Annotated in this window: 20 protein-coding genes; 7 read left to right on the top strand and 13 right to left on the bottom strand. The window is 37.7% G+C overall.

Annotated elements, in window-relative coordinates; all coding sequences use genetic code 11:
• From QXL17_03120 to QXL17_03130, 3 genes are all read left to right on the top strand, one after another.
• Positions 1 to 216: transposase family protein (locus QXL17_03120; GenBank protein ID MEM4258126.1), on the top strand; the 216-nt coding region annotated here is incomplete at its 5' end.
• A gap of 300 nt (positions 217 to 516) precedes the next feature.
• On the top strand, positions 517 to 1095 hold the full coding sequence (locus QXL17_03125) for a hypothetical protein (GenBank protein MEM4258127.1): 579 nt from the start codon (positions 517 to 519) through the stop codon (positions 1093 to 1095).
• 79 nt (positions 1096 to 1174) lie between these two features.
• Entirely contained in the window at positions 1175 to 3208 is a 2034-nt protein-coding gene (locus QXL17_03130) for a hypothetical protein (GenBank protein MEM4258128.1), read from the top strand.
• Positions 3209 to 3342: 134 nt separating this feature from the next.
• Here QXL17_03130 and QXL17_03135 read toward each other — a convergent pair whose 3' ends face one another.
• From QXL17_03135 to QXL17_03185, 11 genes are all read right to left on the bottom strand, one after another.
• Positions 3343 to 4716, bottom strand: a complete 1374-nt coding sequence (locus tag QXL17_03135; GenBank protein ID MEM4258129.1) for a transposase — start codon at positions 4714 to 4716, stop codon at positions 3343 to 3345.
• Positions 4717 to 4870: 154 nt separating this feature from the next.
• Entirely contained in the window at positions 4871 to 17533 is a 12663-nt protein-coding gene (locus QXL17_03140; GenBank protein ID MEM4258130.1) for a DUF2341 domain-containing protein, read from the bottom strand.
• Positions 17526 to 17705: an AbrB/MazE/SpoVT family DNA-binding domain-containing protein gene (locus QXL17_03145; GenBank protein MEM4258131.1), complete on the bottom strand. Its 180-nt coding sequence runs from the start codon at positions 17703 to 17705 to the stop codon at positions 17526 to 17528. The genes QXL17_03140 and QXL17_03145 overlap by 8 nt, the downstream gene beginning before the upstream one ends.
• Before the next feature lie 117 nt (positions 17706 to 17822).
• Entirely contained in the window at positions 17823 to 18698 is an 876-nt protein-coding gene (locus QXL17_03150; protein MEM4258132.1) for a hypothetical protein, read from the bottom strand.
• Positions 18699 to 18747: 49 nt separating this feature from the next.
• Positions 18748 to 22722: a type IV pilin N-terminal domain-containing protein gene (locus QXL17_03155; GenBank protein ID MEM4258133.1), complete on the bottom strand. Its 3975-nt coding sequence runs from the start codon at positions 22720 to 22722 to the stop codon at positions 18748 to 18750.
• Positions 22709 to 26815: a type IV pilin gene (locus QXL17_03160; protein ID MEM4258134.1), complete on the bottom strand. Its 4107-nt coding sequence runs from the start codon at positions 26813 to 26815 to the stop codon at positions 22709 to 22711. The genes QXL17_03155 and QXL17_03160 overlap by 14 nt, the downstream gene beginning before the upstream one ends.
• Positions 26816 to 26835: 20 nt before the next feature.
• Complete coding sequence (locus QXL17_03165) at positions 26836 to 29352, bottom strand: hypothetical protein (GenBank protein MEM4258135.1); 2517 nt, start codon at positions 29350 to 29352, stop codon at positions 26836 to 26838.
• Between the two features lie 24 nt (positions 29353 to 29376).
• Positions 29377 to 30300, bottom strand: a complete 924-nt coding sequence (locus QXL17_03170) for a type II secretion system F family protein (protein ID MEM4258136.1) — start codon at positions 30298 to 30300, stop codon at positions 29377 to 29379.
• Between the two features lie 6 nt (positions 30301 to 30306).
• On the bottom strand, positions 30307 to 31185 hold the full coding sequence (locus tag QXL17_03175; protein MEM4258137.1) for a type II secretion system F family protein: 879 nt from the start codon (positions 31183 to 31185) through the stop codon (positions 30307 to 30309).
• Positions 31182 to 32990, bottom strand: coding sequence for an ATPase, T2SS/T4P/T4SS family (locus QXL17_03180; GenBank protein MEM4258138.1), 1809 nt, complete (start codon positions 32988 to 32990; stop codon positions 31182 to 31184). The genes QXL17_03175 and QXL17_03180 overlap by 4 nt, the downstream gene beginning before the upstream one ends.
• Positions 32991 to 33001: 11 nt before the next feature.
• Positions 33002 to 35815: a type II/IV secretion system ATPase subunit gene (locus QXL17_03185; GenBank protein ID MEM4258139.1), complete on the bottom strand. Its 2814-nt coding sequence runs from the start codon at positions 35813 to 35815 to the stop codon at positions 33002 to 33004.
• A gap of 860 nt (positions 35816 to 36675) precedes the next feature.
• On the opposite strand from QXL17_03185, the gene QXL17_03190 reads away from it, so the two are divergent.
• The 4 genes from QXL17_03190 (at position 36676) to QXL17_03205 (ending at position 41152) form a co-directional block, all read left to right on the top strand.
• On the top strand, positions 36676 to 37233 hold the full coding sequence (locus QXL17_03190; protein MEM4258140.1) for a hypothetical protein: 558 nt from the start codon (positions 36676 to 36678) through the stop codon (positions 37231 to 37233).
• 202 nt (positions 37234 to 37435) lie between these two features.
• Complete coding sequence (gene hxlA, locus QXL17_03195) at positions 37436 to 38728, top strand: 3-hexulose-6-phosphate synthase (GenBank protein MEM4258141.1); 1293 nt, start codon at positions 37436 to 37438, stop codon at positions 38726 to 38728.
• Positions 38725 to 39711 carry a DUF362 domain-containing protein gene (locus QXL17_03200; protein MEM4258142.1) on the top strand — a complete coding sequence of 329 codons (987 nt, stop codon included), beginning with the start codon at positions 38725 to 38727 and terminating at the stop codon, positions 39709 to 39711. Before hxlA ends, QXL17_03200 begins: the two co-directional genes overlap by 4 nt.
• Positions 39712 to 39775: 64 nt before the next feature.
• Complete coding sequence (locus QXL17_03205) at positions 39776 to 41152, top strand: OFA family MFS transporter (GenBank protein MEM4258143.1); 1377 nt, start codon at positions 39776 to 39778, stop codon at positions 41150 to 41152.
• A 28-nt stretch (positions 41153 to 41180) separates the two neighbouring features.
• Here QXL17_03205 and QXL17_03210 read toward each other — a convergent pair whose 3' ends face one another.
• On the bottom strand, positions 41181 to 41618 hold the full coding sequence (locus tag QXL17_03210) for a hypothetical protein (GenBank protein MEM4258144.1): 438 nt from the start codon (positions 41616 to 41618) through the stop codon (positions 41181 to 41183).
• Between the two features lie 164 nt (positions 41619 to 41782).
• Complete coding sequence (locus tag QXL17_03215; protein ID MEM4258145.1) at positions 41783 to 44506, bottom strand: valine--tRNA ligase; 2724 nt, start codon at positions 44504 to 44506, stop codon at positions 41783 to 41785.
• Positions 44507 to 44574: the final 68 nt, after the last annotated feature.

Genomic DNA, 44574 nt, shown 5'->3' on the forward strand with positions numbered 1-44574 from the left:
ATTCCATTTAAAAAACCAAAGAAAAAAGAGCTCACCAAACAGGAGAAACGATACAACAAAAAACAGAGGAAAGCACGGGTGATCGTGGAACACACCATCAGCAGGATGAAGAAATTCCGCATCATGGCTGAAGAATTTCGAAACAGACTCACACGATACGATCGTATGACGTCTATCGTCTGTGGACTGGTGAATTTCACCACACAATCAGAGTGAAAAATAGCAAGTCGGGGGGTTAAAAGGGAATAGTTGTTCTTGTTTCACAATTACGCAAAAGGTCTATTGTATGATATTGTTATTTTTCATCAACTCTGAATTACTGGGGTGCCCTAAAGATACCATTTAAGTATCAAAGAGATATCTGCAAGGGCATGTTGGCTTCCTTGTACTTCTGTTTAACAAGAAAAACCAATGGTTAGATTTCATGTTTCCCAAACAATTCATATGAGAATTTGATGCATTTAAAATAAAATTTATATATAATAAATAACAATATAAAATATGAGGTCGATGAAAATGAAAACGAAAAATATCATCATAATAAGCATTATGCTTATGACGCTAGTGATACCAACAAATATCGCTCTTGGTGACATAATAAAATACCCAGATGAACTAGATCAAGAATGTTCAATTTTTGATAATATAGGTCTTTCACCATTAAACAATAGTGCTGTAGCACAATCCTTTGTTCCTACAATGAATATTCTTACACGTGTACGATTATTACTATTTGATAACGGTGCGCCTCAAAACTCGTTAAAGGTATCAATACGATCCTCTTTATCTGGTTTAGATTTAACTTCAACTATTGTACAACCAGGTGATCTCAACGATCCTACTTGGATTACCTTTGATTTCAACGATATACAAGTCGAACCTTTAAAAACATATTACATCGTTTTTAAACCTATTGGAGCTGTTGATATCAATAATCTTTACGCATGGGGTATGAACAATGCAAATGGATATACCTATGGATCAATTTTTACATCCCATAATGACTATCTCGGAAAAAAAGGGTGGATATCAGAGTTTCTTAACAAAGACTTATGTTTTCAAACATATGGAAGGATGCAATACTCAACAACGTAAAAACTTTAATCAATATGGAGTTCGCTTTATCTTCATAAATAAGTAACATAACAACATTCAACAAGCCTGGATGAAAAAAATGAAAAAAATACAAAAAATTATAATAAAGAATGGCATATCCATTCTTTTTATTTTTGTTGTACTAGTTTCACATTTTCAAATATTAGATGCAAATACCATCACAATTAATTTAGATGAAAAAAAGATGACCAAAGAAATAGATTCAAGAAATATTATCTATATCCCAGATGATTATTCAACAATACAAGCAGCAATTACTGCTTCATCCAATGGTGATCATGTTGTGGTTAGACCTGGAACTTACGTCGGCAACGGTAATCGCGATATTACTTTTCAAGGAAAAGCAATTACTGTCCGAAGCACAGCAGGATATGAAGATGGAAACGAATTCGGTTCAGCAGGATTTTGGAATACGGTGGAACAAACTATCATTGATTGTCAAGGAACAATCGATGATTCTCATCGTGGTTTTATTTTTGAAAACAATGAGACATCAAATTCAGTTTTGCATGGATTTACAATTCAAAACGGGTTTATTAACCGAGATGATGACTATTTTATTTTTCAGTATTGTCAATATGGTGGTGGAGGAGCTATATTAATTAAATATCAAGAAACTCCTTTTGCTCCTTCTAACCCAACTATTCAGTATAATATTTTAAAAAATAACAAAGCAACAACAGAAAGTTATTTAGCGGATGTTTATGGTGGAGCAATATTTTGTTTCTATTCTCGTGCGATCTTAAAAAATAATAAACTCATCAATAATGAAGTATATCGACATAAAGGCGCAGGACATGCATACGGTGGTGGAATAGCATTTTATGCTTCTTCGCCAATAATTATTGGAAATACGATATTAGATAATACAGCGCATGGCATCGCAGACGATCCTGTGGGGCCGCCATGTAGTTTAACTCATCTTGATGTCCTGGGCGGAGGAATATATATGAATCACGGTCCTGTTGATATTTCACATGGTTATGGGCGAATTGAAGAAAATATTATTCAAGAAAATAAAGCACAAATTGACTATTATAGACATCCAACACTTATAGCCCAAAGATATGACTTATATGCGCTAGGTGGCGGAATATACGACAACTGGCACAGTGCAGATAATCAACCGTCCATAATGAGTAATGTTATATGTAATAATGACGCTGTTATTTTCATCCACGGTCAAGAGCCACAAAGTTCAAATGAGGCATTTTTTACTTATGGTGGTGGATATTATGGCACCCCTCATCAATATATCGCAAATTGGAAACCTCCGTTACCTATCGTAAGGGACCATGCATTCCTCAGTAATCAAATCACTGATAACAAAGCTTTTATTGAAACAATTGATTGCAGTTTAGACCCAACCGATCAAGTAACCGCTCAGGGAGGAGGAATGTTTGCAGAAGGTACAAACCCTCTATATATTATTGGTTGTACCATAGCAAATAATCTCGCAAGTGTTTCTAATGCGGTTGGCCCTAATTCCTACAATAAAATTGCTCGTGGTGGAGGCATTTTTAAGGGAAGTTATAATGCTTATTTAAAAAATTGTATCATCTGGAATAATTTTGTTGAAGATAATATGGGCAGACAACTATATTCTTGTCAAAATAATATATATATCAGTAATTCTGTAATTCAACAATTACTCGGAGATATTAAAACTATTTCGGGATCTTTATATCTTCAGAACTGTATTGATTCTGATCCGCTATTTGTAGGAAGTAATAATTATCATCTAAGGAGTACGTCCCCCTGCATTGATAGCGGCGAAACTGGTTATATTCCTCGTCAAGATGATCCGCCCGAGAAAGATATTGATGGTCAAACGCGGATAGATCTAAGTGGTAATATTGACATGGGTGCTGACGAATATCAAACATCTCCATGTTCTCCTGGAGATATGAACAACGATGGAGTTGTTGACTTCGACGACGTGAATATCTTCATTGATGCTCTTTCAATGGATGAGATGGAATTCATTACAATCCATCCAGAAAGTTGTTATTGGGCTGCAGATTGTAATCAAGATGGTGTTGTAGACTTTAATGATATTAATTCATTTATCACAATTTTAAGTAGAGATTAGGTATTTGTTTACTTGCCTGACCTTCGCAGGTCATCGTCCTTTTCTTGATTAGCCTGACTTCGCCAAACAGACCTTTTAACCTCTAACAATCCTCCGCTGATCAATTTGCCAAAACGGTTTTTACCATCGCAAAACTAGTGATGTATCCTCGTACCTACACAGAAAATCACCAAACAACCCCATATTCTGGTGACATGTTGCTCAAAATCGTGAATTTGAACCGGTTTTCCGGGTACACAACAGTAAGTGTCAAATTCTGCAGGTGTTTTTTGAGGAGTTTCACATTCTTCCTCGGAGAAATCTTCCGCAGAAACTGTGTCAAATTTATCAACATATTTGCAAAGGAAACTGATAAAAAAGATACCGATCACACAATAGTTGTTCCAATGTCGGATAGGACGCAATTCCAATCCTTCTTTTAGTGCTCGGATGAATTTCTCTGCGACATCCCGCTGTTTATACAAACGCAGGATGTTCTCAGGTTCAGTATCCACGCTGCTTTCCAGGATAAAGAAACCCTCAAGACCGTTGATGTATGGGTTCTCGATATCCTGAAGGGTGCGTTGCAAACAGGGAATAAGCTGAACCCATCCCTCATCAAAAGGCAACACCGGATGTTTGCGTTTCTTCAGCAGCTTGTTACCTTGTTGTTTTTTCCGTATGAACTTTTGTTCTTTGATATGCATCTGTTCATCGTATAATTCCGGTGAGAAGAAGATGTACGAAACACTATCGTCTTCTTCTTTCTTTTTGACACAGAAATACGTTCGATCGTTCACCACGATGTCGACAACATCGGTGTTATGGTGCTTGAAAAACGTGAGATACTTCTTGTAGGAGTCAACATGTTTGGCTCGAAGGGTAAGAAAATGGAATTTCTTACTGCGTATCTTCTGTTTGTTCTCTATGGTGTTGGCACCGGTATCAAAGATCAACAATGAATCTTCTTGGAGTATCGCTGAGACGAGTCGGAATATCTCTCTCATGTGTTTCTTATCTTGGATGTTGCCTTTCTGAATCGTCAGCGCTGTGGGAATCCCATTGATCCCGGTACTGATGCCGAAGTTAATCTGCTGTTTATCCGGTCGCTTGTCTCTGGAATATCCATAGCTTGCCAGCTCTGATTTTCTCCCTTCAAGATAACTGGAGGAGAAGTCAACAACTTGTTCATCGTCAACCAGATCATGCTGTTTGAGGAACTGCTGATATCGATGGAAAATAATCGGAGACCGTTTTCCGATACGTTCCAATGTTCGATTTAATGTTCGATCCTTCAATGGTTCTTTCATCCCAAGCCTTTGGGCGAACTCCTGTGGATACGTTTCTGGTATCTGCAGGATAGAGACGGAGTGAGTGAGTTTGTTGCCGACAAGGACTTTGACATTCGGGATGAAATCTTTAGCGTTGATACCGATGTCGCTGAACAAATGTTGGAAAAGACCGTAACGGTTTTCTATCTGGTGTATCATTACAACAGCGCCTAATGGAATTGTTGTATTTTTGTTCATAAAGAGATATTTGGATGTACATCCTCATATCTCTTTTCATTAGGCACTACGTGTCGAACTCAAGTTAAAATCAAAGATGGTCACACTCAAAGATCTCTATTTTTTCTTCTTTTAAGGGAAGTTTAATTCAAATTTGAATATACTTGATCTCCAATCAAATTGTTGTTATTTTTATGATTTTTAACCATCCGTCAGAATCAGGTCCTTCATAAGCTATTGCATAATAATTGTTCCCAATATAAAGAATACTTGGATATGCACCCAATGATGTATCAAATTCTAATGTATCAATAATAGAGTGTTCAATGGTCCCGTTATTATAGATTAAGAGGGTTTTTATTTTTCCTTTATAAAATGCATCTCGATATGCAATACCATATACTGAGTTACTAATAGGTTGAATTGTTGGGTATAGACATGCATTGCTTTCTTCAAACAAATACCAACTAGCATTAAAATGTTGGATTGTTCCATTGTTATTCCAAATTTTTATGGTTATAATCTTTCCAGGCCACTTAAAGCCTTCTTGATGAAATCCATAGGCAATAGCATGATAATCATCAGAAATGCAGATGATATTTGGAGTTTGTCCATCATATGCATCAATTGCATATACATAGGTATCTATTGGGGATTGTTGAATTGTTCCATTATTACTCCAGATCCTTATTGTTGTAACTAGACCGCTTGTTGAAATCACATAAAGATCATTTCCAATAGAAATCATTTTTGAATATCTATTACCTGATGGATTGAATGTACTGATGATAGTACCATAGATTGTCCCATTTGATTGACCGATGGAAAAGGTCTTTACACAAGGTCCAGTAGCACTATCATACACAACAGCATAATAGTCATTAGCAATATGCACAAGGGATGGAAAAGAATCCTCCTCACCGGTACTCAAAATAGAGGAGCTCACTATAGACTGTTGAACCGTTCCATTACTCTCCCAAATCCGAAGTGTTGCAACCTTCAAAGCTGGTTCACCTGATATATAAGCAACAGCATAGTAATCACCTGTAACATGCAATATATAGGGTGTATCATACCATTCCTGTTCACTATCCAGAGTATACGAACTCACCACTGATTTCCGTATTGTTCCATTATTCTCCCATATTCGTACAGTAATTATTTGACAACTTTGATCTGCAGTATCTGCTATATATATGATGGCATAATACTGACTTGTTCCAATGCGAACCATGCATGGAGCAGCTCCTTGTGCAGGATCAAACTCGTACGAAGAGATAACCTCATCCCAGATATCCCCATACAACGCATGTGTTGTAAAAGAATACGTATGATTTGACCAATCTTCTCCATCGGTTAGATTAACACTCCAATAATACTTAGTTGCTTCATGGCTCATTGTTGTTGGTATCTGAGAGTAGGTACCATTATAGACGCTGAGATTGCTTCCGATAGTTGCCCATGAACCAGATGCATTCGTTCTGAAGTAAATAGTTAAAGCATCAGCATTAGAATCATTCACTGTTATGGATAAACGGGGGTTGAGATTTTGATTTGTAGCACCATCAGTCGGAATTGGATTGCTCGCTACCGGTGGTTTATTTATGGTTTTTCCAGATCCAAATACGAGAAAATCGGATAAATAGTGTATATTATTATACACGGTGTCTATCCATGATTCGTTTCGAATCTCGTTTGAAATTCTTAGCTCATCTATGAAACCTGGGAAGTAGTACGTATCGCAGGTAAAAAAGTAATAGCCTTTGCTTATATATGTAGGCTCAGTTACTTCAGTATTAAAAGTTAACCCTGACCCAGTATGTACCAGTGAATCATTAACATATATTTGTATGAAACCATTTGAGTAGGTGATAGTTATGAAATGCCAGGTATTCATCGAGAGAGGACCGTAATATCCTACCTCTCCGCCGCCCTCCTCTTCAAGGTTATTATTTGATATTGAAACATAGTTTAGTCCTATATCGATTGAGTATCCTTTTCCGCCTTCACAGGGGTTTTTACCTTTACTGAGAACACTGTTAAAAACATCAAAACTTGTCTGGTATACCCACATACTCCAAGTATACTGTCCGGATGAATAGAAGTCAAGGCTCGTAGAGTCTGGAATTGTTACATAATCGCCGTTGCCATCAAACTGGTAGGCACCATCTATCTGACCCGATGCAGTAAGGCTAGCGTTCCCTATTTTTGTTCCATGGTTATTATTACTGGTTGAATCTGTTAAGAGCGAACCGGTGGTTTCGTTAAAGTGTTGGACCATGGCATAGTTGTTGCTCCATACACCCGCTATATTCTGGTAATTATTTTGGCAGAATGTATTGTTATAGTACATATATATCTCTGTATCTGTCGTTGCTGAAAGCGTAGGTATTTTCACCCAAGCTACTAGTTCACCTGTAGTTGGATTAAATTTCTCAATCTCGTGATCAAGTTTATTCCGCCAGGTACCACTCGCCCAGTTTTCTGAGGTAGGAACAAAAAGAATATCTGAACCATCAGATCGCGCATACATTTTTAAATCATTATCAGAGCTATTATATACAAGGATTGGAAAATTTGACAGCGTAGAGCTGATCAACGAATGATTAAGAGTGATCTTCTTCCGGAATGTCCATGTGGAGAGGACACCGAGTTGTTCCCCAAAAACCGCAAAACTTTCAGGATCATACGTGTTAAGATATGTAGTGTTAATCCATGCACTGCTTCGAGCAGTATTCGAAATACGCACTTCATCAAGTTTTCCTGAAAGAAACTCCCCGAGTTTGAGATGATTTGCAGTAGTACCTACCGCCACGAAAGGAGTATCACTATCGACAAGGACACCATCTTTGTAGAGTCGAGCAGTTGATCCATCATAAGTTAATGCTACATGATGCCAGTTGGTATCAATTGTTGCTGAAACAATCGGACTTGATGAACCTATCAATCCGTACAGTGTAGTGCCAGCAGCATTGATTTCAAGACCATACATACCTTTCTTGCGGATAACTCCTTTGTTGCTAGTGATTGTGGTAAAGTTTCCAGTAATGTGTTCGAATTTTTTGATCCACCAGTCTAAACCAGATGAAGAGCTGTTCAGATTCTGTCCGGTTCCCGCTGCATAGATATTGTTTTTTTGATCAACTGCAAGTGCAGAGAGATAATCTACTCCTGTTGTTCCATCAATGGTTTTATTCCACTGCCAGACATCTGGATATCCACTAGCATTAAGCTGTTGTATCCACCAGTCAAACCATGTCGAACCATTGAGATAGACTGATATACCTCCGAGATAGATATTCTGAGCAGTGTCACAGACTACCGAATAGATACGTTCTTGAACGCCGTAGGAATAGGTTTTGTTCCATTCTCGAACACCCGTGGTGCTATTGAAACGCATGAGCCACCAATCTTGCGATGACGCACCAGAATGAACATTAGAACCATATCCACCGACGTAGAGATGGCCTTGGGTGTCAGTGGTGACTGAAAATGCAATATCATCAGAAGAAGTTCCTTTTCCAGTATAGGTTTTGTTCCACAAACGAGCACCAGTTGTTCCATGAAATTTCATAATCCACCAGTCACGACCTGATGATGACCCGTTTAATCCGTACCCGCATCCAACCACGTACACATTATCACTAGTATCAGTAACGACCGAATATGCTTCATCACCAACAAAATCAATACCCGAAGATCGCATATGATACGTGTAATTCCAGTCAAGATCATTTGTTCGAGCGTTAAATCGCATAATCCAAACATCAAGTCCTGAGTTTGAACCATTCAAATTATACCCTGAGCCAACAACATAGATATTACCTTGGGAATCAACTGTTACTGACCGAGCATATTCATAATCATTCGTATATGATGAAAAAATTTTCTGCCAGATCTCTTCTCCGGTTGCTCGGTTGAGTTTGATAATCCACCAGTCACGACCTGAGGTTTTCGATTTAAGTTGAACGCCATCGCCTACGATATATACGTACCCATTCGCATTGTCAACAGCGACGGATCTGGCATAATCTGCGCCGCCTTCGCTGGAAGATGAATAGGTCATATTCCAATCGCGCACCCCTGTGGTTGTATTAAACCGCATAATCCACCAATCAGCACCAGATTTTGAGCTTACAAGTTTGCTACCATATCCAACCGCATAGAGATATCCTTGTGTATCACTTGCAACATCATATATCTCAGCAGCGGTACTTGAAAACGTTTTATTCCATGCTGTCGTGTTTTCCTTCATGTAACTTGATCGACCCATGGTATCCACAACTTTGGCGTACCAGGTTGTATTTCCTTGAGCAGTCATCGTTGCAGTTATTTTCTGCGGTTGTTTTGTTATCACAGTATCTGTTGAATGAGCAATACTTGCAGCATACTTATTATACCCTGTCGTATGAAGATTTTCAATACTATCGCAAATGATTAACACAACCGTACTTCCAACATCAGCATCAACCCATGCAGAAAACGTAACCGTCCCATTATATGCATATTTGGTTTTGTCAGTACTGCAATTCAGAAGTCGAAGTGTTGAGGTTGCTGCAGTTGCATTCATCGGCCATGATGACCATTGCTGCACGGTTTGCATTTCAGTCCCATTATTAAAAGTCCATGTGGTGTATGACCAAGCTGCATAGTAATATCTTGTTTTTTGCGTAAGACCCGTGTCATTAAACCACTGACCAGTCCCATTATACACAAGTGTTCCATCAGTTCGACTTGTAGGAAAAGAACCAAGCTTTCGAACAATGACTGTCTTGTTTGCACCAGAGCCTCTATTCCATGAAAGATTTATACACGTTTGATTGTATCCAACCGCTCTAAAGACAATCGGCTCTTGTGGTTTCGTTAAAAAAAATCGATAGGTCCCATAGTCAAGATAAAATGAGTTATTTGCTTGAGCCCGAAACTTGTATAACGTCCCATAGTCAAGTCCGCCATGATTATAGCTAAACGGAGTTCCCCTGTGTTTCGGATATTGACCGCCAACCGTTGTTCCTGGTGGTACAACGTGAAATGCAACGGTACACGACTCACCACCATCATAGACTAGATATCCATGGAGTGTTGCATTCGTTTCTTTAACACCGGTTGATGCATTCGTAAGAACAATTGGGATCTGACTAATATTTCTCCAGCGAGTCTCAGTGTGATTGATGTTTCCTGCACGGTCAACAGCATAACCCAAGTACGTATGATTTTTATAAGGTAAATTGGTAAAATTATGCTGATATTGATACAAGGTAGCTTGAAATAATGATTTAACTTCAGCATTATCTAAGGTTCGATTGAAAATAAGTACTTCGTCAATAAAACCATTAAAAAATGACAAATAATCTTCAAAATTTCCATTGAGCCATTGATGAACACCGATTGTCACATTTCTTTGATTTGTTTCACCAACATCCCACAAAACACTTCCATCAACCTGACCATCGACATAAAGAACAAAATGAGTTCCATTATATGTTACACCAACATGATGCCATAGCCCATCGTTGACAGTAATCGTACTTTCAATAAAGCATTCTTCCATATATTGAAACAATACTTTTGTTCCCTGAACGTATAATTTGATATCTCCCGGATTAAAACCTTCTTCACCTTCTGCTCGACAGATAATTGTTCCAGATGAAGACGTTGTTTTAATCCACGCAAAAAAAGATTTAGGGGTTCGAACATCAAGTAAACTTGGATTTTGTATTATTATAAAATCTCCGTCTCCATCAAAACGAAACGCTTTTCCATAATATCCTAAACTTGTTTGTGCAGCATTTCCATATTTTCTCCCATGATTTCCATAACTACTTATATCTCTCGGATCACCGGTTTGATTGATGTCATCCATCCGCATCCATAACTTGCAAGTCTGATTTATATTGACAAACGTATACTGCTGATTTGAATCTGAAGAAGAAACACTAACATTTACATAGGTATTTGAAGTCGTCCCGTTTGGTGGGGTTGGCGGCGAGATAAAAGAAATACTGGGTTTAATAGTATCAATCGTCAGATTCCTGGTTTCAGTGTGATTTTTATTTCCTGCACGGTCGACAGCAAAACCTGCATAATTATAACTTCGATCAGCAAGATTTGTGATATTCGAATACTGTTGATATCGTGAAGCATTGTATAACGCTAAAATTTCACGAGGATGTAATGCTCGATTGAAAACTAACACTTCATCGATACTGCCCGTAAAATAATAATTACTGGATCCGACATTCAGATTTCCAATACAACCCCGGTTACAAGAAGGTATCGGTTCATTTGAAGAGACTGACATAGCAAGAGTTCCATCGATATACAGGAAATAATGATTAGTGGTATTTTTTGAAAAAACGAGGTGATGCCATACTCCATCATTGATATCATCACCTATTAAACTCACGTACCCACCGACATTATCTCCTTTGAGTGCCGCCTCGGTATAGCCATCGTTGGCCATGATGAACAACCAATCATCTAGTGAACCTGTATCCCATTCTGCATAGAGTACATTATTATCTTTGATCGTTGTTGGTTTTACCCACAGTGAAATCGTAAATTGATTATGTACTGCTGCCAATCCTGATGCATTCAGATTAATGTAATCTCCTGTTCCATCAAAACTATATGCTTTTCCATAAAAACCACTGATCGTTTGCGCTGCATTGCCCTGTGGTGAACCATGATGACCATAGGTACTTAGATCTCTGAGTGATCCTTGGATGATATTCCAGGTGATTTTATCCTCATAAAACGATGGAGAACCAGCACCACCGCGAAAGATATATTGTATCCGAAGTTGATTTTGTACATAGCTATATCCAGCAATCGTAATATTCTGCCAACCGGTCGCTAACGTAGCCAGATAGCTATACCCATTTGTCCCATAATTCCATACATAAACGTCAATCGTAGTACCCTCAGAAAGATACACTTTAACCGTGAGCGTCACATTATCTGGATTCGCATTTAAGGGAACAGTTGTATTAATATACAAGATATTTTCTTCATCTTCACAGTCAATATGTGTATCCCAGTTTTCATCATAACCACCATTTGGTAAATCCCCTGACCACATACCTACTTTATGCGCAGAATCCTCGGTATCATCCGCATACAGATAAGACGATGGTGGTTGCACATCATCCATCCGCATCCAAAGAATATTTGATCTGTTAAAATCAACAAAACTATAATGTTGATTGGTATCAGTTGTCGATAGACTGATATTCACCCAGGAGGTGTTGCGGTATGTGTTGTTATCTGGTGTTGGACTACTAAACGAAATACTCGGTTTTGTTGTATCAATCGTTATATTGTATTCTTCGGTTTGATTCCAGTTTCCACCTCGGTCAGGATCATAGCCTCGAAAACGATATGTCCCTTGAGTAAGTCCTGTGAAATTATGGTAATACTGATACAGTGAAGCATTATATAATGATCGAATCTCTGATGGTGCAAGCGCTCGTTTGAAAACAACAACATCATCAACATATCCATTGAGATATCCTCCAAGACTTGAAGTACCAATGTAAAAATCACCGCTTTGAAATGGTGTTTGTCGTTCGCCACTTGCAATAAAAACACCATTCACGTATAATGAAAGATGTGTACCATTAAAAACTGATATCACATGATACCACGTTTGTTTATTTATCGGATAAGCGCCAAAATATTCAAAGTTTTCATCAGGCCAACAGTTAAGTTCTCCAGTATTTCCACTATCATACGAGGTTGCAATAAGCGCAGGACCTCCAAACTCGCCTCCTGCTTGATTGATTGGATAATCCTGATCACCGTTCGTTGGATCACCAATACGATTCCAGTAAATCCATCCACCATAGGTAAAACTTGTTGAAGTTGGGATTACCGCTGAGCGTTTAATATAATCGCCGGAACCATCAAAACGAAACGCTTTCCCAAAATATCCATTCAACGTTTGTTGTGCATCCCCATATTTGGTTCCATGATTCCCACAGGTGCTGAGATCTCGAGGACTCCCCGTACTATTCACGGTATCCATCGGCATCCATAACACCAAATCCTGTTGGAAATCAACAAAACTATAATGTCGGTTCCAGTCAGAGGTTGCCATACTAATATTAATCCAGGTTCTATTGAGATGTGTATTATTTGCTGGTGTTGGATCAACAAACCGAACCGACGGCTTCAGCGCATCAACAGTATACCTATCACTGAGATAACTGAGTTTTTTAATCCACCAATCATATGATGTCGAACTTGAATTTAGATTTTGACCATACCCAGCAAGATACACATTCTCTTTTGAATCAACGGTAACACTTCGAAGGTAATCAGAACCAGTTCCAGTTGAATGCGACATATTCCATTCTCGAACACCCGAGGTACCATTGAAGCGCATCAACCACCAATCATACGTCGATGTGGTTTGATGAATATTATATCCTGCACCAGCAACATACACCTTTCCACACGCATCAGTAGCAACTGAATAACCATAATCAACTCCAGTTTTTCGACCATTGTAGGTTTTATTCCACAGACGAACACCAGTTGAGGTATTAAATTTCATGATCCAGACATCATACGATGAGCTCGTGGTATTCAGATTCTGACCATACCCGGTAATATAGAGATTTTTCTGCACATCAAGTGCGAGTGCGTAGGCTTGATCAGATCCAGTACTCCGACCGTTATAGGTTTTGTTCCATAACCTCGCGCCGGATGAGCCATCGAATTTCATAATCCACCAATCAGATCCAGAAGTTGTGGTATTTAGATTGGCTCCATATCCAGCAACATACACGTATCCTTGAGCATCGGTAAGTACTGACAAAGCTGAATCAGCACCAGTAGTACGACCATTGTAGGTTTTATTCCACAGACGAACACCAGTCGTTCCATGAAACTTCATAATCCAAATATCAGCAGCAGAGGTTGTCGTGTTTAAATTACTCCCATATCCAGCGACATACACATTATCACTGCTGTCAACAGTCACCGCGTATGCATAATCATTGCCAGTAGTACGACCATTGTAGGTTTTATTCCACAGACGAACACCGGTGGTACCATTAAACTTCATAATCCACCAATCAATCCCTGATGTAGTGGTATTTAACTTTTGACCTACTCCTGCAGTATAGACGTTTCCTTTTGAATCAACTGCAACAGAATAAATAATGTCAGTACCACCACTGTGATAGGTTTTATTCCACAAACGAACACCGGTTGATGCATTAAATTTCATCAACCATGCATCGGTCCCTGAGGTCGTCTGGTTGAGATTTGAACCAGATCCCCCAACATATATATTTCCAAATCGATCAGCAACAACCGAATAGGCATAATCACTACCTGTGGTACGACCAGAATAGGTTTTATTCCACGTCTCAAGACGATCATCAGTATTGCTCAGATTATCACACAGTTTGACATACCATGTGGTGTTTTCATTTGCTGGGATCGTCACAGTAATCTTTTGTGGATAACTCGAAACAGTTACATTTGCAGATGTCGCAAAACAAGATTCACGATTTGTATAACTTGCTGCATCTAAACGTTTCGTACTATTTGCAACAAGCAAAACAATGGTACTTGCAGACGAAGCATGAGCATACGCGGTAAACGTAATGTTATAACTACTGCCATACAACGTGGCATCTGTTGAACAATTCAATACCGACAACGGTTGGGTTTTGAACAAATACGTCCTATTTGTCCACGTTCCAGAACCAGAAACATCTGTGGTATTCACCCACCAGGTATATAGCGTATCCGGCTTCAATCCTGACACCGGACAACTCACGGTACTATTTAAGCCATCATTAGAATACGAACCGACATTTGGCCGTGTCGAAATATAGTATCGAATTAGATCTCCATCAGCATCGGTAAGCGTAATATTAAGTTTATTCGTGTTCAATGGAACATTTGTTGATTCATTTCCAGGTATAGGATTACTTTGCGATGGAGGCACATTATAGTAATACGTAACGCGGATTTGAACCTCCCAGACACAAAGATAACTACTACTATGAGTAATGCCCGCATAAACATTACAATCAAGATCAGAAACATTACTCCACGTCCAAGGAGATGGAGCATTCGTATCAGACGTAATATCAGCATACAACGTCCAGGATTTTGACGTATTCACTGTCAATGTTTGATTCGTTCCAGTTCCTTTTGAAAAAATCGGTTGAAGTTTAACTGAAGCATCACCAATTGTCACTGTTTTGTTAGCAAGGGCACGAAGCTGAACTCGAATAATTGAAGAGCTTCCTGCTCCACTACATTGATTTGCAGTTAGCTTTTCAATATCATTATTTACATTTGTCTGAGCGCATGTATTTTCATTAGTATCACACATATAACTCGGATTTTTCCAGGTCGTTTTCTTAGCATCATACCCTGAAAAATAATAGGAAACTGTTGATGTTGCAGTAGGTTCAAAAAAAGTATCATTACACTCAGCGTCTTGGGCAGACCACCAAGTATAGTCAATAGGATCATGAGTAACCCTATTCAAAAGTGCATTTTCAATGTTAATTTCTGGGACAAGATAGGTAACACTCTCATTATACGCACACGTATGGAGCATACCAGTACTGCGAAAACGATGTCGAATCAAATCAGGAGTTAAATCTGGTTCAGCTTCGAGAAGCACGGCAGCAGCACCAGCAACAAAACCAGCACTGAGCGATGTTCCGGAGGCAACACCATGCAGAGTTTGAATATTATCACCTGGAGCAAAAAGATCAAGAGTTGGGTTTTTATTAGCATACTCTGCAATCCACCCATATTGATCAACTGCTGAAACAGAACACACACTTTGAGCACATGCTGGAATACTGATTGCAGTACTGCCATGATTTCCTGCTGCAGCAACAACAAAAATACCACGGTCAACTGCATCGGTACAAAGCTGTGATAGTGGATCTGCATCATAAAAACCGGTATACCCGCAGGTTGATCCAATCGAAAAAAGAATGATATCAGGGTTTTGATCAATACAATACTGGAGTCCTTCTAACACATCAGACATATATCCGTGTCCCTGGGAATCTAACACTTTGGCAACAACAAGGGTCACATTTGGAGCAATTTTTCGAAGAACATCAGCCACCATCGTCCCATGACCATGATCATCAAAAGGTGTATCATCATGGTTGACAAAATCATAACCATACGCATAGGGAATCAGTGACGAATCAACACCGGTATCAAGAAGACAGACGGTAACATTTTTTCCTGAATATGGAATCAAAGGTATGGTAAAGTCATGCAGATCAACAGATCGATCAGCTGGAGCAGCGAGAACCTTAAATGAAGAGTCAACCATAATATCTTGAATCGAATCAACAGTTTTTATCGATTCTAAAAACCGAGAATCAGCAATGCCCGCAATAATCTTTTTTTGAGGAATTTCTGCAGTACAAATAAATCCAGATTGGAGGAGACTTTCTCTATCAGAGCTACAGTCTTGCGTATCATTTCTCAGCTGAATAATCACTCGAAGTGAACCATCATGACTCTCTTGGAGCTGTTTTTGAAGCTCTGAAATCTTTGAAATAACTTCTGAAGTATCCGAAGATGCATCTTGAGATGATGTCCCAAACAATGCAGTATACCATTTGAAAAACCATGAAAATGGATTCCACCAGTCAAACAAAACCATGGTATCAAAATGGGTCGTTGACTCATAGTCAAAAATTCCATCTTGGGAAAAAACAAGATAGCTTATACGAGATCCTGGTACATAATGCACCCATGGTTGAATTGAAAAAACAACATCAACTCGCAGAGTTGGTGATGATAAAAGGAACGGTTTTGAATATGCAACCATCGGTAGAGCAACAAGAGGTTCTGGTAATTTCTTCCGAAACAGTTCGACTGGTAGATCATCAAAAGCGATTTTGTTCGTCTGATATTTTTTATTCATAACCGAGTGGGAATCGACCATGATATCAATAATATCAATACCTGGAGTGTGCAAACAGGCAAAAACAATCGTGTCATTTACCGAACCAGCGATAGTTCTCGACACAATCTTTGTTTTTTCAGAAGAATACTGCATATGTTCCTCATGTTTATCAACAATCTGCAAAATTCTCTGACGTTCACCAGAAGGTTTCTTCAACGGCGGATCCATCACCCAGGCTTCTAACGTCAACGCACCGGTAAGATTCAAACTCGGACTCGAACCACAATCAACAACATCATCAATACCATCAAACTGATCAGCACCATTTAACACAGCACGACCAACAGTACCCTGAACAACACCACCGTACACAGCTCCATCATTATTATACTCTGTTGAATCGTAATGAAGACCGGAGTTTTCCTTGAGATGATGAACCATAGAATATCGATTACTCCACACATCACCAACTGCTTGTTGACTCTCACACTCAGGATTCCCATAATACATATACAAAACCGTATCAATCGAAGCGTAGAGAAGCTGTACTTTGACCCAGACAACAAGCTCACCAGTATTACCATCAAACTTTTCAATCTCATGCGGCTGCACGGTCCGATTCATCCAGTCAACAAAAACAATATCATCACCATCATCCTGAGCATACTGCGCAAGATCACTATCAGCACTCCGATATAAAAGAACAGGAAAGTTTGTTTGTTCTTCAGCAACCTTGGTATGATCAATCACAATTTTCTTACAGTATGACCAATTACAATCCCACCAGGTTAATGGTTCACCAGCAACGTAGGAATATCCACTACGAGTATCTAAAAACTGTGTTCCAAAGAAATAGGTTCCCTGAAAACCTCCAAGAATTAGACAAATGACAATTGCAACCGACAGAATAGCAAGTTTCTTATTCACAACAATTCTCCTCAACAACATCTAGCGTGTTTCGAAGTATCAATTCACCATCACTAAACGGTATTATCTCAAGTGCATCTCCCTGCTTGATGTTATATGCTTCTGCAAGCTGCTTTGGAAGTGCAATGATAATGCTTCGACCAGAACGTCTCGTCCGTCGTACGAGCGACACTATTCAACCCCTCCTCTAAGAACGATTTGTAATATATACCAAAATATATATACATTGTGTTTTTTGTAGATATATTGCTCCGGATTTATTTCATATTATGAAAATGAGAAAAAAATATTATTGTATCCATCCAGGTGAGAATTGAATCCCAAGAATCGTTTTTTCAAAAGAGACCGTTGGTTTGGTTCCGTCAAAAGAAATTATAATCTTATTATTGTTTGGATCGGAAGCAACTGAAAAACGATAAAGATCAGTTGGTTGTCCATCTTTTTTAAATCCTGCTTTCGTTAAAATATCGGTAACTACCTTTTCCCAAAGTTGATAATGCTCTGAAGTTATAGTCAGTGACGTTACAGTTGATAACTGCTCCGCAGCAATATGTTCTCGAAAATAAATTTGGATCGGATACGTTCCATATCCTCCTAGCGAGCTAATTCCTCCCTCCGGGTTGAAATCAACACAATGAATCGAAATCTGTGGCTCAGGTGTTGTTGCCGCAGTGATGGTCGGTTTTGACAGCATGACTGACCCTTCAGATTGTTTCAGGATAATCGCAGTGTTTTCATAGGTATACTCTTGATTTAAAAAATATGCGTTATCTGAAGAATATCGGAAGGAACGAATCTGAGCACTTCTAGTTCCGCCACTAAAAGATATTTCTATTGTGTGGCTTTCTGACAATAATTGTATATGACCATATGCTCTGCTTGAAGAAAGAAAACCAAGCTCCTTACTTCCAAGAGTGATAAAATTAGTTATCGGAATTGTTGATTGTGTTACCACAAGATTATCAACAGCATATTTAAATTGACTGAACTGATTTGCAACTTGACTCATATGTTCTGCTTCTCGTTCTTGCATCCATCGAGGAACATAGATGGTTTGTATAATCGAGATAACACCGATAACTAAACCAACAATCATAACGGCGACAATAATACCTGCAACACCATTTGTATTATCAAACAATGGTATGAACGCTTTTTTTTTCATAGGTTCTCCTCACCTCTCATATTATGTACTACTTGCCCAGTGATGATTATCAAGCATCTTTAAATAATGTTCGGATGACAACATCGTCAAGAATAGCATGACATCCTCCAATAACAAGGGGCTCAGAAGTCGTTACAATAGGAACGCCCATATACGAAGAGTTTTGTTTACTCTCCTCCTGATCTTCAATTCGAAGTGTCAACGTTGCTGTTTGAAAATCATATCGAACTCGGATAAGATAAAAAACAATCAAAGGATTTACCGTGTAATTATTCCAACAAGTAATATTTTGTCCGCCTACGAAAATTGTTGCACGAATTCGTACAACATTATCGGTAACCTGACCGTACACAGCATACGCATTCTTTTTTACAATGAGACCATCAGGTTTATCTGAGTGAGCAATCGGTAGTTTAACGATTTTTACATAACCATTAAAATAAGAATATCCTCCATAAAAAATTGCATACGTTGAATCATGAACCTGAACAATTGAAAACGGAGTTGGATACCCATCAAACGGTGAATTTGGATCAAACTCGGAAAACGAATCAAACGTATCTACGATATTTCCTGTTGTTTGATCGATGCGAATCGTTTTTATTTTTCCACTCCCTGCACGATAAAAAACAGCATATATCCTTTCTCTCAAGTGGAAAATTTGTGGATAAGAAAATCCACCTTCAAATACAAATTGGTCAATCGGAGTTGTCGAGATAAACTTTCCAGTAGTAGTGTTCAGAGCATACACAGTCATCAGACCAGTATGTGGATACTCCCTCCTGGTGTATATTAATGTAATAAAAGATTGCTCATCATGGGCTCCTACTTGGTTTATAGTAAAGAAATTAATTAATGATAGTTGCGAAATAGATAAGAAGTCAATAAATGTAATTGTATTACTCGTAACTGTAAATGTTCGTAAACGGAGTACATAATCCTCATACACTGAACCAAGAACAAAAAGATTGGTATCAGCTATGCGAATTATCGATGGATAATACAAGCTTGAAGGAGTGCCAAATTCAGTTGGTGTTCCATGAAGATTTACTGCTCCTTCATCAGTAAATGAAACTAGTTGAATATATCCAACTGAACCTGATATTCTATACACTAAAGGATATAGTATCTGAGATCCTTGTTGAATACTTGGACCAAGAAAAGGATACATGCCAAAATAGGAAAAATCAAAACTTTGTTTCAAGGTAATTACGATTCCATCATTCGAAATGGTAAATGTTTTGATCCATAAATTACCATTAGCACCTCGGAAGACCACAGCAAACAAATGATTCGAACCAACCGCACGAATATAATTAAAATTTGGAGTTTCAAAGATATTTAAAAGATAAGAACTACTCGGAGATGCTAATCTTCCCAGGGAGATAACATAATTGGTGATAATTTGATTAGATATCACTCCAGAGTTAAATATTCTGATGGTTTTAATATACGCATCATGGTTTAATCCTTGGTGAAATAGCGCATAGATACCTGAACCATCATCCTCTTTTAGTTTATACATAGCATTATTGTCATAAACACAAAATAAACCAAGTGTATGGACACCACGAACCGGATACGTATCATCAATCATCCCCCCAGAACTAAACTGAACTGTTTTAAGTACACCATCATAATTTTTTTGCCGATATACAACACCAAACAAAGAATTACTGATAAGAAAAATTTGAGGTTCATACGGATCAGCATTACTATTAACTCGCAGTTGAATAATGATACTATCTTTTATTGAAGGAGTAATAACGCCGGTATTAACATTTATTTCAATTGTTTTAATTATACAACAATATGTATCTGAAGACCCTGAAGGACCACGATAGACAATAGCGTAGTAACCCATATCCCCAGATCGTTCAAGTTCGATAATATCAGGTTCAAAAAAATGATTGACAGCTGGTTCGAATGTATAACTAGTAATAAGTTGATAATTAGTATCAGTATATCGAAATGTTCTTATTTTTCCAACAATCTGCGAAGAATCCTCTGAAGGTCCACCATAAACAACAGCAATAAGAGGTTCAGAACCATCAGCAACTTTAATAATCTCAGGCGACTGACAATTTCCAGCATCTAATGAATTGTCGCGTAGACTAATTGAATGCACATGAAACTGATTTGGATTTGTCTTTTTTATTTTTATTGTTCGAAATGCCCCATCACCATGCATAAAAGCAACAGTAAAATAATAAAAATTTGCATCCTCTTTTATTTTTAATACTTCTGGTTGAATCGCTTTTCCTTCAGCAAGTGGATTACTCGAATAATTATGAGAAAAGTTACCGATCGTACTCATGAAAGTTAGTGAACCACTACTAGTTACCCGGAATGTCTCAACAATACCTAGATAATTTACTCCAAGTGAATAGACTACAACAAAATAACGACTTTCATCAGAGATACTATCAATGAAATCAATATCTGGATGATAACAACGGGTATGCGCTGATCGAACAATACCTGGGTTTCCTGGTGGTATTTGAATAAAACCAGTATTCGTTATATAAAGTGTTCTCAAGCCAATACCGTTTCCCCCGCCTCGACTCCAAACAAGAACAAATACATTATTTGGGCCTCCAGATCGAATAATCTTTGGATTAAAACAACCAACACCCGACTGATTCTGAAAAACAAAAAAATCAATAAAACAACCATTCGTCGTATTGACTATACTCCCATCATTTCGTATCTTCACAGTTACAAGATAACCATGGGGAGAAGCATTCTGATTTCGACTTACAATAGCATAGATTTTCCCATCACCTGTATCAGAAACAAAAGCAACATCAGCTTCATAACAATCATAGTATCTTGGTCCAAAACTTGATAAACCACCAGCAATATTCGAAACGATCGATCCGACGTTCTTATCAGCATATTCTAATGGCTTCATTTTAAAATCAATTTGAAGATTCTTGGTCAAATCCAATGAATTACTATCAGGAACTTGGACATAATCATCGATTCCATCAAAACTCAAAGCATAATCAGTTGAATATGAATTTTCTCGTTGAACCCATGAGGGACCGATCATACCTGGTTGAAGTGTACCATTATTATAGTTTCTTGTTTGGTCATAAGCAATACGACCAGTTCCTTCATCAAACTTCCAATGGCCAACTATTTCACTTTTTGTGACAAAAATAAGACTATCCCCATATTTAATATATGGTTGATTGTTATAGGTATACGCTATTGCTGCACGAAAACGATACGTGGTTTCAGAATCCAATCCAATAATTTCGAAACCAAAATTTGCAGCAACTGGGCGGTTGTCATCAATATTTGCCGACATCACGTAATTGTGTTGTGGTGGATTTGTAGGATTTTGTGGATCTAAAGGCAACAAGGTATGATCAATCGAGCAATATTGAATCATAACATAACGAGCAGTAAATCGACTAAAATCAATAAAATTATAATATAAAGAAACCGATGCTGTGGTCAGATCAGTTGTAGGATCAACATGTGTTAGAACATAGGGAACATCCCCTTTTTCACCGGTTTGTAAAGTCACATCAAGAATAATCCGATGTGTTGAAATATCCTCAATGCGACCTACAACCTCCATGTTTCCAAGAGAAACACTTTGAGTATAGGTTACCTCGTCACCAATCTTCCAACGATGCTCTGACCCGCTAAAAGCAAAACCATCTGTAGATTCACCAAGAATATACGAGTGTGTCTCTCCAGCAATGATCACCGATACTTTAATTTTTGAAACAAGTTCATCTCCCCCAAGATGACGAAAAACAACAGAATTACCTTCAATAGAACCAACAAGAGTTACCTGTTGGGTTAGCTCATGAGTATAACTTGTCGATACCTGCGTTACCAAAAGATACAATGATGAAAACAATGCGATAGATATCGACAGCAATAAAATAGTTCCAAGTATCTCAGAGACAGCATTATTCTTCTTGAAAAAAACAGATGCTTTTTGTTGTATAAAACATAAAAAATAATGCTTCTTTCTAGGATAAAAAAACCTATGGATTGCCATACCGTTCATCCCACCATTCATTAAATTTTGAACTATGATACGCTATATCAAAAACGTTATCATAAATTTCAAATTCATCATAAAAAGCATTAAAGCCAGACGATCCACAATAATTTCTGCCTATGTAAAAGTTCACTTCTTTAATAACCTCAAGTTCAATCCTTTTCAGTTGTAAAAAACCTCCTGGGAGAGATGGAAGAGAATAAAAAAATGGATTTTGATTCTTATCAAAATAATTCGACAACGTCATAAAACCAGATCCACCCGATTTATATCGGAAAACTATGTAATTCCAACAATCTGAGACGAGAGGAACAGAAACCGTCAATGTGCGATCGCTCGTATCAATTATTGATGCATACACAACATGATCGTACACAGAAATATTGAAAATGTTATACTCTTGTGAATCATATCCAATAATAGTACACATTCTTTTTTCCTGATTAAGAGAAATCAAATGAACAACAGCATCTTCTTCTGGACCTTGTGCTACCAAAAGCAATTTATACGGAGATTCTGACAAATCAACAGGTAAGAACCGAGCAAATAAATAATTTTTTTGTATACTTTTATAAGCATCAATGCTACTGACATCTCCTTTTTGTAGATTGATACGAACTGTTGCTAATTGTAAAAAACCATTACCGAATGGAGAAGTATGAAACATGAATGTATCCTCAAAAACACGAACAAGTGAAATATAACTATTACTTTCAAAGAACTGTATTGTGCTTAAAGAAATTGCCGATCCATCCTCAGAAATTGTGAACACAGCAAAACCACTGAATCCTGGAGCCTCAAGATGTGTATACGTAAGTACGTAGATTTCTCCTTCATGAATAATTGTTGGAAAAGCAAGAGAACCAAAGAGCGAAAAAATCTCAATAGGTCGTTCAATGATTCTTTGAGGGGCCCCTTCAAAAAAAGAATAAGTAATAACAGACGAACCGAATACAAAAGCAAAAATATTAGTAACTTGAGAAATACGAATAACATCACAACCATACTGTGGACAAGGCCCAACATTTGTAATAACATCATAATACTCTGGATCGTTTTGTATAGTTATGGTACCTCCATCGGTAATTTGGCATGATTGAACAACAAAAACAGTTTGTCCAGTATACAAACCTCCATAACATACTATATAACTCTGGTTTTCAAGTGGATACATTTTCGGGTAATATACTTTAGTAATACCAGAAACTGAAGGAACAAACAGCGTAGGCCCATCAAGTAGTGGATGTGTAATTATTCCATTGTCATTGATTTGTACAGTAACAATATACCCTTGAGAAGAGGGCGATCCTGGATTTGTTTGATAGACAATTGCATATACTGTGGTATGAACTCGAAGAATCCTCGGATTAAAACAATCATCAGCAAATTTAAAAACGTCAATGAATACACCTGGCTCGACACCAGTTCCACCAACAGGTCTACCAATCATTGAAAAAATTTTGTTGACAGCAAATGTCTTTATGTATCCTCCGTCGTTCTCCCCTCGACAGACAACCGCATAATAATAGTAATTTGTATCGTGAGAAAGAAGAATTGTATCAGGGGTGAAAAAATTTTGACAACCAACATATGCTGAATCAATTAGTGAAATAGTAACACTTGTTTCAGATATGACAGAAATTGTTAATGTTTTAATAATCCCATTATTATCATCGTTTGAATATGATGAAGAAAGTTTCTTACAAAACATCGCATATAACGGTTGAGGAGTTTCATAGTTTGTATATACAAAAACAGGCCAGCCGATTACTGATTGTTCAACGATAAAATTGTCTCTAACAAGACGAATTCCGTTTAGAGAATAATGATTCATAGTAACATTGATTATATCAAGATATGCGTAATTATTAACCCCTCGAAAGGATACCGCAAAAAAAGCAGAAGATCCAATGATTTGAGATAGCCTTACAATCCGGAATTCACTAAATTGAGAACCTTCAATATCAATAGATGGATATGTTTTTGGACCTAGACTACTATCAATAAAATCATCTCGTGGAGGACTATCAATAACACCAGTATCTGGAATTTCAACGATTACCACCCGCCCGATACTTGCATGTTCATCATCAAGACCTGCATAGTACACAATAGCAAACAAACCAGTATCAGACACCTTAATGATCTGAGGAGTTACACCATTTAAATCATCAAATAAACAAGCATTCAACGAAGAAGTAACGATAGCTCCTGTTGTCGGATTGATGTTAAAGGAACGGAGCCGACCATCATGATCAAAATCCTCGTAGACAACAACAAAGGTATCGGAATCAACCATAGCAATATCAGCAGCATAAACAATTCCTTCATTGTCAGCATCTCCTACTGGAACAGTAGTATACATATTAACATGACTTATTGATGTGATACTACTCCCAGTTTGAGAGATACTAAACGTTTTAACAATTCCCCTGTAATCTGATGTTGCATACACACAGGCAAAAAAATAATTACCTCCAGAAGTACTACAATACACAATATCTGGAACAAAACACACGCTATCTTGACCAGAAAAAACATATTCAGAAATTGGAGTGTCTGAAATATCACCAGCTGCAGAAATTTGAAATGTTTTTATTCTTCCAATATCACTTGGCCCAGTATAAATAACCCCAAAAATATCACCAGAAATATGGAACATTTTCGGATTCTGACATGAACCTAATTCAAAAATAAATACATCAAAATATGTTGTCGTACTATCTTTTGATAAAACCTGACCAGAGAAATCTGTTTTTTTTACCTTAAGGGTTACGATAGCACCTTTCTTTTCTGTTGTTGAACCGGTTCGACCAGCCAACGCAAGGGTAATATTTTCTGACTCTGTTCCAACATAAATACAATCTGTTTCATAAAAACCGATATACGAATTACCAAATGTAGAAAAAGAATTAAAAACATTGTCTGGAACATTACAAAATTTACCATCAGCATGCTCACCAGGTTTAACCCAACCTTCACACGTCATTTGTTCAACAGGGTTTATCAAACCCTGTGATAAATCAATCGATATATAATCATCATATCCATCCAGCTCAAGCGCTGAACCTCCTTTGACCGTATTGTCAGGTACGGTCTGCCATTGAGGCCGAAGAAACATAGGATTGTCAGGATATAATTCACCATGATGTTGATGTGGGCCAGAATCAAACGCAGTAAGCCCTTGTCCTTCATCAAACTTCCAATTTGCAAGAAGATTTGTTAGTGTCGAGAAACTTTGAATCGAAGAACTCAACAATTCAAGGGTTTGTTCAACTCCTTGATCATCACGATAGGTATACTTGATTTGTGCTTGGTAGTGATATCGTGTTCCCATATCAAGATCACCTACAGTCTCATCATAAAAATCCTGGATGGCATCGGTGGAATACCAAGAGGTATAGAATTTATTGTTTGGATCCGCGCTTTTCCAATATATAAACCGAATGTTACGACCACTAAATTCTTGAAATTTAAAATCATACGACATATGAAATATTGCTGATGTCTGAGCAATGCTCGTTGCAGGAAGCGTGGTAACAACCGGCCCAACAGCAGATAATCCTTCCTGGAGAATACTTTTATATATCACTGCATTCACCGAAGGATTAAAAATCGTAACTACAATTTCACTTGCAGCTATCTGATACGAGGGTAATCCAAAAGTCGTAGACAGAGAGGAGTCAAAAGAAAAAGATTCACCGATATCAAACATATTATTCTGATTTACATCGTTTGTACCTAAAAATATTTGTAACGATTGTGTTTTTGTATGTTCACCTACCGCAATTGTTACAATGCAATCTCCAGTAATTGATTCACCACCATAATGATGAATATAGATGACAGGAATGTCAACGGTTCCAAGAAGACTTGTTTTTGGAATACTTTGAGGAAAATAAACTGAAAGAACAGAAAAAACAACTACAGACAATACTATAAAAAGTGCCACGCCAATCGTAACAAGCAACATGGTTCCAACAACTTCAGAAACCCCTCTAGTATCATACCGGAAATCTTTTTGAAACAAACGACGATCCGATTGATACTTCTTCTGTAGAAGAGCTAGTTGTCGCCATTCTTTTTTCATAGTACATCACCGATACGTTTTTAATAATTATTTTTTCCAATTTTTAAATAATCGATATATCCATAGAAAGGACCCATAAAAATATCAACAGGTACAACAACCATCGTACCGTGACCTTGTTTTGTAAATATATTACTACCAACTTGAAAACGCATCTGATTATTCATATATTCTAATGATATCTCTACCCAACCAGATGGCTTATCTGCAACAAGTTCATATTTCACACCACCCATTGTACATATTTCTGCGATGAGAAACGGGCCATTTGCTTTCACTGCAAAAACAGCATTCTTTTCAATGATTACTTGATATCGTATGTCGCACGAAACACGAATTGTCGAAAGAAAACCTTTCACAGTACTAAATAGACCGCCGAAACACATAATCGCAGTATCAGACGACATTGGGATGAGTTTTACAAAACAACCAGGATCAGTATACGTATATCTATCAAGAAGGCAAGGTTGAATATACCCATTTTGATTAATTTTAATGGTACTTACCGTAGAAGTATATGATGGAAGTACAACATACGCAAGAGTATAGAGATCATTTCTCATCGAGATAATCTTCATATCTTGAGCATAAAAAGGACAGATGTATGAATCAATCGTATTTATAGAAAAAGCACCTCGTTCTTGGGAGATATATATGGTTTGAACAAAACTATATCGATCCATTTGAGCCCATGCTTGACTATAACAGATTGCAAAAATACCTGAAGTACTATTTATCGCGATAATATCTGGTTTAAATCCTAATTGATCATATTGAAATGAAGCATTGGCAACAGAATACAATCCAATCTTACCGGTATACGGATTGATATAAAAAATATTAATATTCAGTTGACGTATCGGTACTGTTGAATCACCTCCATAAATCACCGCGTAGTAGTTATCGGTTACATGAATAATGTCAACTTCAGTACAATACGGATACGGCAACTTTCTTGTATCGATTTGAGTCACACCAGAAGGCGAAATCGTTAAAGTAATAATACCACCAGTCTCAATCGGTTTTACTGGATTGTAATGACCGCCAAAACATACAGCATAGATATCTCTTTCAATATGGATCATTGTTGGTTTCCATCCGTAATACGGACCAAGAACTACTTGCTTTGTATCAATCAATGAGATACTTCCTGTCGTTGGGTTGATCAGTAATCGTAGATATGCCCATTGGGGAGTCGCAAAATCACTACTCCCCGCAGCAATAACAATATACATATCATTTGAAATATAATATATACATGGATTTAGATAATAGATATTTTTAGTAATGGTTTTCGTATCTCTAATCCCACCAATAGAACCATCGGTATTTACCTGTACCGTAAAGATATACAGATTTGATGTTGTACCATCAGTGCAAACGATGACAACATCATTAGTAGACCCATAAACAGGAATCATATCTGGAGAATAGCACACATTGTTAAAAAAAGAACCCCCGAAAAGTTTCTGGTCAATACGTTGAATTTTTCCAAAAAAATCATTCGATGAGGCTTCCTCAAATTTCGCTCTAAAATTTACCTTAAACGAATCAGTAACATCAAATTTATGATGATATGGAATAACCACTCGATCATCGACATCTTCATCAAAAAAAACCGCATCATATCCATCCTCTTGTTGATAACTTACATCATACGGAGCTTGAAACGAAGAACCATGAACTTTTGGTTCCATTCCATCGTGTAATAAAGTTTCTTCGGTCGTGAATTGATAGTCTGCTCGTGGAGTAGTATAGGTCCAAAAAATCACAGTCGTACTATGTTTGGTTATCGTTGTTCCAAGAGAATTGATATATTTCAGATGTGCTGAAACACTAATTTGTGTACCCCTTGGAAGACTGCTCAGCTCAGTAGAAATCGTGTTCTTAATCCCGTTTTTCAAAACATATTTTGTATATTCAGTGGTTGCAACGGTATACGTAAAAGACAAAGCATCTTCTCCGGTATACGAAGAAAAAAAATCATAGTTGATAAAATCATAAAAAAGACTTACCGTCGCACGCCATGTCCCATCCACATCCTCAGTAATCGTATTCTCAACAACAGGATTCATAACAACATATGGACTTTCCTGTAGCACCTTGTCAAGAATAACAAGATTATTCTCACGATCCACAATTTTTACATGTACATACGCATCAGGTAATTCTGGCTGCCCCTGATACGTTATCGATTGACCAATCGACCACTGCATAGAAAACGTCTCTCCAACCGTCTTTTTTGTAACAACCTCTGAACCATCTGGATTTTCAGCCGAGCCAGGATACCGAATTGTATAGACAATCTCTACAGAGGGGCTCAGCGCTTCACCACCCTTATGCAACAAGACAATCTTATCATCTTCAACAGCACCAACGATATTAACAAAACGGCGTTCAGGACCCTGCATATTCGCCCAAGGATTTACAATTACTAATGTTAGAACAGAAAAAACAGATACTGCAAAACTAATCATCAGTAACGTTCCAAGTGTCTCAGACACAGCATCAGTAGTTTGTAACTTTTTCAGTATCATTACCTATTCCACCTCAGTAGTGCATTACATTCCTAACAGCAATTTAAACGATAACCATGATATAATAATCATCACAAAAATATGTTTCACACTCGATGTTAATTTTCCATCTTCAAAAACACCAGCAACAACACCAGAACCAATACCCTGCATCAATGTTGCATAATAAAAAATACTTGTAATCTCCTGAATCGAGACGCGAGGACCACCACCCCCCATAACACCCTGCATCCCTGAAGAGCCTTCACCGACCATCGCGGGAATAAAACTCGTACACAAAATCAAAATAATCGCAAGAAACACAAACATACCAACATAAATCACAACAACATAGGAGGCCATACTTGTTTTCCGCTCAGATTCCAACAGTTTAATCTCACGAGCATCCTTTGCAGCAAGATCAAGCACATCAGCAACATTCCCACCACTTTTACTTGCCTCAATGATCAACGAAATTGTCCGACGAATCGATTTCGTATACACCCTGCGAGAAAAATCAACAAGCGCATCAGTAACATTACTCCCCCAAGATACCTGCTGTGAAATCTTCTGAATCTCTGGTGTAAGAATTCCATAATTACCTTTCGAGGCAAACAAAATAGCCTTGGTGAATGTCATACCAGCACGACGTGACTCAGCAAGATCACGGACAAAATCAGGAAAAATAGCATCAATTTTCGAAATCCGTCGCATCCGCATTGCTTCATACATGCCAAAAATCCCAGTACCTGAAAGCATCGCCAGAACAATATAATCCCCAGGATTTAAAAAACCTGGAAAAATCCGAACCAACGTCAAAACCGCTAAGAGAAGAAATACAACAATACAAACAATGGTGACAACAATCACGATTAACCGAGTCTTCTGACCAGTCAAAATAAGATTTTGGAAAAAACCAATCTTTTTTTGAGTATCTGGAACAGATTTTTTTTCTTTTTTCTCAAACATCGATGCTTACGCCCCCTGACACATACCTTTAATCACCACAGCAAAACCCATATGAACCATAGGAACGACCATGAAAATTAAAATATACAAAAACATCGCATTAAAATCCCCGCTGATAATCATCATCAATGGAATCACAATCAACAACAATAAGATACCTGCAACTGCAGCAGTCACATAGCTTTCAGCCATAATTCCCAAGGTTTCAAGCAATTGTTTCTGTGCCTGACGATTCTCCCACATATACTGGTTTGCCTTTGCTAAAAAATATGATCGAAGTGAACCACCGGACGTGACAGTAACTACCATTCCCTGTAAAAATTCTTTAAATTTCTGGGATGGTGTCCGTTCAAGATTCTTTTTAATTGCTGTAAGCAAATCTACTCCAAGTAATGTCACATCACGATAAATCCATGCCGCCTCCTTATTGATCTCTCCGTAAATATCCTGCTTTGAAAGACTTTTAAAAATTTCAGTTGGTGTTACCCCTGCTGATGCCATCGCTGAGATGAAATTACAAGCATATGCTAAATGAACGTTAATATTTTTACTCCGAGCTTTTGCTCTACTTGCGGGTATCTTTAATAAGAGTGCATATGTTAGAGTACCAAAGACACCGGGAAGACTTAGTAACACTCCAACAATCATCAAAGAGAGATTCACATGAGCAACAACAACAAGAATCGCAAGAAAAACAGACATTCCAATCAAACTTCCGATCATAACCAGAATCGATGCAAACATCACATACGAAAGATACGCATCTGTTCGAATCTCCATATGCGCAGATTGCAACATTTTATCAAGTTTCTCAGAAACATTTTTTCGGGCAAAACCACCAAACCACTGATAACAAACCCTCTGATATTTAGTTAACGTCATCATTCCCTCCTCCGAAATCCAATACGTTTCCGCTTCTGAGGAGTACCCTTCGCCCCACCATCTCTAGGATCAGCGACATCGACATTACTTGCAGGGTCAACCACCATTTTCTTTTCATACACAACATCACGTTCAATATTTTTTTTCAGAGTATCTTTTTTCTTCGATAACAACTCGATATCTTCATCATTTCTCACTTTTTGCATCAATTCATCTGGAGTCTCAGCATACCACGCTACAATCTGAGCAACCTCTTTGAAAGAACGGATACCTTTTCGATGCATCCAATTCAAAATATCAACGCGACGTTTAATCTCCTGCATCATTGCTTCCTTATCCATATCATATTGCGATCGAATTCGTTCAAGAATATAGCTTTTCCCAGAATAGATAAATCTATCCTCGATGGGATCCCAACGGAACACCTCATTGGTCAAAATTTCTTTTGTCATTGGATCAATATCAACAATCTCAACAATTTGTTTACATCGACGCACCCGTTTATCCCCAACTTGAGCGCTCACCTGTATTGAAATAATATCAAGCGACTGAAGCATAATTCGAGGAACCTCAATTGGTTTACCTTCCAACCGATGAATTAACGATTTCGTCGAATCAGCATGAAATGTCGAATAGGTTGTATGACCGGTTGCCATTGCTTGAAACAACACATACGCTTCCTGACCACGAATCTCACCAACAAGAATATACTCAGGTCGTTGCCGAAGCGCCGCTTTCATAAGATCAAATAAATCTATCTCACCAACAAACTTATCATGCACAACCTCGCCAAAACCAGAACGAACGACACCAGGAATCCAATTGGGATGCGGCAAATTAATCTCACGAGTTTCTTCAATTGAAACAATTTTTGCTTCTCGAGGAATAAACAACGATAGTGCATTCAATGTTGACGTTTTTCCAGCAGCAGTACCACCAGCAAAAATCGCATTAATACCATGCTCCACAGCAAGCCACATATAAGCAACCATCTCAGGAGACATACTATGATACTCGATCAAATCAGTTGGGGTAATCGGATCAGCACGGAATTTCCGAATCGTAAACGTTGAACCTTTTGCAGTCACTGTTTTACTTAAAGTCATTTGAATACGAGAACCATCAGGCATTGTTGCATCAAGCATCGGCTCAGCAATTGAAATATGCTTGCCACACTTCTGAGCAAGTTTAATAACAAACGCAGATAATTCTTCCTCACTGTCAAATTGTATACTACTCCTCAACGATCCATACTTCTTATGATACAGGAAAATCGAAATATTCGCACCATCACACGAAATATCCTCAATATTCGTATCGCGCATTAACGGATCTATCTTCCCATATCCAAGAAAATCACGGACAACATAATATAAAATTTTTTTCTTAAAAACCTCATCTGCTTTAATATCATAATCATTAATAACTTTTTCAATCTGTTCAACTAAATATTCATCGACACGATCTTTTTCAAGTTCATCTAACCGATGGTCCATAACCTTTAGTAACGTTTCCTGAATAAACTGAACTGATTTTTCCTCATCAGGTGACAGAAATGGTTCGATAACTCGATAATATTTATCTAACGTCTGTGTATTTTTTAAAATCTTGATGTACGTAAACGGTTCATTGACCGCATAAAAATCAAGCTCAACAACAGATTCTTGTACAGCAACATCCTGTTGTGTAAAAGAAACGACACCCTTAGTTCCACACACTGAACACGTTATTTCAACTTGTTGATCTAGTTCACCCTCTACCATATTTTTTGTTTGACAGTTTGGACATATCGCGATTTTCTTCAACATATTCTTACTGCTCACAAGCTATCTTTTGATATCTTTTCTAAGACGGCTCTTGGATTCTCATAATATTGAACAATTAAAGTTGAAACTTTTTTAAATTCACGAATATTTTTCTTGTTGAGCCATTCTAATAATTTTGCACGATTTTTGATTTCTTCGGTCATCTGCTCACGAGAAACATCCTTTTCAGATCGAATCCGTTCAATAATATAGCTTTTCCCAGAATAAATGAACTTATCCTCAACCGGATCCCACCGGAACACTTCATTGGTTAAAATTTCTTTCGTTGTTGGATCAATATCAATGATCTCGATGATTTGTTTACATCGGCGTGCACGTTTATTTTTTACCCGAGAAATCACCTGGATACAGACGATGTCAAGTGCTTGAAGCATAATACGCGGGATGTTAATTGGCTTACCTTCTAACCGATGAATTAAAGACTGGGCTGAATCAGCATGAACTGTTGAATATGTTGTATGACCGGTTGCCATCGCCTGAAACAACACATACGCTTCACGACCACGAATCTCACCAACAAGAATATACTCAGGTCGTTGCCGAAGCGCCGCTTTCATAAGATCATACATATCGATTTCACCGACAACTTTATTACCAACAACCTCGCCAAAACCAGATCGAGCAACACCTGGAATCCAATTTGGATGCGGCAGATTAATCTCACGGGTTTCTTCAATTGAAACAATTTTTGAATCCTGCGGAATAAACAGAGCAATAGCATTTAACACTGATGTTTTTCCAGCAGCAGTACCACCAGCAATGAGTGCATTGATCCCATTTTCAACGGCAAGCCACAGGTAGGCAACCATTTCAGAAGACATGGTATTGAACTCAATGAGATCCGGAGGTGAAAATGGATCTTCTTTGAATTTCCGAATCGTAAACGTAGATCCTTTGCTGGTTACCTCAGTACTCAAGGTCATTTGAATACGAGAACCATCAGGCATGGTTGCATCAAGCATCGGCTCAGCAATTGAAATATGCTTGCCACACTTCTGAGCAAGTTTAATAACAAATGCAGATAATTCCTCTTCACTGTCAAATTGAACGTTACTTTTCAATGAACCATATCGTCGATGATATAAAAAAATTGGTATCTGTGCACCATCACACGAAATATCTTCAATATTTGGATCTTTCATGAGATTTTCAAGACGATCTAAACCAAGGAATTGTTTTTCTAAAAAGTAGATGATCTTCTTTTTTGACTGTTCATTGATGGATAGTTGATAATCATTAATGATGAAATCAATTTTTTCATGTAAATATTTTTTTTCTCCTTTTGCTTCAATTTCAAAAGGCTCTATCGATGTCCGTTGTAATGTTTCTTTAATAAAATTCATAAAATCTATTTCTTCTTGGGTTAACTCAACTTCAACGATGAAATATCGCTTATCCAGGGTTTCTTTTTCACGGATAAGTTCAACATAACAAAAAGGTTCAGAGATTGGATAGAAATCAAGTTCATCCCATGACCCTTCTCGATAGCCATATTTCAGTAATGTTGAATGTTTTAATTGTTGCGCAACATCAGTATAGCGAACAAGACCGTCTGGTTGAAGCTCATCGATCTTAACATGCTGCTGTTTTTCAATTGAACTTGGCGAAATCGGTGTCTTTTCAGCAAATTCTTCGTCAACCTGTGTCCCCCGCAACAACCATTGATCAATCTGTTGAGTTGGTACCTTTGAAGTATCAGATTCCTCATCTGGATCATATGCTCCCTCAGGAATAATGCTTGTTGAAGAAGTCATTTCTTTTTTTCGTTCTTTATATTTCTCAACTTCTTGACCTTTTTGTTCTACTTCTTTTTGCAGCTCAATATTCTGATGCTTATCTTTTTTCGATGTATCCTGACGCACCTGAGGAGGTTTTTTTTCAGGACCAGAAGTATCGTAGTTGACAGTATCGTCAGTTTTATTCAAAACGCTGTCTCCGCTTTGGTTCAATTGAGGAGAAGTTTGTATACGCTCGTTTTGAGCTGGACCTCTGTATTTTTCGACCGCATGATCTATTTTTTCTTGTTTTTTAAAAATTTTAGCCTCCCGAATCTTTTGATCAAGCCATTTTCGTTCTTCACTGCTCCCGCCAATAATCCCGAAAGTAGTATCTGATGCATGAGATTGAGCTTCAGGCTGATTTGCTACGTTATCGTAACCATTTTTGTGTTTTAATGGCAAAGATGATGTTTGGAGATTATTGTCAGATTCCGAAGAAGGCATATCTTTTTGACGTTTGAAACCGATACGTTTTTTGGTTTTAATGTGGGTCGGTTTATCTGTTGTTCTTTGAATCTCATCAGTATATTGGGTGATTGAAGTATGGTCGTTGTTTTTTTTCTTTTTGTTCTTTTTTTCTTTTACGAAAAAAACCGCTGATTCTTTTTTCTTTTGCAATTTTTCTATCTTTTTTCTCTTTTTTTCTTCTTGTTTTTGCTGTTTTTGAAGTAATTTTTTTTGTTTTTTTTCTTCACGACGTTGTATCTTTGCTTCTTTGCGCTTGTTTTTTTCTTGTTTTTGTTGGGTTTGAGTAGGAGTCATTGATTGTCTTCGAACAGATGACTCTTTCTGTTTAATAAAAAACGCACCTGATCGTCCAGAAGGAAAATACGATAGTTTTTGAGGAACTTGTTGTTCATTATTTTCAGATTTCAGTATTGAACTCATGAATATTTTATGTACTGGGGTCCTCAAGGGTTGTGTTCTTTTTTCAACTAATATTCTATCAACTCGTTCTTCAATCGTCTCTGGATGATAATCTGAAGAAGAGAAAGAAGGGATTTTAGATCGAGCTATATCCTCGCTCATTGCATCCCTCCTTTCTTCACACATTCCACGTTTGCATCCCATCCCATTTAATTATCTTTACTAATAGTCTAATAGTACTCTACATCAAACTACCTGGAGTAATTCATAGTTCTTGCATAGATGCATCTCATCAACGCTTTTTGATATCGCTTAACCATATTTATACCTTTCTTTATTTTTCGGAAAAATACTCGAAGTACACCGTATGTATTAACAGAAGAAAAATAGCCTAGAGAGAGACCTTGAAGGAATTCGACCGGATACACCGCACAAACCGCCTCTTCAAAGACTCATACTCGAAAGGACGAAACAAGACATCAAACGTCTCACTCGCCTCTCTAAGCATGATACATTGTGTCAGTAATACTATATAAATGTATGTTGGCAAAAAGTCATGGCGAAAAAAATTCAATGATTATTTATTTGTTTTTTCTTGAATCATATGTGAAACTAAAAAGATACAATCACAATCATGACAACAACATTCGTGAGCTTGTAGTTGTTTGCCGTACTCCCCACGAAGCGCCATTATCTTTTCACTACCGCACTGTGGACATAAAACTTTTTCCATATCTAATAACTCCGAAAAAATTCTACACCTCGTTAGACTAAATAAAAAAAAGACATAAAAATATATCGAATGCAAAAATTCGTGATGAAAAAATATAAACCATGAATTCATATTTCAATACTTTGTGATCAAAAAAACGATTTCTGTTCTCGTTATGTTCTTGTTTTACTGTTCAAGTATACACTCAAATGGATCATGTCAACAAGCCGACCAGCACCCTTCTTTACAAATTGTAAGTCCATCGATAGTCAACGAAAGCGAACACTTTTACATACAAATACTACTTAATATGACACCTCTTGCTAATGCAACAGTTATTTTCAATCAGCACACAAAATATACCAACAGCACAGGATATACGTCGTTTAACGCCCCGAGAGTATTACCAAATGGTATCGCTACGTATCAGATAATAGCGTATACCAGTCGCCTCTCACCAGTATACAAAAATATTTCAATTCTCAACCGACCTCAGCTTTTTGCACTGCTCGAAAGGACCGTAATTCAAGCAAAAAAACCATTTCTTATTACAATTATCGATGACGAAGGCCGTTTAATAGAAGATGCAACAATATCATTTAATAATAAACAAATGAGAACTGACAAAAATGGTTCAATCATACTACTAGCTCCTAACGTAAATAAAAGTAAACTTTTTAATATAACTCTTGAAAAAAATGGCTATATTAATAACACGATACTTATCATTGTTTCACCATTTGGAAGTTCTGAAAATGTTGTAGGTTTGTACGTAAGCATTGGAATTTTTCTTATGCTCTCCATACTATCAAGTGTTCTTCTGATCCAACGATATTTGAAGAAAAAAAAGATAAATCGCAGAAAGTAAAAGTATGTTCTATGTCAACATGTATTGAAAAAAATTTAAATAAAACTATTTGATGTCACCCACTCTATACGGAGAAGAGGAGAGGAAACCCCCTTAAACTATTAAACTACTACTTTTTAACTCTTCATATGATTCCTCTCCCTTCAAACAATTCCAACAATAAAAAAAGACTTTAATAGGTACCATACATATGCATCGTTCTATGAAACCGATTCTCCAAGTAGCACTGGACCTGATTAACGCTGATCGTGCACTCAAGATCGCCTATGAAAGTATTGAAGGCGGAGCAGACTGGATAGAAATAGGAACGCCGTTAATCAAAAGCGAAGGGATGAACATCATTCGAATCATGCGAGAAAAATATCCAACAAAAACAATAATAGCAGACATGAAAACAATGGATACCGGATCTCTTGAAACAGAAATGGCAGCAAAAGCAGGAGCAGACATTATCTGCATTCTCGGAGCAGCTGACAACAGTACGATTATCGATGCAGTGCAATCTGCACGAAAATACGGCATCCAAATAATGATTGACCTCATAAATGTCCCTGATCCAGTGAAGAGAGCACGAGAACTCGAAAAACTTGGAATTCATTACCTCTGTATTCATACTGGTATTGACGAACAAATGAAAGGAAAAAAACCGTTTCAAGTGCTTGAGAAACTTGTAACAAAAACAAATCTCCCCATAGCGGTTGCCGGAGGACTGAATAGTGAAACAGCACCAAAGGCAATACAAAAAGGTGCACAAATCATTATCATCGGTGGTGCAATTACAAAAGCGCATAATATACGAAAGGCAACACAACAGATTAAAAAAGCAATAATAACACAAAAACCGATTCCAACAGAACTGTATAAAAAATATGACAAAAATCAGATACGAGATGCCTTTTCCAAGACAAGTACCTCAAATATTTCAGATGCTATGCACAAACAAGGTGCTCTTATCGGTATTCGACCAATTCGTTGTGGATTTCACCTTGTGGGACAAGCATTAACTGTGAAAACGATTGATGGGGACTGGGCAAAACCTATTGAAGCAATTGATAAAGCAGAACCTGGAAACGTCCTTGTAATTGATGTCAACAGAGGAACCACAGCCATCTGGGGGGAACTGGCAACCTGGAGCGCACAACAAAAAAAATTAGCTGGCGTAGTTATTGATGGAACAGTTCGAGACCTTGAAGATCTTCTGAAATTAAACTTTCCTATCTTTACTCGATATATAGCACCACATGCAGGAGAACCAAAAGGATTTGGAGAGATCGGTGCTGAAATTATCTGCGGCGGTCAGAAAATACGGACTGGAGATTGGATTATTGGCGATGACTCAGGAGTTGTCGTTGTCCCGCAAGAAATCGCCCATGAAATTTGCAACCGAGCTTTAGATATCAGAGAACAAGAAAATAGAATACGGCAGGAAATCAAACAAGGTGGATCACTCGGTAGTGTTCTAAAACTTAAAAAATGGGAGAAAAAAATTGGATGACCCATGTTGTTTTCTTTCAAGATATCGAAAAACTATCAAAGGCACTTACTTTTTTTCATGTTCCTACCTATGAACATCAAACTATTCCAGTTAAACTTCACATGGGAGAAATCAACAATAAAAATTATCCACAACCAGAGTTTGTCCGGAAAGTAGTCACTCTGCTGAAGAACATGAACGCACATCCATTTCTTCTTGATACTACTGTTGCTTATCCCGGTTTACGCAGTACAAAAAAGGGATATCAAAAACTTGCATCTCTGCATGGTTTTACTGAAAAAAAAATCGGATGTCCAGTAATCATTGATACAGTAGGTATATCTACAAAAATAAATGAGTATTGTTTTAATGTGGCAGTTCATCTTGCTGAAGCATCTCATATTTTTTCAATTGCTCATGTGAAAGGACACATCCAGACGGGCATGGGCGGAGCAATTAAAAATTTTGGTATGGGTGGTGTAACAAGGCAGACCAAAATGATGATGCATCACGCAAGTCGACCAAAATATATTCAAACGAATTGTACCTTTTGTGCCGAATGTGAAAAAAATTGTATCTATAACGCAATAAAGGTCGATCAGAAAAACTGGAAATACAACAAACGAAAATGCTTTGGATGCGGAGTATGCGTTGATCATTGTACAACTCAAGCACTACACTATCAGAAAGCAGATCTACAATTTCTTATCGCATGCGCAGCCTATGCGTGTGTTCATGGAAAAAAAGTTCTCTATCTCAATGAACTAAAACGTATCGCGCAAAGCTGTGACTGCGATCCCTTTCCAGGACCATTCATTTGTCCAGATATTGGTTATCTCCTTTCTGACGATCCTGTTGCAATCGATAAAGCCTCCCTCGATCTTATTCATGCACAAAAAAAAGATATTTTTCAAAAAATCAATAACGTCAATCCATACAAACAGATCGAGTTCGGATTCAAACTCGGCCTTGGTAACCCAACGTACGAAATGATTACGATCTGAATCAATTCGAAAAACATATATGTTAGTTTTCTTTGAAGGGGCTGACGTATAGAAGGTATATCGTATGATAGAAACACCACAAAATCAAACGAAACCGAATCAACCAACAGAACCTAAAATTATGAACCGTTGGATCATCGTTTTCGGTGGTATTTTAATCCAACTTGCCTTAGGGGCAATCTATGCCTGGTCAGCATTTACCACACCACTCCAAGGAACGAGCGGTAATCTCAGCGAATATGCATTCACAAAAACAGAAACACAAGCAATCTTCAGCGTTGGTCTTCTATTCTTCGCACTTTTCACTATCATCGGTGGAAGGTTACAAATAAAATATGGCCCCATGAAGGTAGCACTCCTCGGAGGCATCCTCCTTGGATCTGGATATATCCTAGCAAGTCTTGTTGGAGCGAATTTCATCGGTAAACTGATTTGTATTGGAATGATTGCAGGAGCAGGAATTGGATTGGCGTATGTCGTCCCAATTGCAACAGGAGTGAAATGGTTCCCCGATAAGAAAGGACTTGTTAGTGGACTCGCCGTAGCAGGATTTGGCTTTGGAGCATTTATCTGGATTCTTCTTGCAAACCCACCAAGTATTCTTGGATTTTCCGGATTAATCACCAAGCAAATCGGGCAATATACATATACTGTTACAAATGTTGACATGGCATTTCGAATCTATGGCATCGCATTTCTCGTCCTGGTGATTCTCGGATCGCTGGTAATGAAAAATCCACCAGCTGGATGGAAGCCACAAGGATGGAATCCACCACAACAAACAGCACAACAAAAAACAACATTAAATCTGAAACCAAGAGAAATGCTCAAAAATAAACAATTCTATATTTTATGGTTGATGTTCTGCATTGGTGCACTTGCAGGACTCATGGTTATCGGTAATGTCCAAAACTTCGCAAAAAGCCCAACCGACGGTTTTACAGCCCATAATTTCACCATGCAGGAAGCAACTGATTTTGCTGTGATCGGAGCAGCAGTATGCCTTCCAATATTCAACGGAATTGGACGAATCGTGTGGGGACAACTGTCTGATAAAATTGGACGGCGAAAAACATTCATCATTATGTTTCTTTTCCAAGCAGGCATGATGACCATCTTTTTGTATACAACAGAAAACCCTTATTTCTTTTTCATAGCTGCAGCCATAATTGGTTTTAATTTTGGAGCGAATTTTGCATTATTTCCCGCCGCAACTGCTGATTCCTTTGGATCTGAAAATCTTAGTATAAACTATGGTTTTATTTTTACATCTTATGGTGTAGGTGGAATCGTTGGACCAATCCTGGCCGGTATGGTACAAGATGCGAACATGAGCTTTTTATATGCTTTTATTCCTGCAGCAATTCTCTGCCTTATTGCAGCATGTCTTGCACTTATCTACAAAGAAAATGCCAGTCCTGGCACCAAAAAAACATCATAAACAAAAAAACTTTTTTATTTTTTATTCTTTATTTTATTTCAATTTCATGGACTTTCCACTGTTCATCCACCCATAATGTAGTAATGCTTATATTAAAACCCCAGGAGCTCAGAACTTTTCTTGCTTTCGCAAGCTGCTCAAGTTGTAATTCCTTGCAAACCGGATTACCCGCGCAATCATAATGACCAACAACAGCAAGAATCCTAGAACCATGTTTATTGACCGAAATAGAAACTCGATTTTTTATTGAATGAACAAGATCTTGTGGATGCTCTTCTGCAAGGATTTTTATCGGTCCAGGTTCAGTGATCATATCAACAAACTGAACCTGATATTGCTTCTGCATCCACGCAATCACAGGTAATTGAACACGACCGTCCATGCAATTAATTACTGTTGCAAACAAACCTTGATGACCTAAATGTTTTTTTTGAGTTACTCCTTGCGCATGTATTTTCGAATTCATTGATAAACACCTCCAAAATCAAAGTATTAAAACAAATAAAACTTTTTTTTAATGCGAAAAAATCACAATAAAACCTGTGAAGATCATCGCTAAAACAATCAATATAGCGAGTACTTTAACAATCATCAGTTTTAGATTTTTTTTAGTAACGACCTTCATAGGATTCACATCTCACCTCTTTTTAGCTCCAAATAAAACGTATCAAATTTCCGAACAATATTTTTTTGTTTACCATGAATACGTGCTTCTTTCTCAAGGCGAATATATCCATCTTTCACTAAATAATCATCTTTTATAGAATGCGGGATGTTTAAAGGAACATCTGAAAAAGGAATATCGCCAGAGTCTTGTAGCTTTTGAATAATTAGTGATTGATTTTTCTCAAGCCATACTTTAAAGTTTCCACTTTCTTGTTTGAGAGTTGGACCAATCTTCGCAAACACAGGATTAATCTTTGTTATCCTTTCTTCAACATTGGGAGTTCCCACAACAAAATGATGATCTTTCGGATATTTCAATGTCGAAGTAATAAGAGGAGCACTTCGCTGTAACGCATGGATATATCCCTCTGGAGCATACGTTGCTACCCCTGGAAGAGGTGCGTTGAGTGCAATACCCTGTTCACTTTTCCAAGAACGAACCGCTGCAATATACTGTTTCACGATCTCCCCATAGGATTCTTTAACATCATCGACAAGAACTGATGTTGGCCAGTCTAAAAGATGGATACTTTTTCCTTCTTCAAAACGTTTATACCAAACATGATATAATTCTTCGGTTATATGCGGGAAAAACGGAGCGAAAAGTTTCAATAATCCAATACCAACTGTATATACTGTATATCGAATACTTTCACTGTTTTCGTTTTTATATACTGATTCCTTAATCATCTCAAGATAATGATCTGCGAATTCATGCCATAAAAAAAACTCAATTTCTTTCATTGCCGCTGAGTATTCAAAAACATCCATGAGTTGCGTTGTTTTTTCCACAAGTCTACTAAACTTAGTTAAAATCCACACATCAACATCGATGAGATGACGAGGTTTTTTCGGTTTATTTTTTTCAAGAACAGAACCAATAAATTGCTCTACATTCCAAAGTTTCCGTAAGAGTTTAACACCACGGATCACATCTTTTTTCCGAAACGGATTATCCTCTCCCAGAGCGCAACTTGCAGCATAACATCGAAACGCATCAGCACCAAACTCGTCAATAACCTGCAACGGATCAATCACATTACCTAAACTTGCATGCATCGGTGTTCCATCTTCAGAAAGAATAAAACCACCCATCATCACATTCTCAAAAGGTTGTTCACCAGTCAGCAGAGTACATCGTAAAATCGTGTAAAACGCCCACGTCCGAATGATATCATGTGCTTGAGGACGAACCGACATCGGATACAATCGTTTAAAAAGATCGTCGTTTCGATACCAAAACGTATTGTACAGCGGAGAAATTGATGAATCCATCCAAGTGTCAAAAACATCTTCACAACCTTTCAAAGATCCACCACATTTTGGACATGTCTCAACCGGTGGTTTATCAACTGTTGGGTCGACGTAACAATCCTTGATTGATGCGAGTACAACTTCACCACAGTGTACACACTCCCATAACGGAATAGGCGTTGCAAAATACCGCTGCCGACTAATCACCCAATCCCACTCCAACGAATTAACCCATTCAACAAGACGAATTTTCATAAAATCAGGATACCATGACATCTTGTCACTTGCAGCAAGAACAGCTTGTTTAAACGGAATTGTTTTCAAAAACCATTGTTCAGCATTAACGAATTCAACTGGGGTTTTACACCGCCAACATACTCCAACATTTTGATCAAGAGAAACTTGCTTAATGAGAAGATCATGTTTCTTAAGATCATCAAGAACTGCATGGCGAGCATCAGCAATCGTCATACCTGCATATTTTTTACAGATATCGGTCATTTTGCCTTCTTCATTAATACTCATCTCAATAGGGAGCTTATATTTAAAAACCCATTTCAAATCCTCTTTATCACCAATGGTACAAATCATAACAATACCAGTACCAAAGTTCGGATCAACAGCCTCATCTTGAACAATTCTCACCAATTTATCAAAAAGAGGAACTTTCACGGTTTGATCAACTAACCATGCTGCCCGTTCATCAGACGGATGAACCGCAAGTATCTGACATGACGGAAGCATCTCTGGACGAGTGGTCGCAATCTCAACATACATTCCCTGCTTATCTTTTCCAATACCATGATAATTCAATAAAACCTCAGGTTGTATATCGGTGAAATAAAACTTCAGCGTGTTCAGAGAGGTCGATCGAGCAGTATACGTCACTTCTGCATCAGCCATAGCAGTCATACATCGTGGACACCAATTAACCGGGAATCTCCCCTTATAAATATGACCCATTTCATATAATTTCAGGAAAGAGATCTGGGTAATTCTTCGGTAATATTCAGCATCGGTCTGATAATAGATCGACGGATCCATGCTTTCTCCAAGACGAATAAATTGATCAGTCATCGTCTGAATGTTTTCCTGCGCAAACGCAGAACATAGCTTGATGAACTCATGCCGATCAATATCCTTCCGAGTTATGTTGAGTTTGCGTTCAACCCGTTCTTCAATCGGTATACCGTTTACATCAAAACATAAAGGAAAAAAAACATTATACCCTCGCATTCTTTTATAGCGAGCAGCAAAATCAATATGGGTATAATGAACTGCATGACCGGCATGCAATGGCCCTGATGCATACCGCGGAGGAACATCGATACTATATGGTTTTTTCTTACTTTGAAAGTCAAAATGATAAATCTTTTCTTTCTGCCAGTATTGTTGCCATTTTGCCTCAAGAGCCTTCTGATCGTATTCAACCATGGAAAATCACTATATCCAAACTAAAATAACAAAGCGAGAGATGATTTCTACTTATTAATTTTCGGGTG

The organism is Candidatus Thermoplasmatota archaeon, assembly GCA_038884455.1.
Taxonomy (GTDB): Archaea; Thermoplasmatota; E2; order DHVEG-1; family DHVEG-1; genus JAWABU01.

Bases quoted from the DNA above. Each gene is read 5' to 3' on its own strand.
- hxlA (MEM4258141.1), top strand. From the start codon at position 37,436: ATGAAACCGATTCTCCAAGTAGCACTGGACCTGATTAACGCTGATCGT.
- QXL17_03155 (MEM4258133.1), bottom strand. From the start codon at position 22,722: ATGGCAATCCATAGGTTTTTTTATCCTAGAAAGAAGCATTATTTTTTA.
- QXL17_03205 (MEM4258143.1), top strand. From the start codon at position 39,776: ATGATAGAAACACCACAAAATCAAACGAAACCGAATCAACCAACAGAA.
- QXL17_03160 (MEM4258134.1), bottom strand. From the start codon at position 26,815: ATGAAAAAAGAATGGCGACAACTAGCTCTTCTACAGAAGAAGTATCAA.
- QXL17_03200 (MEM4258142.1), top strand. From the start codon at position 38,725: ATGACCCATGTTGTTTTCTTTCAAGATATCGAAAAACTATCAAAGGCA.
- QXL17_03170 (MEM4258136.1), bottom strand. From the start codon at position 30,300: ATGTTTGAGAAAAAAGAAAAAAAATCTGTTCCAGATACTCAAAAAAAG.
- QXL17_03175 (MEM4258137.1), bottom strand. From the start codon at position 31,185: ATGATGACGTTAACTAAATATCAGAGGGTTTGTTATCAGTGGTTTGGT.
- QXL17_03215 (MEM4258145.1), bottom strand. From the start codon at position 44,506: ATGGTTGAATACGATCAGAAGGCTCTTGAGGCAAAATGGCAACAATAC.
- QXL17_03210 (MEM4258144.1), bottom strand. From the start codon at position 41,618: ATGAATTCGAAAATACATGCGCAAGGAGTAACTCAAAAAAAACATTTA.
- QXL17_03135 (MEM4258129.1), bottom strand. From the start codon at position 4,716: ATGAACAAAAATACAACAATTCCATTAGGCGCTGTTGTAATGATACAC.
- QXL17_03130 (MEM4258128.1), top strand. From the start codon at position 1,175: ATGAAAAAAATACAAAAAATTATAATAAAGAATGGCATATCCATTCTT.
- QXL17_03165 (MEM4258135.1), bottom strand. From the start codon at position 29,352: ATGATACTGAAAAAGTTACAAACTACTGATGCTGTGTCTGAGACACTT.
- QXL17_03150 (MEM4258132.1), bottom strand. From the start codon at position 18,698: ATGAAAAAAAAAGCGTTCATACCATTGTTTGATAATACAAATGGTGTT.
- QXL17_03125 (MEM4258127.1), top strand. From the start codon at position 517: ATGAAAACGAAAAATATCATCATAATAAGCATTATGCTTATGACGCTA.
- QXL17_03185 (MEM4258139.1), bottom strand. From the start codon at position 35,815: ATGAGCGAGGATATAGCTCGATCTAAAATCCCTTCTTTCTCTTCTTCA.
- QXL17_03180 (MEM4258138.1), bottom strand. From the start codon at position 32,990: ATGTTGAAGAAAATCGCGATATGTCCAAACTGTCAAACAAAAAATATG.
- QXL17_03190 (MEM4258140.1), top strand. From the start codon at position 36,676: ATGACACCTCTTGCTAATGCAACAGTTATTTTCAATCAGCACACAAAA.